Here is a 57671-nt window from a genome sequence, read left to right on the forward strand (position 1 = left end):
GCCTTTGGTCAAACAAACGAGTCATTAAAACGAATTCATTCCTAGAGGAGTACTTTTTAGGGGAACGCCAAATGGGCGGCTTTATTCTCGCCATGACGATGGTTGCTACCTACGGAAGTGCCAGCAGCTTTATCGGTGGCCCCGGAATTGCCTATACCCAGGGGTTAGGCTGGGTCCTGCTAGCGATGGCTCAACTGGCAACCGGTTATTTTACCTTAATGGTACTAGGAAAGAAATTTGCTATTGTCGCTCGGCAGTATAAAGCTATCACATTAATAGACTTCCTGAAGGAACGGTATAAAAGCAAAACAGTCGTGTTACTTTCTGCAGCAAGTATTATTATTTTTCTTTTTTCCTCAATGACAGCCCAGTGGATTGGCGGAGCCAGGCTGGTAGAAAGCTTAACAGGCCTTTCCTATACCACTGCATTATTGATTTTTGCCTTCTCTGTCCTTGTATTCGTGATTGTTGGCGGATTTCGAGCAGTTGCGTTAACGGATACGGTCCAAGGCGTTGTGATGTTTATGGGGACATTGATTCTGCTGATCGCAACCATTAAGGCTGGTGGCGGAATCCCTAAAATTATTTCTGATTTAGCAGCAGAGAACCCAAACCTGATCAGCCCATTTGGTGCGCAGCATAATCTAACCCCAGCCTATGTTTCCTCTTTTTGGATTTTGGTAGGAGTGGGCGTAGTCGGCTTACCGCAAATTACGGTTCGGGCCATGTCTTATAAAAATTCCAAGGCGATGCATCATGCGATTATTATAGGAACCATTGTAGTTGGCTTTATCATGCTTGGCATGCACCTGATTGGGGTGTTTGCCCGCCCTGTTCTTCCTGATGTTAAAATTGGCGATACCGTCATGCCGTTGTTGTCGATGAAGGTCTTGCCACCGTATGTTGCCGGAATTGTTCTTGCAGCTCCTATGGCAGCCATCATGTCCACGGTAGATGCCTTATTAATTCTTGTAAGCTCTGCATTAGTAAAGGATGTTTATTTAAATTATATCAAGCCACACGCAGGAGACGACCATGTAAGAAAGGTCAGCTTCAGTGTCACGGCGGTGATTGGGATTCTTGTTATCCTGCTTGCTTTAAGTCCACCTGATTTAATTGTCTGGCTGAATTTATTCTCGTTTGGCGGTCTTGAATCTGTCTTTATTTGGCCTGTAGTTTTAGGGTTGTATTGGAGTAAGGGGAATAAGTATGGAGCGATAACATCTATGATTGTGGGAATGGGGTCTTATATATTATTAGACCGTTTTCATCCAAATGCATTTGGCCTTCATACAGTGGTTATGCCAATTTTACTTTCATTTCTTTGTTTTGTACTAGTAAGCTTGATGACAAGTCAAAAAGAAGCAGTTTTTCAAATGAAGCATGAATCATAAGGACCGATGAATTTAATATTTTTGTTGCAATTTTGTTGATAAATTTCTAGAATTAATTAACAGAAATTTATTGAATGAGGTGTACCCATTGGTAAATGTTATTGAATACTTGTCGGCACTTATTTTGCCAGGGTTACTAGTCCTGCTTTTTACACGGGTTACTTACAATCGACTGATCGGCCTTGTATTAACGGTTGCACTGATTGCAGCCTCTGTATATAAAGGGTATACGAATACCTTCGTGTTAATTGTCATTGATGCTTTCTCATTGACCGCCGGTTTCTGGCTGGCGGCTAAAATGAAGCCAAGAGCAGTGAAGAAGACCTAGTAATCTCAGAAATCTACGCAAGTCTGTCAGGAAACTGGCAGGCTTTTTATTATTTGGCTCTGTTAACTTGCCTGTTGATTTCCGCTCCAGGCTCTTCGCTTTCCGTGGGTGTTTCGGCGAGCCTCCTCGGCGCTTGCGCCTGCGGGGTCTCCCCTGAACCATACTCCCACAGGAGTCTTCGAGCCTTCCGCTCCAATCAACAGGGTGTAAAAATCAAAACTGTTCTTTAACACAGCCTATTATTTATACAAAAACAACAAAAAACGAATACTAGTTCGCATATTGTTGGTTTGTTTTTGGGGTATTGTGGTAGAATGTTAATATGAAATTTTAGAGGATACACTTTCCAGCGCCATCCCGGTCAATAACTAGATTTTTAGCTGAAAAGTGATTTATTTGTACGGGAGGAAATCGTGTGAAAGACCAATTTGAATTAGTCTCAGCGTACTCTCCACAGGGGGATCAGCCGGAAGCGATTCGCCAGTTAGTCGAGGGGATTCGAAATAATAAGCGTCATCAAACACTCCTTGGGGCGACAGGAACAGGTAAAACGTTCACCGTTTCTAACGTGATAAAAGAGGTCAATAAACCAACCCTTGTCATTGCCCATAACAAAACATTGGCAGGACAGTTGTATAGTGAGTTTAAGGAGTTTTTCCCGAACAACGCGGTAGAGTATTTTGTCAGTTACTATGATTACTATCAGCCTGAAGCGTATGTGCCGCAAACCGATACCTTCATTGAAAAAGATGCAAGCATCAACGATGAAATTGATAAATTGCGCCACTCGGCCACTTCTGCTCTTTTTGAACGGAAAGATGTCATCATTATCGCCAGTGTCTCTTGTATCTATGGTCTCGGTTCTCCGGAAGAATACCGTGAGATGGTCCTATCGCTTAGAAGCGGCATGGAAATCGAGCGCAATCACCTGCTCCATCGCTTAGTCGATATTCAATATGAACGAAATGATATTGATTTTAAGCGCGGTACCTTCCGGGTTCGAGGAGACGTGGTGGAGATTTTCCCCGTTTCCCGTGATGAGCATTGTGTGCGCGTAGAATTTTTCGGTGATGAAATCGACCGGATTCGTGAAGTGGATGCGCTCACAGGTGAAATTATTGGTGAACGCGAGCATATCGCCATTTTTCCAGCCTCCCACTTCGTAACACGAGAAGAGAAAATGCGCGTTGCCATTGAGAATATAGAAAAAGAACTTGAGGAACGCCTTGAGGAGCTGAGAGCGGACAATAAGTTACTTGAAGCCCAGCGAATTGAACAGCGGACCCGTTATGATTTAGAAATGATGAGAGAAATGGGTTTTTGTTCAGGTATTGAAAATTATTCACGCCACCTTACCTTAAGGCCTGCAGGATCGACGCCGTATACACTGCTGGATTATTTTCCAGAAGATTTTCTCCTGATTATCGATGAGTCGCATGTTACCTTGCCACAAATCAGGGGTATGTTTAATGGTGACAAAGCAAGGAAACAAGTCCTCGTGGACCACGGCTTCCGTCTGCCATCGGCTCTAGATAACCGGCCGTTAACGTTTGATGAATTTGATAAGCATGTTCACAACGCCATCTTTGTTTCGGCGACTCCTGGACCATATGAATTGGAGCATACGCCGGACATGGTTCAGCAAATCATTCGCCCGACTGGACTCTTAGATCCAACGATTGAGATCCGACCGATTGAGGGACAAATTGATGATTTAATCGGTGAAATTCACGAACGTGTGAAGAAAAATGAACGTGTCCTTGTCACCACTTTGACGAAGAAAATGTCAGAGGATTTAACCGATTATTTAAAAGAAATCGGGATTAAAGTTCAATATTTACATTCAGAAGTGAAAACGCTAGAACGAATTGAAATCATCCGTGAACTGCGAATGGGGAAATATGACGTTCTTATTGGAATCAACCTGCTCCGTGAAGGTTTAGATATTCCTGAGGTGTCACTCATAACCATTCTTGATGCAGACAAAGAAGGCTTCCTCCGCTCCGAGCGCTCACTCATTCAGACGATTGGCCGGGCAGCACGGAATGCCAATGGACATGTCATTATGTACGCTGATCGCATGACGAATTCGATGGAGCTGGCGATTAGCGAAACAAGGCGGCGCCGTGCCACCCAAGAAGAATATAACGAAAAGCACGGGATAACACCAAAGACTATTCAAAAAGCAATCCGTGATGTCATACGTGCGACACACGCGGCCGAGGAGCAAGAAGAGTACACACCAGCCGCATCCTTCAGCAAGATGAACAAGAAGGAAAGAGAAAAGCTGATTGCTACGATGGAAAAAGAGATGAAGGCAGAAGCAAAGGCATTAAACTTCGAACGTGCTGCCGAGCTTCGTGACCTATTATTGGAACTTAAAGCGGAAGGATGACGTACACATGGCGATGGAGAAACTGGTTGTTAAAGGCGCCAGAGCCCACAATTTAAAAAATATTGATGTCACCATTCCGAGAGATAAGCTTGTAGTGTTGACGGGACTTTCCGGTTCAGGGAAGTCCTCGCTCGCATTCGATACGATTTATGCAGAAGGGCAGCGCCGGTATGTAGAATCCCTGTCTGCCTATGCACGGCAATTTTTAGGTCAGATGGATAAGCCTGATGTTGATGCAATTGAAGGTTTATCCCCTGCCATTTCTATCGATCAAAAAACAACAAGCCGGAACCCGCGCTCAACAGTCGGGACCGTGACAGAGATCTATGATTATTTACGATTATTATTTGCAAGGGTCGGACACCCAACTTGTCCGATTCATCATATAGAAATTTCGTCTCAAACGATTGAACAGATGGTCGATCGGATCCTCGAATATCCGGAACGAACAAAGATGCAAATCCTTGCACCGGTTGTTTCTGGGAGAAAAGGAACGCATGTAAAGGTCCTCGAGGATATTAAAAAGCAAGGCTTTGTTCGGGTCCGTGTGGACGGTGAAATGCTCGATCTCGGAGATGAGATTGAATTAGAAAAGAACAAAAAGCACTCGATTGAAGTGGTTGTCGATCGAATCGTGGTCAAGGAGGGCATTTCTGCACGAATTGCCGATTCACTTGAAACGGCGTTAAAGCTCGGTGAAGGAAAAGTCATTGTCGACGTGATTGGCGAGGAAGAGTTGTTATTTAGTGAAAATCATGCCTGTCCGCTTTGTGGTTTTTCCATCGGTGAGCTGGAGCCAAGGATGTTCTCCTTTAACAGCCCATTTGGTGCTTGCCCAGAATGTGATGGACTCGGTTCCAAGCTCGAAGTGGATGTGGACTTAGTCATCCCTAACAAGGATCTAACGTTAAAGCAGCATGCGATTGCCCCATGGGAGCCGACAAGCTCGCAGTATTACCCACAGCTGCTTGAGGCAGTCTGTGATCACTTCGGGGTGGATATGAACACCCCCGTAAAGGATATTCCAGAGCACTTATTAGAAAAAGTATTATATGGATCCGGCCGTGATAAAATCTATTTCCGCTATGAAAATGATTTTGGCCAAATCCGTGAAGGAAATATCGAATTTGAAGGGGTCATCCGGAACGTTGAGCGTCGTTTCAAGGAGACAAGCTCTGATTATATCCGTGAACAAATGGAAAAATATATGGCTCAGCAGCCATGTCCAACCTGTAAAGGCTACCGCTTGAAAAAGGAAACTCTTGCTGTCCTAATTAATGGACATCATATTGCCCAAGTAACCGACCTTTCGATTGAAGAAGCGCATCAATTTTTTTCTGAATTGAAACTGACGGAAAAAGAGATGCAAATAGCGAAACTCATTTTTCGCGAAATCAGTGAGCGCCTCGGCTTCTTAATCAACGTCGGTCTGGATTATTTAACGCTCAGCCGAACGGCTGGTACGCTTTCCGGTGGTGAGGCGCAGCGAATTCGCTTAGCGACGCAAATCGGTTCACGTTTAACGGGCGTATTATATATTCTAGATGAACCGTCGATTGGACTTCATCAGCGTGATAATGACCGTTTAATCGGAACGCTGCAGCAGATGCGGGACATTGGCAATACCCTCATTGTTGTTGAGCATGATGAGGATACAATGATAGCTGCCGATTATCTAATTGATATCGGCCCAGGTGCTGGCGTGCATGGCGGGCAGGTGGTTTCGGCCGGTACACCGGAAGAAGTCATGGCGGACCCGAATTCGTTAACAGGTCAGTATTTGTCGGGTAAGAAATTTATTCCTTTGCCATTAGAACGCCGTAAGCCAGATGGGCGTTACATTGAAATAAAAGGCGCATCTGAAAATAACTTGAAAAATGTCAATGTAAAAATTCCACTTGGTATGTTTATCGCTATTACTGGTGTATCAGGTTCCGGAAAAAGTACGCTAATTAATGAAATTCTTCATAAGTCACTGGCACAAAAGCTTCATCGTGCAAAAACGAAGCCAGGCGAGCATAAGAGCATCAAAGGAATTGATTATTTAGAAAAAGTAATTGATATTGACCAGTCGCCAATTGGCAGAACACCGCGCTCCAACCCGGCAACCTACACAGGTGTCTTCGATGACGTGCGTGATGTATTTGCCGCTACGAACGAAGCAAAGGTCCGTGGATATAAAAAAGGCCGCTTCAGCTTTAATGTGAAGGGCGGTCGCTGTGAAGCCTGCCGTGGGGATGGAATCATTAAAATTGAAATGCACTTCTTACCTGATGTGTATGTTCCTTGCGAAGTGTGCCACGGCAAGCGTTATAACCGTGAGACGCTGGAAGTGAAGTATAAAGGGAAAAATATTTCCGATATTCTTGATATGACGGTTGAAGCAGCAGTTGAATTTTTCGAAAACATTCCAAAAATCAGCCGCAAGCTGCAGACGATATTGGATGTTGGACTTGGATATATTACGCTTGGCCAGCCGGCAACCACGCTTTCCGGTGGGGAAGCCCAGCGGGTGAAGCTTGCTTCAGAACTACACCGCCGCTCAACCGGTAAGTCCTTTTACATTCTAGATGAACCGACAACGGGACTTCATGTGGATGACATTTCACGTTTACTCGTTGTACTTCAGCGATTGGTTGAAAATGGGGATACAGTCCTTGTGATTGAACACAATCTCGATGTCATTAAGGCTGCCGATTACCTAATTGATTTAGGACCTGAAGGCGGTGACAAGGGTGGAACCATTATTGCGTCAGGTACACCGGAAAAGGTAGCAGAAGTGCCTGAATCGTATACGGGCAAATATCTAAAGCCCATCCTCGAGCGTGATCGTTTAAGAATGAAAAAACAAATTGAAGATAAAAGTGCAGTAGAAGCATGATACATGAAAAAAGCTGAAACCAGTTGATGGTTTCAGCTTTTTTTTGTGTGCATAAACTGTGTTTGGCGGAATAAATCGAAAAGTTGGCGGAAAACTGGCCAAAGTTGGCTGAATAACTCCAAAAGTTGGCGGAATCTCGGCGGAATCCGGCGGAATCCCTCCGCAACTCCTCATAAAAAATCTCAAAACCCAGTCACCTTTCCTCTTTTCTTACGTCTACTTATATGCAGATTAGTTCGAATATTGAAACACTTCTGATGTGTTAGTAAAATATAGGAATAAAGGAGTTGAAAAAATGATTATTCGTTCCATTGTCTATCAGGCGATATTGTGGTTAATTACAATATTTCTATTTTTAAGTCTCTTATTCTTACCGCGCACCACCTCCTATCAAACTGGTTCCGGAGGCGAGTTTCTCAGTGCTATCTATAACTATTCCTTTGACCAGCATGTGAATCAGTTTACAGAATTTTTTCAATACATAAGGGAAAATGAGGGACTTGGTACCGTTTATAACGGCTACTCCTTAACAGAGAATATCTGGCGCACCTTCCAAAAAAGCATGCTTATCGTCATACCTGCTCTCTTCCTTGGCTTTTTCCTTGGCGTTGCAAAAGGAATCTTTGATTTTCGAATACGCAGCCGAAGAGGAAAGCTATTTGGAGTAAGCATGACAAGATTCTTCCTCTCCGTTCCGGATCTATTTTTAATCATTGCCCTACAGCTGCTCATCATGGAAGGCTATGAAGCAGGAATCCTGCCACACATTGTAGTGTATGGGAGTGACCAGATCAGCGTCGTTCTATTAGATATTCTTTTTCTAGCCATTTACCCGCTGTTTTACATAGCCAATATCACTTATTTCAGCATCCGTGACGAGCAGGGAATGGATTACATACGCACTGCTTTCTCTAAAGGGACCTCTTCCTTTAAAGTATTATATCGCCATGTCCTAAAAAATTGCTTTGTGAAAATATTAAGCCATACCAATACGATTACGCTTTATACTCTATCAAACTTGTTTATAGTTGAGTTTCTAACAAACTATCGAGGAGCTGCTTTCTTTTTCTATGAAACGGTAACCTCTCCAGAGTTCTTCCGAGTCGGAATGAATATAAAAATTCAGCTGTATCCGGCAGCGGGATATATTATTCTATTTACCGCTGTTATTTTTCTAGCGAAGGTTCTTAGTGAAATCGCCAGAGGAATGGTATCTCCGTTAGAAAGGAGGGGATTGGATTGAAGAATTATAAGCTGTGGATTAGCAGCATCTTTTTACTATTTTTATTGATTCTTATGTTTGCCGGCCATTCCCTACCGTTTGTGGATAGTAAGTTAAAGCAGAATGGAGCCATAAAAACAGAGGAGGGGAAATTCTATCTGCCGCCGTTTCCTCCGATGGAAGGGTATCCGCTTGGGAGTAACCATGAAGGGGTCGATATCTTAAGCCTTCTCGTGATGGGAGCAAAAGAGACATTGGGCATTGTTATCATGGTCGTTCTCATTCGCTATCTTTTAGCAATTCCGTTAGCTGTTGGCGGCTTTTATTCGAAATGGCTTGAAAAAATTCTCCAGGCTTGGCAGCAGCTTTTCTCCTTTATGCCGCCGATCTTTTTTGTTTCCTTTTTCGTGACTTTGCCATTTATCTTTTTTGCCCCTGATCGTGGGTTTCGGGTGATAGTGATACTGGCTGTCCTGGAAACCGGTCGTGTCGCCGAAATCATCCTTCAACATATGAAGGAGACGAGGCGGAGGCCATATATTGAAGCAGGCATTGCCGCAGGTGGTTCGCCGTTTAAGATGTTTAAAAACTATTATTTTCCCGCAGTTATTCCCCATATTATTATCTTAATCATCAACGATATGGGAAGGGTGCTGTTCCTGATCGCACAGCTTGGCGTTGTCCATATCTACGTCACGCATAAATTTATGACGGTGGAGAGTGGTGCATATGAGGTCGTGAATACCTCGCTCGCTTGGCCAACGATGTTCTCGACCATTACGAAGGATATTTTTACATACGAGTGGATCCCCTTTTCAGTTATCGGGGCCATTGCCCTCACCATTTTTATCTTTAATATGTTTGCGGACGGCATGCAGAGGTTTTTTGAAAGGAAATATCGGACGTTTCGATCAGATTTATAGAAACTTTTTTCCTTTCCATTCGTACATAGAGGTAAGAGGTGATGTACGAAATGGAAACAAGAAAGGTTCTATCAAGCTTGTGTTATTTCAGTATTTTTTTTGCAGGATTTATTTTTCCGCTTGTGGTGTATTTTGCCAGCGGTGATCAAGGAACAAAAGCGCATGCTAAAAAATCGTTATTCTCACATCTAATCCCGCTCATACTAATGCCGTTTGTTGTGATTGCTGTCCTGAATGATTCCGTCAACATCCAAAAGGAGATTCCTATTTTTACAATCATTAGCATAGTCGCTCTTGCGATCACCGGAATCGCTGTCACAATCTGGAACATTGTAAAAGGCGTAAAGGTATTACTTGCTGAATAAGCTTTAAGAGGGAAAAATTATGAGGCTGAGGTGGAAACCATGAAAGAGGAAAGAATTCGAATTTTAAAAATGGTGGAAGAAGGCAAGCTGAAGGTGGAGGAAGCTTTAACGTTGCTTGAGGAATTAGAAAAAGCGCAGGAGACGATGGAGCAGAAGCAGGAGCAAATGGTGAATGAACTGTCGACTGCTGTTCAATTTGAGGAGGCACAAAAGGAAGAAGCGTTTCAAGCGAAGTATCAATCCACAAAGGATAAAATTTTTGACTTTGTTGATTCCGCTTTGAAAAAACTCAAGGACTTTGATTTTGATTTGAACTTCGGCCAATCTGTTGATATTTCTCATATTTTTCAGCATGGGAATGCCGCCATGAAGGATATAGATATTGATGTGGCTAATGGCACCGTTAAAATCGCTGCTTGGGATCAACCTGATGTACGAATTGAATGTCAGGCCAAAGTGTATCGTGTGGAAAACCAAGACCAGGCACGTCAAAACTTCCTTCGTGATGTACACTTTTCAATCGAGAATGAGAAGTTACGTTTCACGACCCAGCAAAAATGGATGAAGGTCGATGCAATCATTTTTGTTCCAAAGGCTCAATATGATCGGATCCGAATTAGGATGTTTAATGGTACGGTAGTAGGAGAAGAGATGAAAGTGGGTGACCTTCGTGTAAAGACCGCCAATGGAAAAATAACGCTGAATCAGTTGAACGGAAAGAAAGCGGAATTGGAAACAGCCCATGGGAAAATTAAGGTCAACCGCAGTGTGCTCGATGAACTTGAAGCAGAAACCATACATGGAGCAATTATGGTAGAGGGTGATTTTAAGAAGGTCGAAACGCAATCCTTTAACGGTAATATTAGTTATAAGGTACGAGGAAATCGTTCTGAATGGATTCAAGCAAAAGCGATCACGGGTGGCATAGAGGTCTTTATTCCAGAGGGAATCCCTGTTAATGGTGAGCTGAAAACAAACCTAGGTGGGTTTCATGTGAACCTCATTGGCGTTCAGGTGCTCGAAGAAAAAACGGAGATGATTCAAAAGTCACTTCGCTTTCAATCGGTCAATCATCCTGATAAAATGATGAGAATCTATGCGGATACAAAAACAGGTTCCATTACGATCCACAAATCACTTGAAGAATAAGTAGGAGATTTTAAATTATGAGATGGCTGATAGGATGTTTAATTAATGCAGTTTTGTTCATGGCACTTGCTGGCTATTTTCATGAAAGCTTTCAATTGACAGGATTTTGGGCCGCCTTACAAGCGAGCATTTTATTATCCATCTTAAATGTTCTGGTGCGACCACTTTTAATTTTATTTACATTACCTGTAACCATCTTATCAATGGGGCTTTTCTTGTTTGTGATCAATGCCATCACACTTGAATTAACCGATTATTTAATGGGTGAGGCATTTGAGATTCAAGGTTTCGGGATGGCGCTGTTCTTTGCCGTCATGATGTCTCTTGTAAATATTATCATTCATAAAACCATCTTAGATCCATCTAGGGAATCAAAGGATAACTGAGGGTGCAACTTTGCACCCTTTTTTTATTTGGTTCTTTTTCAAAAAATGCTAAAATAGGAGGTAATGAAATTTTTTGTATTATTTGTGAACTGTCGTTTATGAATAATGCCATTCAATGAGGAGGAAGCTACTTGCCAAAAGTACGTACGATAGACATAGTAAAGAAATTTCAGCTTGAATTGGTCAGTGGTGAAGAGGGAATCAATCGTCCCATTACTACGAGTGATATATCGCGTCCAGGTATTGAAATTGCAGGGTATTTTGAATTTTATCCAGCGGAGCGCATTCAACTTTTAGGAAAAACGGAGCTATCCTTTTTCGAAGAGCTTTCTGAGAGTGAGCGAGTTTCTAGAATGGAGCGGTTATGTACGGATATCACTCCAGCTATTATCGTCACTAGAGATATTGAAGTTCCTGTGGAATTAATTGAAGCCGCGGAACGGGAATCAGTGCCTGTCTTACGGACAAGCATGAAAACCACCCGCTTCTCCAGCCGCTTAACGAACTTTTTAGAAAGTAAGCTGGCTCCAACCACAGCTGTTCACGGTGTGTTAGTGGATGTGTATGGAATTGGTGTATTGATTACCGGTAAAAGTGGCGTAGGTAAAAGTGAAACAGCGCTAGAGCTAGTCAAGCGCGGCCATCGCCTTGTTGCTGATGATTGCGTGGAAATTCGCCAAGAAGACCAGGATACATTAGTAGGTACCTCCCCAGAGTTAATTGAACACTTATTAGAAATTCGCGGCTTAGGAATTATCAATGTTATGACCTTATTCGGTGCTGGTGCAGTACGTAGCAACAAACGAATTACACTCATCATGAATTTAGAAATCTGGGATGCGAAAAAGCAATATGACCGCCTTGGTTTAGATGAAGAGAAAATGAAGATTATTGATACGGAAGTGACAAAGATGACCGTCCCTGTCCGCCCAGGAAGAAACTTAGCTGTAATCATCGAAGTAGCAGCGATGAATTTCCGATTAAAAAGAATGGGTGTAAACGCAGCACAGCAATTTACAGATCGCTTATCAGATGTGATTGAAGACGGAGAACACGAAGATATTTAAAGGGTAAAGGAGAGAGAGAGATGAACGAAACGATTCAACCGCTAAATCCGATTGCCTTTTCACTAGGACCAATCGATGTGCATTGGTATGGAATTATTATCGGATCCGGTCTGGCACTGGCGTTATTCCTTGCGATTAGAGAAGGGGATCGCCGAGGATTGCCGAAGGATACATTTGCCGATTTGATGCTTTGGGCGATTCCGATTGCGATTATTTCGGCACGCATTTATTATGTTATTTTTGAATGGAAGTATTATATTAAACATCCGATTGAAGCACCGCAGATTTGGAATGGTGGAATTGCTATTCACGGTGCATTGATAGGAGCGGTTATCACTACGTATGTGTTTTCAAAAAAACGTGGGATCTCCTTCTGGAAGATTGCAGATATCGCCGCACCAAGTATAATTCTTGGACAGGCAATTGGCCGTTGGGGTAACTTTATGAATCAGGAAGCACATGGCCGTGAAGTAACAAGGACCTTCCTTGAAAATCTGCACTTACCGGACTTTATTATTAATCAGATGTATATCGACGGAACGTACTATCACCCAACCTTCTTATACGAATCCATTTGGGATTTTGTCGGCTTTATCTTATTAATTTTACTTCGTCGCGTGAATTTCCGCCGTGGAGAGCTCTTCCTGTCCTATGTGATTTGGTATTCCATTGGCCGCTTTTTCGTGGAGGGAATGCGAACAGACAGCTTAATGCTTGGAAGTCTTCGAATGGCACAAACGATTTCGATTGCCCTTGTGGTTGGAGCATTGGCATTTTTAATTTATCGCCGAACGAAGAAACTTTCAGAGGCGCATTATTTAGATCAAGCAAATTAGATTATAGAGACTAGATTGGCAAAGGAGTATAGGGGAAATGCTATTAAGCTCATTAAAAAAAGGGCTGCTGGTTGGCTTAAAGACAACATGGACCTTAGGGAAAATTATTTTTCCCGTTACCTTAATTGTGGCAGTGCTGCAGTATACACCTGTACTGCCTTGGCTCATAAAAATGATTTCCCCGCTCATGAAGCTCATTGGTTTGTCGGGGGATGCAGCCATTCCGCTTGTTCTAGGGAACTTTCTCAACCTATATGCGGCAATTGGCGCCATACTCACGCTGGATTTTTCGGTAAAAGAAGTGTTTATCTTAGCGGTCATGCTATCTTTTTCACATAACTTATTCATCGAATCTAGTGTAGCCATGAAAGCAGGAGTAAAGCTGTGGGTAGTTCTTGTAACGAGACCAGGACTAGCCCTTCTTTCAGCGGCCGTCATTAATCTTGTCTGGCATGGAGGCGGAGAAAAGGCCCAGTATGGTTTAATTGAGCCGAGTACCGTACACGCGGATGGAGTAACAGGGATCATATTGGAGGCCGTTCAAAAAGCAGGACTAGGTATTTTACAATTAGCGATGATTGTCATTCCGCTTATGGTAGTCATTCAGATTTTAAAAGATTTACAGTGGTTAAATCGCTTCTCAAAAACAATGGCTCCAGTCACGAGAACACTTGGAATGAAGGAAAATACGTCTACCACGATGGCGGCCGGTCTTTTATTCGGTTTAGCCTATGGGGCAGGTGTGATGATCCAGGCGGTTAAAGAGGATGGAGTCAGTAAGAAGGATATTACATTGGCCTTTATTTTTCTCATGGCCTGCCATGCCGTTGTGGAAGATACATTGATCTTTGTTCCGCTCGGCATTCCTGTATGGCCGTTATTCTTAATCCGGCTGGGTGTGGCCGTTCTGTTAACCCTAATTGTTGGAACTATATGGACACGCTCAGGACTAGTGAAAAGAAAGGAAGCAACATATGACTAACAAAATTACAACCGTCCTTTTTGATTTAGATGGGACACTCATTGATACGAATGAATTAATTATCACGACTTATTTGCATACTCTTGAAAAATATTATCCAAGCAAGTACCAACGAGAGGATGTTCTGCCTTTCCTCGGACCTACACTTCATGAGGTGTTTGGCAACATGGACCCTGACCGGGTGGAAGAAATGGTCTCAGAATACCGTGCTTTTAATATTGCCAATCATGATGATCTTGTAAAGGAATTCGTTGGTGTTAAGGAAACGGTTCAGAGGTTGAAGGATCGTGGGTATAAACTTGGTATTGTTACTACCAAGCGCCATGATGTGACACTTAAAGGGCTGCGGTTGATGGCGTTAGAAGAATACTTTGAAGTGATTGTAGCTTATGATCATGTAGAAAAAGTGAAACCGGACCCAGAACCAATTTTCAAGGCTCTTGAACAGCTGAATTCGACGCCTGAAGAGGCGATCATGGTGGGGGATAATTTCCACGATATTTTGGCTGGTAAAAATGCGGGCACAGCAACAGCCGGTGTGGCATGGTCCATTAAAGGCAGAGAATACGTGGCGAAGTATGAACCAGATTATATGCTAGAGAACATGAAGGATTTATTAACGATTCTCGGAGAGTGAGAAACATGAGGAAAACGACCCGCTACCCTGTTGAAGGTGCGAACTCCTTATGGCATGTCTATAAGACTGTGCCATTTTGGAAGGTTGTCAGAAACTTTATCGTCATTCAGTTGGCGCGTTATACGCCATTTCTGGGAATAAAAAATTGGCTGTATCGTACCTTGCTTGGGGTTAAGGTGGGTGAACAAACCAGTTTTGCACTGATGGTGATGCTTGATGTCATGTTCCCGGAAAAAATCAGTGTTGGGCGTAACACCGTGATTGGTTATAATACGACTATCCTGGCTCATGAGTATTTAATTAAGGAATACCGGCTTGGTCCCGTAACGATTGGCAGTGAGGTCATGATAGGTGCGAACTCCACGATTATGCCGGGGATTACGATAGGGGATGGAGCCATCGTGTCAGCGGCAACACTAGTGCATAAAGATGTTCCGGCTGGTGCGTTCGTTGGCGGAAACCCGATGCGGGTCATTTATACAAAGGAAGAACTGGCCGAGCGTTGGGCCGATGATCCGATATATGGTGGTCAAAAATAAACATTGATGGAAGCCTAGTTTAATGACTGGGCTTTTTTTTATGGAAAAAATTCAGCTAGGAATGGGAGGTTTGGCGGAATAAATGGAAAAAGTGGCGGAATCTCGCCACAAGTTGGCGGAATAAATAGGAAAGCTCGCGGAATTCAGTCCCGAATTGGCGGAATAAATGATAAATTCGGCGGAATGTTGTACTTAGTTCACAGAATAAATTTGCTTCCTGGTGGATTAATCCAATAACTGGGGTAAAATAATCACAAACTGTACTGATTTCCAAAAAGTAGAACACTTTTTCATTGACGAACAGTATGACTAGAGGTAAACTACTAATAACTTTAATTCATTATCACATTAGCAGACTAAAGCAATTGCAATTTTACAATAAAGGGTGAGCCGGATGAGTCGCTTGTTTATGTTTGAAAAGCCCATGGGGATGCGGGATACACTGCCAGAACTTTATGAAAAAAAAGACGGTGTACGTACATACATGTCCGATACGATGAAACTTTGGGGCTATCAATTTATTGAAACACCTACGCTTGAATACTATGAAACCGTTGGTGCAGCATCAGCCATTGCTGATCAACAGTTATTTAAATTGTTGGATAAAGAGGGACATACCTTGGTCCTTCGTCCAGATATGACAGCACCCATCGCACGGGTGGCAGCATCCAAGCTGTTAGAAGAAGACCTTCCTGTAAGATTAGCTTATTCAGCCAATGTATTTCGTGCCCAGCAGCGTGAAGGCGGCCGACCGGCTGAATTCGAACAAATAGGTGTGGAATGTTTGAACGAGGACACCGTTTCCTGCGATGGGGAGGTCATTGCCTTACTGATTTCTTCTTTGAAAAAAGCAGGACTGCCACAATTTCAAGTATCAGTTGGGCATGTTGGTTTTGCCCAGGAATTGTTTGTTCAAATTCTCGGAACGAATGGCCGGGCGAATGCATTACGTAAGTTTTTATTTGAGAAAAATTATGTCGGTTACCGCGAGCATGTAAACTCTTTACAGCTCTCTTCCATTGATAAGCAACGTCTCTTAAAGCTTTTACAATTAAGAGGCGGAGAAGAGGTCATCGGTCAAGCGCTTGATATTATTGAAAACGACAAGGGGAAAGAAGCCATTGTCGAATTGAAAGAGCTTTGGGATGTCATTAAAGATTATGGCGTCGAAGATTATGTGAAGTTTGATTTTACTATTGTCAGCCATATGAGCTATTATTCGGGCATTTTATTCGAGGCATACGCCGGGAATGTCGGTTTTCCGATTGGGAATGGCGGACGCTATAGTTTAATAGAGAAGTTTGGAAAAAAGGCAAGTGCCACTGGATTTGCTGTTCGAGTAGATATGCTTCTAGAAGCACTCGGTGGCGGTCCTCTGGAAAATACTACTCACTGCATTTTTTTCAGCCAGGAACGGCGCAAGGAAGCCTTTCAGTTAGCACATGAGATGCACGAGCAGGGGCAAAAAGCGGTGCTACAGGATATCACCGGTGTCAATAATCTTGATGCTTTTACAAAAAGATTTGCCGAGACAACCTATTTAATCGGAGGACGCGGCGATGAGTAACATACTAACAATTGCGATGCCAAAGGGACGTATATTTGAGGAGGCAGTGGAACTGCTTCGAAAAGCAAATTACCAGCTACCGCCCGAGTTTGATGATTCGCGAAAACTTATTATTGATGTGGAAGAGGAAGGCTTACGATTCATTTTAGCGAAGCCAATGGATGTTGCTACCTATGTAGAACACGGCGTGGCTGATGTGGGAATTGCCGGAAAGGATGTTTTATTGGAGGAGGAACGCGATGTGTATGAACTCCTTGACCTTAAAATTAGCTACTGCTACTTGGCAGTTGCCGGCCTGCCGAACACTAAAATGAATGATGTCGCTCCACGAGTGGCAACCAAATATCCGAATGTTGCGGAAGCCTATTTCCGCGAGCAGGGGGAACAAGTCGAAATTATTAAGTTAAACGGATCGATTGAATTAGCACCCATTATAGGATTATCCGACCGGATTGTAGATATTGTATCAACCGGTAGGACTTTAAAGGAAAACGGGCTGGTTGAATATGAACGAATTGGAGATGTGACTTCAAGGCTAGTTGTGAACCCTGTCAGCTACCGCATCTACGACAAGCGGATTGATGAGCTGGTGAGCCGACTGGCAGAAGTGGTGTCACAGGGGGTTTTGTAATATGAAAATACTAAAAGTGTCGGAACAGATTTCGATTAAGCGTTCGATTGAAGCGGGGACCACTGAGCAGGTGGCTATCGTTAAGGGGATTATTCAAGAGATACGGACCAGAGGTGATGAGGCGCTAAGAGAATATACGGAGAAATTCGATCGAGTGAACCTTTCTTCTTTTTCCGTAACCGAGGGGGAAATTGAGACAGCGTATCAGAAGGTCGATGAAGGTTTTGTTTCCATTGTTCGAGAGGCGGCGGAAAATATTCGTTCCTTCCATGAGAAACAGCTTCGTCCATCATGGATGACGACAGAGGAGAATGGGACGATTCTAGGTCAAAAAATAACCGCCCTCGATTCTGTTGGGGTATATGTTCCAGGTGGCACAGCCGCCTATCCATCTTCGGTACTAATGAACGTGATTCCAGCGAAGGTAGCAGGGGTCACGCGGATTGTAATGGTTTCACCGCCGGATTCAGAGGGGAATTTGCCTCCAGCCGTGTTGGTTGCTGCGAAGGAAGCTGGCGTCGAAGAGATTTATAAAGTGGGTGGAGCGCAAGCAATAGCGGCTTTAGCTTATGGGACAGAGTCGATTGCTTCCGTTGATAAAATTACTGGCCCTGGGAATATTTTTGTGGCGCTGGCTAAACGCGAAGTATTCGGAGATGTTGATATTGATATGATTGCTGGGCCAAGTGAAATTGCTATTTTAGCAGATGAAACGGCACCAGCAGATGAGATTGCGGCGGATCTGTTGTCACAGGCAGAGCACGATCCACGTGCCTGCAGTGTGTTGGTTACACCGTCGATGAGGTTAGCGGAAGAAGTAGCACAAGAGGTGGAGAAACAGCTTGTGGTGCTGCCGCGAAAAGAAATTGCTGCCCGTTCGATTGCGGATTATGGTGCGATTTATGTGGCCGCTGATTTGGATGAAGCCGTTGAGACGGTTAATCAGTTAGCGCCTGAGCATCTGGAGGTTATGACCGAGAACGCGATGGAGCTTCTTGGTAAAATTCGTCACGCGGGAGCGATTTTTATCGGGCGTTATAGCTCAGAGCCGGTAGGTGATTATTTCGCCGGACCGAATCATGTACTGCCGACAAACGGTACGGCGCGCTTCTCGAGCCCGCTGAATGTCGATGATTTTCAAAAGAAATCAAGTGTGATTGTCTATAGCAAGAAGGCGTTGCTGGAGAATGCGGCTAAAATTGCAAAGTTTGCGAGGATGGAAGGGCTAGAAGCACACGCCCGGGCCGTGGAAATACGTTTGGAAAATGATAAACAGTAGGATGAAGGACAAAATTCATCAAGTGGATGAAAGACAAAATCAACCGTTAAAAAGGCAAAACTGTCCTTCATCAGGCGAATGAAGGACAAAATGACCTGATAAATAGGCTTAACTGTCCTTCATATCGCTACAACCCTAATAAAGTACATAAAGATCTTAAAAATGAAGCAAGAATTATAGGAGGGCAACTTCATGGAAAGAGTGGCAAGTATTGAACGGAACACAAACGAGACAAAAATCCAACTAGCATTAGCTGTAGATGGGGAGGGACAGTCTAACCTAGAGACAGGTGTACCATTCCTTAGTCATATGCTTGATTTGTTCACGAAACACGGTCAATTCAATCTGACTGTTAATGCTAATGGCGATACTGAGGTGGATGATCACCACACAACAGAAGATATCGGCATTTGCTTAGGGCAAGCATTACGAGAAGCCCTTGGAGATAAGCGCGGCATTAAGCGCTACGGAAATGCCTTTGTTCCAATGGATGAAGCCTTGGCTCAAGTGGTTGTTGACCTCAGTAATCGCCCGCATCTCGAAATGCGTGCGGAGTTCCCTGGACAAAAAGTGGGAACCTTTGATACAGAGCTTGTCCACGAATTTCTATGGAAACTAGCCTTAGAGGCGAGAATGAACCTCCATGTAATTGTTCATTATGGAAAAAACACGCACCACATGATTGAAGCCGTCTTCAAAGCATTGGGCCGGGCGCTCGACGAAGCAACCACCATCGACCCACGCATCAAAGGCATCCCCTCCACAAAAGGGATGCTATAAAAAACAATGGTGTCAGGCACCACTCGAGGACACTGTCCACCGCAGGAGGACGATGTGAAAAATGCACCTAGAAAGGAGGGGCACGATGATTGGGATTATTGATTATGGTATGGGAAATTTATTTAGTGTGAGTAAGGCGTTGGAACGGCTAGGGGCCGAATATTTTATTTCGGCTGATCATAATGAATTACTTAACGCAGATGGGTTGATTATTCCCGGCGTTGGTTCCTTCCGAGATGCCATGGAACGCCTCCAAGTAAACACGATTAAGGAATATGCGGCAACAGGTAAACCCCTTCTCGGCATCTGTCTCGGTATGCAACTGCTTTTTGAAAGCAGCGAAGAAAACGGGCTCACGGAAGGATTAGGACTACTACCGGGAAGTGTACAGCGTTTCCCAGGCCAAACACCAGAAGGCGAGTCCTACAAAGTTCCACACATGGGCTGGAACAAGCTTGAATTTGTGAACGATTCACCACTTATAAAAAATCTGGAAGAGGATTATGTGTATTTTGTTCATTCCTATTTCGTAGACGCACAAAATTCCGACGTGTTAATCGCAAAAGCAGATTACCATGAACAGGTTTCGGCAGTGGTTGGTAAGGACAATATCATGGGAATGCAATTCCATCCTGAAAAAAGCAGTAAACTCGGGATGGCTCTTTTAAATAATTTTTTACAAATGGTGGAGGAAAGGAAGGCTATTCAATGAGTATCACAATTTATCCTGCCATTGATATGCGGGGCGGCAATTGCGTTCGTCTTCTTCAAGGGGATTATGATAAGGAAACAATCTACGGGGATTCCCCGTTTGATATGGCAAGAAGCTTTGCAGCTGATGGAGCCGAGTGGATTCACATGGTCGACCTTGATGGTGCAAAGGATGGCAAGAGGGTGAACGACCGATTTGTCATTGAGACCGCACAAAAGTTGAACGTGAAGGTCCAAATTGGCGGTGGAATTCGCTCGGAGGAAGACATCCTGCATTATCTCGAAAACGGCGTGGATCGGGTAATCATAGGGAGTATTGCCGTTTCTAACCCGGATTTTGCGATGGGAATGATTAAGAAGTACGGTGGGAAAATTGCGATTGGCATTGATGCCAAAAACGGATATGTGGCCACACACGGCTGGCTAGATACTTCGGAGCTTCGTGCACTCGATCTTGGCAAACGTTTTGCAGATGCAGGTGCAGAAACCTTTATTTTTACGGATATTGCAACCGACGGTACGCTCTCTGGACCAAATATTGAGGCGGTTTGCCAAATGGCTGAAGTAACCGGAAAAAATGTCATTGCTTCCGGTGGAGTAAGCAGTCTCGAGGATTTGAAGGCGTTAGCTTCTGAAAAAGGTATTAGCGGGGCGATTGTAGGAAAGGCCCTCTATGAGAATCGGTTTACCTTGAAGGAAGCCTTGGCATCGGCCAAAGCCTAATTTAAATAGAAACATGACGAGGCACGGAAAAGGATGGTGTAAATGATGACATTAACAAAACGAATTATTCCATGCCTTGACGTGAAGGATGGACGAGTAGTGAAAGGAGTCCAATTCGTGCAGCTTCGCGATGCGGGGGACCCAGTGGAATTGGCGCGCTTTTACGATGAACAAGGTGCAGATGAGCTTGTCTTTCTCGACATTTCTGCTTCCGTTGAGGGCAGAAAAACGATGGTCGAGGTTGTAAAGGCAGTCGCCACAGAGCTGGCGATCCCGTTTACCGTGGGCGGTGGTATCAACGCTTTAGAGGACATGAAGAGAATTCTTCGAGCTGGAGCGGATAAGGTGTCGTTAAATACGGCCGCCGTTATGAATCCTGAACTGATTGGGGAAGGCGCAGGATACTTCGGCTCGCAATGTATCGTCGTCGCAATCGATGCGAAATTTGACACTGAAATCGGAACGTGGCGTGTGTATACACATGGTGGACGAACACCTACGGAGAAAAAAGTTATCGAATGGGCTGTGGAAGCTGCCGAGCGTGGGGCTGGTGAGATTTTATTAACCAGCATGGATAGTGACGGGGAAAAGCGTGGATTTGACTTATCATTAACAAAAGCGGTCAGTGAGGCTGTTTCCATCCCTGTTATTGCATCGGGTGGGGCAGGAAATGCCGAACACTTTGAAGAAGCTTATGTTAGCGGGAAAGCTGATGCGGCCTTAGCTGCGTCGATTTTTCACTATAAAGAAACGTCCGTCCATGAAGTGAAAAGCTATTTGCGGGAAAAAGGAGTTGTCGTCCGATGAATATAGAAGAGATTCGTTTTGATGAAAAGGGTCTTGTCCCTGCCATCATCCAGGATGCAGAAACGATGGAAGTCTTAACGTTAGCTTATATGAACAAGGAATCGCTTGGAAAGACCCTTGAGACGGGTGAAACCTGGTTCTTCAGCCGTTCACGCCAAGAGTTATGGCATAAAGGGGCAACAAGTGGGAATACGCAATCAGTTGTCAGCATCAAATATGACTGTGATCAGGATGCACTCCTCGTGTTGGTCAATCCGAAGGGGCCTGCTTGTCATACGGGGGCCGTTAGCTGTTTTACGGACGAGGTAGCGGACCGGAAGACTGGATTGGCTGATTATGGCATCCTACAGAGGCTCGAGCAGGTCATTTGTCAACGGGAGCAGGAGCGTCCGGAAGGTGCCTATACCACATACCTTTTTGAAAAAGGCGTCGATAAGATTTTGAAAAAAGTCGGGGAAGAAGCGGCTGAGGTGATTATCGCTGCCAAAAACCGTGATCAAGAAGAACTGCGCTGGGAGGCGGCAGATTTACTCTATCACCTGCAGGTTTTATTGGTGGAACAAGGACTTCCATTTAAAGAAGTACTAAGAACCTTAGAAGAAAGACACAAGGACCGGTCCTAATGGGGCTGGTTTTCTTACGTGTTAGGGATATTGGGAAGAAAGATACTCCATAAAATATTTCTACAAGCCTGCATATTATAAACCTTCTCGAACAACCCGATAATGTGTTATACTACCTAAGTTATATTGATGAATGTGGAGGACTTCATGGGAAAAAAAGCGAAAGCAAGAATGCAAACGGGAAAAATACTTTCATTTGTTCCTACGGGGGAATATTATTTCACGAAGGGTTTGAAGGCATACCATCGACGTGATTTTATAAAAGCAAAAAAATATCTTGGGCGAGCGATTCAGCTTGAGCCGGGTGAACCGATGATTACATGCCAGTTGGCGATTGTGTCAACAGAACTTGGCGAGTTTGAAAATTCCAACCGACTCTTGCATCTCATCCTTGAAGAACTTGATCCGGAAATGGCGGAGTGCCACTACTTTTTAGCAAACAATTATGCCCACCTGGGATTTTTTAAAGATGCGTATCATCACGCGCAGCTCTACCTGCAACTAGATCCAGAGGGTGATTTTTCTAATGACACGGAAGATTTATTAGAGCTCCTAACCTTTGAATCAGATGGTCTAGAGGACGATTGGTATGAGCAGGATGATTTAATTGTCAAACAAGAACAGGCTCGTGACCTGTTAGAGTCGGGATACTTTCCAAAAGCGATTGAGCTGTTAAAGGATGTCGTCAAGGAATACCCAGAATACTGGTCAGCATACAACAACTTAGCGCTTGCCTATTTTTACTTAGGAAAAGCGGAAAAGGCAGAAAGCATTTTAGATGATGTGCTCGAGCGGAATCCAGGGAATTTACATGCCCTTTGTAACCGCTTGGTCTTTGCTCATTACCAAGGAAAACTGAAAAATGCTGCCAATTTGCATGAATCCCTGAAAAAAATTCAACCTATGTTAAGCGAACATCAATTTAAACTGGGTACTACCTTTGCCTTAGTGGGCGAATATGAACAGGCCTATTTATGGTTAAAGAAACTATATAAGCATGGCTATGATGGGGACGGTCCGTTTTATTATTGGCTTTCCTATTCAGCGTATTATACTGGCAATCAAAACTTTGCAAAAAGCACTTGGAAAAAGGTGCTTGAATTGAACCCTGACAAGGAAGGTTCTGAGCCATGGGGAGAAAAAGAAGTCGCGAATGGTTTTGAAGACCTGTCAGGCTCTATTTTTCAAAAGCTTGAAAGCGACTATGTAGAAGAGCGATTATTTGCTCTGTTTCTCACAACAGTATCCAGTAAAAAAGAAGAAATTATTACTTCTAAGCGGCTTTTTCAAAATCAAAAGCTTACCACGTTAGAGAAGGAATATATTTCATTAATTCGTTCGGGAAAACAATCGACAACAGCAGATGCACAGGAAATTGCAGAGATTTTTTATGAAAATCATCAGCCGATTGGCATGATGGAGTCAGGCTTATATTTGATGTGGTTTTCTGTTTTCGTTGAACTTTCTAAAGCCAACGTCAGCTTGAAAAATAAACGTGCCTGGGCTGGGGCAGTGGAATATGTATGGTACAAGTTGCGAAGTGAAAAAGTTTCGCAGCAAGAAGTAGCCAACCGTTACGGACTTTCATCTGCAACAATTGGTAAATATGTCAAACTTGTAAACGATTTTCTAAATTAAGCAGATAAATGGACTATAAACCGATTGTTTATTACGATTAAGTAGGGAAATATATACTTAATCGTTTTTTTTTAAGGAGTGAACCACAAAATGTCTGAGGAAAAAATTTATGACGTTATTATTGCGGGGGCTGGTCCTGCTGGGATGACCGCTGCTGTTTATACATCACGCGCCAACCTTTCCACACTTATGATTGAACGTGGAATGCCAGGCGGACAAATGGCCAACACAGAGGATGTGGAAAACTATCCGGGTTTTGAGAGTATTCTAGGGCCAGATTTATCCACAAAAATGTTCGAGCACGCGAAAAAATTTGGTGCAGAATATGCCTACGGCGATATTAAGGAAATCGTTGACCACGGCGATTACAAACTGGTAACCGCTGGTGCAAAACAATACAAAGCGCACTCCGTTATCATTTCAACAGGTGCCGAATATAAAAAGCTTGGAGTACCTGGTGAAAAAGAACTTGGCGGCCGTGGCGTTTCTTATTGTGCCGTTTGTGATGGTGCCTTTTTCAAAGGAAAAGAATTGTTCGTTATTGGTGGAGGAGACTCTGCCGTTGAGGAAGGCGTCTATTTAACTCGTTTCGCTTCTAAAGTGACTATTGTTCATCGACGTGATCAGCTTCGAGCACAAAAGATTCTTCAAGATCGTGCGTTTGCAAATGAGAAGGTCGGTTTTATCTGGAATCACACGGTTAAAACAATCAATGGTAAAGACGGCAAGGTTGGTAGTGTGACGCTTGTTTCAACTGAAACTGGAGAAGAACAAGAATTGTCAGCAGATGGTGTGTTTATCTACGTTGGAATGGTTCCACTTTCAAAACCATTCGAGAGCCTGGGCATTACGAATCAAAACGGCTATATCGAAACGAACGACCGCATGGAAACAAAAGTACCTGGTGTGTTTGCAGCGGGAGATATTCGTGAAAAAACCTTACGCCAAATTGTTACTGCGACAGGTGACGGTAGTATTGCGGCACAGAGCGCTCAACATTTTGTAGAAGAACTGAAGGAAGAGATGAAGGTAAGAAAATAGATGGTTAGCACTATTGTGAGTAGTGTTAACATAACATTCACAGAAACGTAATCCTGTTTTAACTCTTCTGTAACAGTAGTGAAATATAGTTAGGGTATGATAACAATAATTGACCCCCTTTAAAAATATATACCTTCCTGCACAAGCCCAGCAGCTTGTGCAATTTTTTTTTGTGGCTAAAAAATGAAGTCTCCTCAAAACTAGTTTCCCAAGTTTGCTAACAGAAATAATTAACAGAAATATCAAATTTGTATTCATTGTGACTGTATCTTAAAAATAGTATAATGAAAAGAATAAATTAAATGTTATATTAGGATATTTGGCATACTTACACAAGCCTTTGTGCTTAAATAAAGAGGGTGGAAACATGCAGCGGGTCACCAATTGTGTATTAATAAAAGAGGATAAAATTTTGTTGCTGCAAAAACCGAGCCGCGGCTGGTGGGTGGCTCCAGGCGGAAAAATGGAACCTGGTGAATCGGTTCGTGATTCTTGCATAAGAGAATACCGTGAAGAAACGGGAATCTATCTCAAAAATCCACAGCTTAAAGGTATTTTCACTATGATCATGAAAGAAGGAGAACAGCTCCTTTCAGAATGGATGATGTTCACTTTTTGCGCCACGGAATCGGATGGGGTGGATTTAGAGGAATCGCCTGAAGGTAAGCTCGCGTGGCAACCAATTGATCAGGTGAAAAGTCTGCCGATGGCCGAGGGTGACTATCATATTATTGATTACATGGTTCATGGAAAAGGAATCATCTACGGTACATTTACTTATACCAAGGAATTTGAGCTGATAGGTTACCGATTAGACCCGAGTTAAATGTAAACGCATTATTGACAAGCCATGTGCGAAATCAAGATGGTGTTTGGAGGAATAAGAATATATAGTTTTTGGGGGGAATGGGAAATGAGTACTGGTTCGACAATTGAAACTCAAATGGTCATTATTACAGGAATGTCTGGGGCTGGAAAAACTGTAGCCATTCAAAGCTTTGAAGATTTAGGGTTCTTCTGTGTCGACAATCTGCCTCCTACGTTACTTCCTAAATTTCTTGAACTTATGAAGGAATCAGGGAATAAAATGAATAAAGTTGCCCTTGTAATGGACTTAAGAGGGAGAGAATTCTTCGATCATCTCTTTAAAGCACTCGATGAGTTAACTGAAACCTCTTGGGTAACGCCGCAGATTCTATTTTTAGATGCGGATGATTCGACACTAGTACGCAGATATAAGGAAACAAGACGGTCACATCCGCTTGCTCAAACAGGTTTGCCTCTAGAAGGCATCACGCTTGAACGAGAGCTTTTGGAGGAATTAAAAGGCCGGGCACAGTTGATTTATAACACTTCTCAGATGAAACCGCGTGAGTTACGAGAAAAAATATTAACCGAATTTACGGCTAATAGACAACTAATCTTTACTGTCAATGTCATGTCGTTTGGATTTAAACATGGGATTCCAATTGATGCTGATCTTGTTTTTGATGTGCGCTTCTTACCGAATCCACACTATATCGAGCATATGAGGCCAAAAACAGGGCTGGACGATGAGGTTTCTAGCTATGTTTTAAAATGGAACGAAACGCATAAATTCTTAGAAAAAGTCACTGACTTACTCACCTTCATGCTTCCGCATTATAAAAGGGAGGGTAAAGCACAACTGGTGATTGCCATCGGCTGTACAGGCGGGCAGCATCGTTCGGTTGCGCTAGCTGAATATATTGGTGAATTTTTCAAAAAGGATTATAAGACGATTGTTTCCCACCGTGACATTGAGAGGAGAAAGGATAAAACAACATGAGTAATTACGGACAGCCTCGAATTGTCGTTATTGGCGGAGGAACAGGATTACCAGTTTTGCTACGAGGGTTAAAACAGTATCCTGTGGACATTACCGCCATAGTGACAGTCGCGGATGACGGAGGCAGCTCAGGACGCTTGCGCGATGACCTCCATATTCCTCCTCCAGGAGATATTCGCAATGTGCTAGCATCACTATCTGATGTAGAACCGCTTGTGGAGGAAATGTTTCAACATCGGTTTAAAACGTCAAATGAACTTTCCGGCCATTCATTAGGAAATTTAATCTTGGCTGCGATGACTTCGATTACCGGAAATTTTGTTCACGCCATTCAGGAGATGAGTAAGATTCTAAACGTTCGTGGGAAGGTGCTGCCTGCGGCCAACCAAAGCGTGGTTTTGCACGCTGAGATGGAGGACGGTGCGATTGTTTCGGGCGAATCAAAGATCCCTTATTCCGGCAAGAAAATTAAGAGAGTCTTTTTAACATCTAAAAAAAATATCCGCCCATTACCTGAGACGATCCAAGCGATTCGTCAGGCGGACTTAATTATTATTGGTCCTGGAAGCCTGTATACCAGTATTCTACCTAATTTGTTAGTCCCGCGTTTAGGGGATGAAGTATGTCGTTCCCATGCTAAAAAGGTGTATATATGTAATCTAATGACACAAGCAGGGGAAACACACGATTATACAGCGAGCGATCATGTAAAGGCGATTTATGACCATATGAGCTGTGCGTTTATGAATACCATTTTAGTTAACAATGAAGAAGTGCCAAAGGATATTCAGCTTCGTTACAATGAAGAATTGGCGAACCCTGTGGAATATGATTTGCCTAGGCTTTATGAGTTGGGTCTTGAAGTGGTGCATGCCGATATTGCTTACCAGGAGAATGGTGCTTTAAGACATGATCCAAAAAAGGTAGCAAAAATTTTATATAATTTGTTATTAGATGAAACCAAAAAGCGTTTTGAAGCGTAAATACTTGTAGGTTTTAAAAGTAGGATATGTTTAAGAACAGTGTTATTTTTTTATACCCAGTTGATTGGAGCGGAAGGCACGAAGACTCCTGTGGGAGTACGGTTCAGGGGAGACCCCGCAGGCGCTAGCGCCGAGGAGGCTCGCCGAAACGCCCACGGAAAGCGAAGTGCCTGGAGTGGAAATCAACAGTCACGTTTAATATAGACTATTATTAAGAAACAAGATCATTATGAGGTTTTAGGGGGTGAGGGGATGTCTTTCGCTTCGGAGACGAAAAAAGAATTAACTAACCTGGAAGTGAAAACATGCTGCATTCAATCTGAGCTATCAGCATTGATCCGCATGAACGGTTCCCTTTCCTTTTCAAATAGGAAGTTAGTTGTTGATATTCAAACCGAAAATGCTGCAATTGCTAGAAGGATTTATACTTTATTAAAAAAGAGCTACCAAGTACAGGTGGAGCTGCTTGTTCGAAAGAAAATGAGGCTAAAAAAGAACAATGTGTATATTGTGCGCCTGTCAGAACAGGCGAGGGAAATTCTCGAAGATACCAAAATACTCGGGGAAGGATTTACCATTATACATGATATTTCACCGGACCTCATAAAGAAGAAGTGTTGTAAGCGTTCTTATTTACGCGGAGCATTTCTGGCAGGTGGATCGGTCAATAACCCAGAAACATCTTCTTATCATTTGGAAATTTTTTCACTTTATAAAGAGCACAACGACTCTTTATGTGAATTGATGAATATATTTGGTCTTAACAGCAAAACGCTTGAGCGTAAAAAAGGCTATATTACGTATTTAAAAGAGGCGGAGAAAATTACCGAGTTTTTAAATATTATTGGTGCTCATAACGCCTTGCTGCGCTTTGAAGATGTAAGAATCGTAAGAGATATGCGGAATTCGGTCAATCGCCTTGTTAACTGTGAAACTGCCAATCTGAATAAAACGATTGGTGCCTCGATCAGGCAGGTGGAGAATATCCGCTTCATTAATCAAACAGTCGGTCTTCAAATTCTACCCGATAAACTAAGGGAAATTGCGGAGCTCCGTATGCAATATACGGATGTAACTTTGAAGGAATTAGGAGAAATGGTGTCTGGTGGGACCATCAGTAAATCAGGCATTAATCATCGCCTAAGAAAGATTGATGAAATTGCCGAAAAGCTACGGATGGGAGAAATTGCTTCAAGGGATTAGTAACTGGTTGAAATTGTTTTATGAATATAGAGAATGGACACGAGGAGGAAATGCGCGATGTTGGCAAAAGAAGTAGAAGTTAAATTGAAGACTGGTCTTCAAGCACGACCAGCAGCACTTTTTGTGCAAGAAGCAAACCGTTTTTCAGCAGATATTTTTTTAGAGAAAGATGGTAAGAAGGTTAACGCCAAGAGTATTATGGGATTAATGAGCCTTGCTGTTGGCTCAGGTGTTGTGATAAATATTATTGCAGATGGCGATGATGAAGAAAATGCGATCCACTCTTTAACTGATTTTATCCAAAAAGAACAATAAATTAAAAAGGGTTCGACTCTGGTTATCTGAGTCTGAACCCTTTTTTTAGTTGTAGGCTTTGTTAAACTTGCCTGTTGACTTCCGCTCCAGGCACTTCGCTTTCCGTGGGTGTTTCGGCGAGCCTCCTCGGCGCTTGCGCCTGCGGGGTCTCCCCTGAACCATACTCCCACAGGAGTCTTCGTGCCTTCCGCTCCAATCAACAGGGTATAAAATCAATAATGTTCTTTAACACAGCCTATAAATAAAAAGCAACCGGCGTTCGCCGATTGCTTAAGTTATTATTTCTTTTCTGCAGAATCAGTTGGCTTACGAGAAATGATGCTGTCGATTAGACCGTATTCTTTTGCTCTTTCAGCAGTCATGAAGTTATCGCGGTCTGTATCTTTTTGAATCACTTCAAGAGGTTGACCAGTACGATCTGCTAAAATGCCATTTAATTTTTCACGAAGGAAAAGGATACGCTTCGCTGCGATTTCAATTTCAGTAGCCTGACCTTGAGCACCACCAAGTGGCTGGTGAATCATGACTTCAGCATTTGGAAGGGCAAAACGTTTGCCTTTCGCACCTGCAGCAAGAAGGAATGCACCCATAGAGGCAGCCATTCCGATACATACTGTTGAAACATCTGCTTTAATATATTGCATTGTGTCATAAATAGCCATTCCAGATGTGATGCTTCCGCCTGGGCTGTTGATATAAAGAGTAATATCCTTTTCAGGATTTTCAGCTTCAAGGAATAATAATTGGGCAACAATGCTGTTAGCTACATGATCATCGATTGCGCTTCCAAGCATAATAATCCGGTCTTTTAGTAGGCGAGAGTAAATGTCATATGCTCTTTCGCCACGGTTTGTTTGTTCAATTACTGTAGGGATTAAATTCATGTTTCTTCCTCCTTTTGAATAGAAAGGTAAAAATATTATGTATTGTTATCATACACTGGATGGTCAATAAAGGTCAAACGGTTTGACTTAAATTTGTTCGACAGCTTTCCCTAATTCATCATACCCACTTCACATATTTTTAAACCCAATCCCTACTTGCAAATTGCATAGTAATGGCATATAATATGTAAGTCGCTAACATATCTGCCCTCGTGGTGCAACGGATAGCACGTAAGATTCCGGTTCTTGAGATGTGGGTTCGATTCCTGCCGAGGGCGTCATTAAGTTCTTGGTACTATTACGTTTATAAAACGTAATAGTATTTTTTTTACCTTTTTTCAAAAATACCATGAATGATACCACTAACTATTGTAAGTGCCATTGTTGATTATAAAGACACGCCAAGACAATGAGGATTCATAGAAAGAGGCAAAGCCCACACGAATCCACGTTGCCTGGCATAAGTTTTTATTAAAGGAGAGGATAAACAATGGCATTTGAGATTATAACTGTTGACCAGTTAATTCAAAGGTTAGTAGGGAAGAAGTACAATTATTCTCAGGTACACCATACTTGGGAACCTGATCATAGTGACTTCAACGGAAAGAACCATCTTGAATTACAACGAGCGATGAGGAATTATCATGTCGACACTCGTGGATGGAATGACATAGGACAACATGTCACCCTCATGCCAGATGGATTATTTGTCACCGGGAGAGATTTTAACCAAACGCCGGCAGGTATTGTTGGTTACAATACAGGGGCATTTATGACAGAAATGTTAGGTAACTTTGACGTAGGTCATGACAAGTTGGAAGGAGCACAGCTTAATTCTATGTTAAAGCTACAACATTTTCTTGTTACTCAATGCGGGGCTAAAATAATGTTTCACCGAGAGCATGCAAGTAAAACTTGTCCTGGAACATCAATTGACAAAGGCGAGTTTATTAGACGGGTTATGAATTATAATTCAATTCATCCAACCCTAGTTGCATCCGTTCCTATGAATGGACAGACCTCACACCCCAATATATTAAGATTAGGCGATAAAGGCTCTGATGTAAGAATCCTACAAGAGTACCTTCTTAAAGCTGATGAGAAGCTTCCGAGATTCGGGGCTGACGGTGATTTTGGAGAAGAAACACTCCGAGCAGTGAAATCCTTTCAATCCCGTCATGGATTAGCAGTAGATGGGATTGTGGGTCCAAAAACAAAAATTAAACTAGAAGAAGTAGGCAAGGTAAATAAGCATGCTTATCCTGGTCACCTTATAAAAAGAGGTTCCAGTGATTCAAAAAATGTAAAGCTTGTTCAAGCGAAAGTAGGGGTAGTTACTGACGGAATCTTTGGACGAAAAACCGAAGAAGCGGTAAAAGCATTTCAGCAAAGAAACGGTTTAGCAGCGGACGGGATTGTTGGTCCCAAAACCTGGTCAGTTATGTTTTAAAAAATGAAAGCCCTTCTCAAGAGAGAGGGGCTTTCATTTTTATTGGCTAATTACACCGCTTACGCTATTCTAAAATTTACATTACCCGAACACCCCCCTATCGTGTAAAATAGGTACCATGGGGGGATCGGAATGAACTTGAAAGCGGGTTTATGGCAGCAGCAAACGTTAAAGTTGGCAATGACACAGGAATTATCCCAGGCAATTGCCTTACTACAGTATTCGGCTCAGGAGCTAACTACCTTTTTAGAAGATAAGGTCCTTGAAAATCCCTTGATGCAACTCGAAAGCGGCACGGTCAAGCCAATGAATCCCCTGATTGATCGCAATCGACGGAAACATCAAAAAGAGGAAAAGAATTGGATTGAGCAAATTGCCGAAAAACCATTTTCTCTTGAAGAACACTTACTCTCTCAATTAAAAATAACCACCCTTTCAACAGATCAACTAAAAGTAATACGACACCTCATTCTACATTTGGATGAAAACGGTTACTTTACAGGTGAGCTAAATGAAATTGCAGAAAGCTTACTTGTAGAAGAGGAACTAGTTGAAGAATGTCTCGCTGTCATTCAAACATTGGAACCGGCAGGAATTGGTGCAAGAAACCTGCAAGAGTGTCTGTTGATGCAACTATATTATCAAAATCCAAATAACGAACTGGCCCAAACCATCATTACAAACCATTTTGTCCCTTTCGCTGAAAAGAAATGGAGACAAATTTCTAAGGAGCTTCAGGTATCACTAAAGGAGATTCAAGATCTATTCGATCAGGTTCAGCTCCTTAATCCAAAACCAGGGGCTTTTCTAAGAGAAGAAACATCATCATATATTATTCCAGATGCCATTGTGGAACGAACGACAGACGGACTTGAGGTGCGTATGTTTGATGACTCTCTGCCGAGGATTAGCTTTAATGAATCGTATTTCAAAAAATTTAAAGATCAGGATCAGCAGGTCAGCAAATTTCTCCAAGATAAGGTTCAGGATTATCAGTGGATTTTAAAGGCCATTGAACAACGGAGAGAGACACTAACAAGAGTCATCGCGAAAATCGTTGAAAAACAAACCGTATGCCTACTTAAAGGGATGAAATATTTAGAACCGATGACAATGAAGGAAATTGCCACCGAGCTTGATATTCATGAATCGACCGTTAGTCGGGCAGTAAGGGAAAAATATATCCAAACCCCGTTAGGGACCTTTCCCTTAAAATCCTTCTTTACTAGTACCATACAAACTGTTGCAGATGATGAAAGTACTTCATCAACACAGGTGAAGAATGAGATTAGTAATTTAATAGAACAAGAGAATAAAGAAAAGCCACTTTCTGACCAAGATATTGTTGGTCTTTTAAAGGAGAACAATGGAATCGTGGTATCCAGACGGACCATTGCTAAGTATCGCGAACAATTAGGGATTCAATCTTCCTCAAAAAGAAAAAGGTTTAAGTAATATAGTGGATTTCAGCTTTAAACATTGGTATTTTTATAAGGCTAGAACCACAAGATGGAAAGGAATCGACTAATGTCACAAACTACGATTACACTATATACAAGAAAAAGCTGTCCATTATGTGATAAAGCGAAGGACACTCTCCTTGAATTAAAAGAGGAATGGAATTTTCACCTCGAAGAAATTGATATTGAAACAAGTGATGAATTAACGGAACGTTATGGACTGATGATTCCAGTGGTTCTCATTGACGGAGTAGAGGCAGGATATGGCTTCGTTAACAAATTTGACATAAGAAATCGTTTACATGAAAAAAAGGCGATTTTATAAGTTGAAATAGGTTTTCACTCCTGTTACAATGAAAAACGTAGTAGGGGTGATTTTTTTTAGAGTAGGTGGGACACAATATGTCTATGGTGGACATTTAATGACCAACTACATAGAATAAAAGGAGCATGAACATCATGCAGTCATTTATCGATATCCAAAAAAAATTAGTACCCGATCTTCTTCAAGTCCTGCAGAAACGTTATTCTATCCTACGATACATAGGTTTTATGCAGCCAGTAGGTAGAAGAAGTTTAGCCGTTAGCTTAGAATTAACCGAACGAGTCCTTCGTGGTGAAGTTGAATTCCTGAAAGAGCAAAATCTTATTTTTACAAACAATGTGGGAATGAGTTTAACTTCTGAAGGGAAAAATTTACTAGAAGACTTAGAAGGTTTGATGCGTGAGTTAAAGGGTATTGATGTAATGGAATTGGAATTAAAGCACCGGCTTGGCATCAAGAAGGTCATTATCGTCCCTGGCGATAGTGATGAGTCACCGATGGTCAAAGGAGAGCTTGGCAAAGCAAGTGCGATTTGCATGAAAAAGCTTCTAAGCGGGAAAAATATCATCGCTGTTACTGGCGGTTCAACCATGGCTGCTGTTGCAGAAAGATTAACACCTGATTTTTCTAAGAAGGAATTGCTATTTGTCCCTGCTCGAGGCGGAGTTGGTGAAGATGTCCATAACCAGGCGAACACCATTTGCTCGAATATGGCAAAAAATACCGATTCTAAACATCGTGTATTCTATGTTCCCGATCAGGTCAGTTCAGAAATTTATGAATCCCTCATTAAAGAACCTGATATTCATGATGTATTGCATTTGATTAAATCAGCAAGCATGGTTCTTCATGGAATTGGAGATGCTATCACAATGGCTGAACGACGGAAAACCAACCCGGATATTAAGAAAAAGCTTGAAGATGGGAAGGCAGTCGGGGAAGCATTTGGTTATTATTTTAACGAAGAAGGCGAGATTGTCCACAAGGTATTTACGATTGGACTTCAGCTGGAAGACCTTGCGGAGATCCCACATGTGATTGCAGTTGCAGGCGGGGCCTCAAAGGCAAAAGCCATTAAGGCGTATTTTAAACAAGCACCAGCCTCGACGATACTTATTACCGATGAAGGTGTGGCTAAACGGTTGTTGAAAGGGTAATTCCTTTTAAAAAATATATCTTTTCCCATATAAAAGGAGGAAATTAACATGGCAGTAAAAGTTGGTATTAATGGATTTGGACGTATTGGTCGTAACGTATTCCGTGCGGCATTAAACAATAGCAATGTAGAAATCGTTGCAATCAATGACTTAACTGATGCAAACATGCTTGCACATCTTTTAAAATATGATACAGTTCACGGAACTCTTCAAGAAGATGTAACTGTTGACGGTGAATACTTAGTAGTTGGCGGACACAAAGTAAAAGTTATCGCTGAGCGCGACCCTGCACAACTTGGTTGGGGAGACCTTGGTGTTGACGTAGTAGTTGAATCTACTGGCCGTTTCACAAAGCGTGAAGATGCAGCGAAGCACCTTGAAGCAGGCGCTAAAAAAGTTATCATCTCTGCACCAGCATCTAACGAAGATATCACAATCGTTATGGGTGTTAACGAAGACAAGTACGATGCAGATAACCACCACGTATTATCAAACGCATCTTGTACTACAAACTGCTTAGCTCCATTTGCTAAAGTATTAAACGATACTTTCGGAATCAAGCGCGGTATGATGACAACTATTCACTCTTATACAAATGACCAACAAATCCTTGACTTGCCACACAAGGACTACCGTCGTGCTCGTGCAGCAGCTGAAAACATGATCCCAACATCAACTGGTGCTGCAAAAGCCGTTTCTCTTGTATTACCAGAACTTAAGGGTAAATTGAATGGTATGGCAATGCGCGTTCCAACTCCAAACGTGTCAATCGTTGACTTAGTTATGGAATTAGAAAAAGAAGTAACGGCTGAAGAAATTAACGCTTCATTAAAAGAAGCTGCAGAAGGCCCATTAAAAGGGATTTTAGCTTACAGTGATCTTCCATTAGTTTCAACTGACTACAACGGAAGCACTGCTTCTTCAACAATCGATGCATTATCAACTATGGTTCTTGAAGGAAACATGGTGAAAGTATTATCTTGGTACGATAACGAAGTTGGTTACTCTAACCGCGTTGTTGACCTTTGTGATTATATCGCAGCAAAAGGACTTTAATTTTTAATTTGGATATGATTGGCATTCCAGTCATAAACAAATTATAATGTTAAATGGTATTCCAAAGGGGAGCGGGGAGGATTCCCCCTCCTTTTTTTATGAAATTTAAAGCATTTAATATGCGCCCAAACTAAAGGAGGTCCTTTACATGAACAAAAAAACATTAAAAGATGTAGATGTCAAAGGTAAACGTGTTTTTTGCCGAGTAGATTTTAACGTCCCAATGCAGGATGGGAAAATTACAGACGAAACACGCATTCGTGCAGCATTGCCAACGATTCAGTACTTAATCGAGCAGGGAGCAAAAGTGATTTTGGCAAGCCATTTCGGCCGACCAAAGGGAAAAGTGGTCGAAGAAATGCGCTTAACTCCAGTCGGTATAAGACTATCAGAACTTCTTGGTAAAGACGTGAAAAAAGCAGATGAAGCCTATGGCGATTCTGTTAAAGCGTTAATTGACACAATGGCAGAGGGCGACGTTCTTTTACTAGAAAACGTACGCTTCTACCCTGGTGAAGAAAAGAATGACCCTGAGTTGGCAAAAGCATTTGCGGTGCTTGCTGATGTTTATGTGAACGACGCCTTTGGTGCGGCACACCGTGCGCATGCTTCAACAGAAGGAATTGCTCATAACCTGCCAGCAGTTTCAGGCTTTTTAATGGAAAAAGAACTTGATGTCCTTGGTAAAGCACTTTCTAATCCTGAGCGTCCATTTACAGCGATTATTGGTGGCGCAAAGGTTAAGGACAAGATCGGTGTGATTGAAAATCTATTAGAATTAGTCGATAACCTCATCATCGGTGGTGGACTTGCTTATACATTTGTGAAGGCACAAGGCCATGAAGTTGGAAAGTCTCTTCTTGAAGAAGACAAGATTGACCTAGCTAAATCATTCATGGAAAAAGCGAAACAAAAAGGTGTTAACTTCTATATGCCGGTCGATGCGGTAGTAGCTGATGATTTCTCTGCTGATGCTAATTCAAAAGTGGTAGCAATTGAAGAAATTCCTGCAGATTGGGAAGCTCTTGATATTGGACCAAAAACAAGAGAGATTTACGCTGATGTAATTAAGAAATCAAAACTTGTCATTTGGAATGGACCGATGGGTGTATTTGAAATTGATAAATTTGCTGGCGGTACGAAGGCTGTTGCGGAAGCACTTGCCGAAGCAGAAGGTACATATTCAGTAATTGGCGGTGGAGATTCAGCAGCTGCAGTTGAGAAGTTCGACTTAGCAGATAAGATGAGCCACATTTCTACAGGCGGTGGCGCTTCCCTTGAGTTTATGGAAGGCAAAGCATTGCCAGGCGTCGTTGCGTTAAACGATAAATAATCTTGCTCATTTATACAACTATGAAAGGATGTGCTTTTAATGCGTAAACCAATTATTGCAGGTAACTGGAAGATGAACAAAACCCTTTCTGAAGCAAGAAGCTTTGCGGAAGAAGTGAAAGGTCTTGTACCTGCAACAGATAGAATCGATTCTATTATTTGTGCACCTGCTTTATTTTTACAAAACCTTGTAGAAGTAACAGAAGGTAGCGATGTGAAAATTGGTGCTCAGAACATGCACTTTGAAGAAAACGGAGCGTTTACAGGCGAAATTAGCCCGAAAGCACTTGCAGATCTTGGTGTGAACTATGTCATCATTGGCCACTCTGAACGCCGTGAAATGTTCAACGAAACTGATGAAACAGTGAACAAAAAAGCGCTAGCAGCGTTTAAATACAACTTAACTCCAATCATTTGCTGTGGAGAAACGTTAGAACAGCGTGAAAATGGTGAAACCAATCAATTAGTTGGTGACCAAGTGAAGAAGGCATTAGCTGGTTTAACTGATGAGCAAGTGAAGCAATCCGTGATCGCATACGAACCAATTTGGGCGATAGGAACTGGTAAATCTTCTACTTCAAAGGATGCAAACGATGTTTGTGCTCATATCCGTCAAGTGGTTGCACAGCAATTTTCTCAAGATGTTGCGGACGCGGTTAGAATCCAGTACGGCGGTAGCGTGAAACCGGAAAATATTAAAGAATACATGGCACAGCCTGATATTGATGGTGCATTAGTAGGCGGAGCAAGCCTTGAAGCACAATCATTTTTACAGTTACTGGAGGCAGGCAGTTATGAGTAAATCTCCAGTTGCTCTGATCATCCTTGATGGTTTTGGATGTAGAGGAGAACAAAAAGGAAACGCGGTCGCACAGTCTAAAAAACCAAACTTTGACCGCCTCTGGAGCACCTATCCACATTCCCATTTAACGGCATCTGGTGAGGCAGTTGGCCTTCCAGAAGGACAAATGGGGAATTCTGAGGTAGGACACTTGAATATTGGTGCAGGACGTATCGTGTACCAAAGCTTAACTCGTGTAAACATTGCCATTCGTGAAGGTGAATTTGAAAAAAATGAGACTTTTACAGGTGCAATGGAGCATGTGAAAAAGAACGGCACTGCCTTACACTTATTCGGCTTACTTTCAGATGGCGGTGTTCATAGCCATATTCAACATATGTTTGCCCTATTGAAGCTAGCAAAAGAAGAAGGCGTTGAAAAAGTTTATATCCATGCTTTCCTTGATGGCCGTGACGTGGGACCAAAAACAGCTGAAAAATATATTCAGCAAACTTTGGATAAAATGAAGGAGTATGGCGTGGGTGAATTCGCAACCATTTCAGGCCGTTACTATTCAATGGACCGTGACAAGCGCTGGGAGCGTGTAGAAAAGTCTTATCGTTCTATGGTATATGGAGAAGGTCCAGCCTACACAAACCCAATGGATGTTGTAAAGGATTCCTATGAACATGGTATCTTTGATGAATTCGTAATCCCATCCGTGATTACAAAGGAAGATGGACAGCCAGTTGCAACGATTCAGGACAATGATGCGGTTATTTTCTATAACTTCCGTCCGGACCGTGCGATTCAGATTTCCAATACATTTACGAACGCTGATTTCCGTGCTTTTGACCGCGGACCAAAGCATCCAAAGGATCTGTTCTTTGTCTGCTTAACACACTTCAGTGAATCTGTTGATGGGTATGTAGCCTTTAAACCATCAAACTTAGACAACACGTTAGGTGAAGTCTTGGCTCAAAATAACTTAAAGCAGCTTCGAATTGCGGAAACAGAAAAATATCCTCACGTGACGTTCTTTATGAGCGGCGGACGCGAAGAGAAATTCCCGGGCGAAGAGCGGATCTTAATCAACTCTCCAAAGGTTGCAACCTATGACCTTAAGCCAGAAATGAGTGCATATGAAGTTACAGATGCATTGCTCAATGAAATCCAAAATGATAAATTTGATGCGATCCTCTTGAACTTCGCTAACCCAGATATGGTTGGACACTCTGGAATGCTTGAACCGACAATCAAAGCAATTGAAACGGTGGATGAGTGCCTAGGAAAAATTGTTGACCTGATTCTTGAAAAAGGTGGTACAGCAATTATTACAGCAGACCATGGGAATGCCGACGAAGTAATCACTTTAGAAGGCGAGCCAATGACTGCTCACACAACAAATCCTGTTCCTGTTATTGTAACCAAGCAAGGTGCAGAGTTACGTGACGGCGGAATCCTTGGAGATCTCGCTCCAACTATGTTAGATTTATTAAAGGTTGAAAAACCAGCCGAAATGACTGGAACTTCATTAATAAAATAAAACCGTTCGTTTCAATCGGACTAATTAAACCATTTATAAGGAGAGATATTAAATGCCATTTATTGCAGATGTATACGCTCGTGAAGTATTAGACTCCCGTGGTAACCCAACAATCGAAGTAGAAGTATTCACAGAATCAGGTGCGTTTGGTCGCGCTCTAGTTCCAAGTGGTGCTTCTACAGGTGAATACGAAGCAGTTGAACTTCGTGACGGTGACAAGTCTCGCTACCTTGGTAAAGGTGTTCTTAAAGCAGTTGACAACGTGAACGAAATCATTGCGCCGATGCTTGTAGGAGAAGAATTCAGCGTACTTGATCAAGTATCGGTTGACCATGCATTAATCGAGCTTGATGGAACAGAAAACAAAGGTAAGTTAGGTGCAAACGCAATCCTTGGTGTGTCTATGGCCGTTGCTCATGCTGCAGCAAACTACCTTGATATTCCTTTATACCAATACCTTGGCGGATTCAACTCTAAGCAGCTTCCAGTTCCAATGATGAACATCGTTAATGGTGGAGAGCACGCTGATAACAACGTAGACATTCAAGAATTCATGATCATGCCTGTAGGTGCTCCAAGCTTTAAAGAAGCACTTCGTATGGGCGCTGAAATCTTCCATACATTAAAATCAGTTCTAAAAGCAAAAGGTCTTAACACAGCTGTTGGTGACGAAGGTGGATTTGCTCCAAACCTAGGTTCAAACGAAGAAGCTCTTCAAACAATCGTTGAAGCAATCGAAAAAGCTGGCTACAAGCCTGGCGAAGAAGTTATGTTAGCAATGGATGCTGCATCTTCTGAGTTCTACAACAGAGAAGACGGTAAATACCATCTTTCTGGCGAAGGTGTTGTGAAGACCTCTGCTGAAATGGTTGACTGGTATGAAGAGCTTGCATCTAAATACCCAATCATCTCTATCGAAGACGGTTTAGATGAAAACGACTGGGAAGGTCACAAGCTTTTAACTGAGCGCCTTGGCAAAAAAGTTCAATTAGTTGGTGACGATCTATTCGTAACTAACACGAAGAAGCTTTCAGAAGGTATCGAAAAAGGTATCGGTAACTCCATCCTTATCAAAGTTAACCAGATCGGTACACTTACTGAAACATTTGATGCAATTGAAATGGCTAAACGTGCAGGCTACACAGCTGTTATTTCTCACCGTTCTGGTGAAACAGAAGATAACACTATTGCTGATATCGCAGTTGCAACAAATGCAGGTCAAATCAAGACTGGTGCACCATCACGTACAGACCGTGTAGCTAAATACAACCAATTACTTCGTATCGAAGATCAATTAGGTGAAACTAGCCAATACAACGGCCTTAAGTCTTTCTATAACTTAAGCAAGTAATTTTTATATTCAAAGGCACTCCGCATTCCGGGGTGTCTTTTTTCTACCATAAATATACAATTTGTGGTATTTTTCATATAGATAGGAAAAAATTTTGGGAGTTGATCATTTGAAACGTTTATTAGATTGTACAGCTACTGACTTTGAAAAAATGACAGGAAAAGAATTGAAGCAAAGTATTCTCGCATCAGAGGGAAGAACGATTGTGGCGGAAGTAATCGGAAGCATTACCCCATATTATCCTGCCGTGACCAATGCAGAAATGGCCGCCGCATTTGGAGCAGACCTCATCTTATTAAACTTCTTTGATGTGTTTAATCCGACAATGGAGGGATTACCTGAAGTGGTGCCTGACACCATTGTGCATACCCTGAAAAAGCTCGTAGGCCGTCCCATTGGACTAAATTTAGAGCCAGTAGATCTCACGGCGAAGCAGGTTGAAGCTTTAATTGAATTACCTGAAGGAAGATTGGCTACTGAAAAATCATTGCAAAAGGCAAAAGAGCTAGGCTTTGATTTTGTATGCCTGACAGGGAATCCTAAAACAGGCGTATCGAATGCAGAAATTACAAAGGCTATTCAAGTGGCCCGAACCGTTTTCGGCGAAGATGGATTGATAATAGCTGGTAAAATGCATAGTGCGGGTGTTGCTGGTGAGGTAGGTGGCAGCTTGATGTCAACCGAAACCTTACATTCCTTTATTGAAGCAGGAGCAGACATCATCCTCATTCCATCACCAGGGACGGTGCCAGGCTTTACGATTGAAAGAACAGCCAAGCTAGTCGATAGTGTCCACGAAAAGGGAGCACTTGCGATTTTGACAACAGGAACAAGCCAAGAAGGTTCAGATGAAGCAACCGTTAAACAGATCGCCTTAAATAGTAAAATGGCAGGTGCCGATTTATATCATATCGGTGATGCAGGAGCAGCGGGAATCGCGATCCCAGAAAACATCACAGCCTACTCAATTGTAGTAAGAGGAAAGCGGCATACATACGTCAGAATGGCATCGTCCATCCTAAGATAGGGGACAGTCCCCCGGCGCTTTAACGCAGTGGGGGACAGTCCCCAGAATTGTATTGTCTAATGGGAAATAATATGGTAAATTTAATATACTGTGAACTGTACGTCTAACAGGAGGTGGCTTACATGCATGCATTGGTCGTAACATTATTAGTTATCGTAAGTATTGGTCTTATTGCGGTTGTTTTACTTCAATCTGGTAAGAGCGCTGGATTATCTGGTGCCATTTCTGGTGGTGCTGAATCCCTATTCGGCAAACAAAAAGCACGTGGAATTGATTTGATTTTACATCGTATCACGATTGTATTATCAGTATTATTCTTCATACTTGCGCTTGCTGTTACTTACTTTAAAATCTAATATAAGCACTCAAACCTGGCCAACCAGCCAGGTTTTTTGTTTTATCTGAATAGACAAAGTCGTTTTTCTGGAATGTTCACCACGTCATTGCTTAAACTATACTAAGTGAATTGAAATAAAAGGAGTTTTTTAAAATGAAAGTTGCTTCACCGAAACCATTTACCTTTGAAGGAGGAAAGCGAGCGGTATTGCTGCTCCACGGTTTCACTGGAAACTCGGCTGACGTCCGGATGCTGGGACGTTTTTTAGAAAAGAAAGGCTATACCTGCCATGCACCTCACTACAAGGGTCATGGGGTGCCACCTGAGGAACTCGTACATACTGGTCCAAAAGATTGGTGGCAGGATGTCATGGCTGGCTATGAATTCTTAAAAAATAAAGGGCATGAGGAAATTGCAGTAGCCGGACTGTCTCTTGGCGGCGTATTTTCCTTGAAATTGGGTTACACTGTACCTATAAAGGGTATTGTACCGATGTGTGCCCCGATGTATATAAAAAGTGAAGAAGTAATGTACGAAGGAATCCTCGAGTATGCTCGCGAATTTAAAAAGCGTGAAGGAAAATCAGACGAGCAAATCGAAATGGAAATGGAAGAGTTTAAGAAAACTCCAATGAGGACATTAAAGGAGCTTCAGGCATTGATTGCTGATGTTCGCGGAAATGTGGACATGATTTACGCCCCAACCTTCGTCGTTCAGGCACGCCACGACCACATGATTAATACGGACAGTGCAAACATTATTTACAATGAAATCGAGTCAGTTACAAAGGATATAAAATGGTATGAAGAATCTGGACATGTAATAACGTTAGATAAAGAACGTGATCAGTTACATGAAGATGTCTATGCTTTTTTAGAAAAACTTAACTGGCATGATTAATAAAGCACCCATAAAGGAGGGATTGGCTTGGAAGATTACATCCAAAAGCATGTTGACCGGCTTTTGCAATATATGAGGGATGAGGCCTACAAACCATTAACAGTCCAAGAGCTTGAAGAAGCATTTGGTATTCAGGATTCTAGTGACTTTAAAGAGTTTGTAAAGGCTCTTGTTCAAATGGAGGAAAAGGGTCTAGTTGTACGCACTCGCAGTAATCGGTATGGCCTGCCGCAAAAAATGAACTTAATTCGCGGTAAACTGATTGGTCATGCGAAAGGATTTGCGTTTGTCACCCCTGATGAACCAGGAATGGATGACATTTTTATTCCGCCAAATGAAACAAATACCGCAATGCATGGAGATACCGTTCTCGCTCGTGTTTCCTCGGAAACATCTGGGCAGCGCCGGGAAGGAAGTATCATCCGCATCATTGAACGCGGCGTTCAGCAGGTAGTAGGAACCTATGTTGAAAGCAAAAGCTTTGGCTTTGTGATTCCTGATGATAAAAAGTTCGCCAGTGATATTTTTATTCCAAAAGCAGCTTCTAAAGGAGCGGTTGAGGGACATAAGGTAGTCGTTAAGCTTGTTACATATCCTGAAGGGAGAAAAAGTGCTGAAGGTGAAGTCATCACCATTCTCGGTCATAAAAATGACCCAGGCGTGGACATCCTTTCTGTCATACATAAGCACGGTCTTCCTATGGCTTTCCCGGACGATGTACTGCAACAAGCAAATGAGGTGCCTGACACCATCGATGAAAGTGAATTAAAGAACCGCCGTGATTTACGGAACGAAACCATTGTTACCATTGATGGTGCCGATGCAAAGGACCTCGATGATGCGGTAACCGTTTCAAAGCTAGAAAACGGTAACTACAAGCTCGGGGTTCATATTGCCGATGTCAGCTATTATGTTAAAGAAGGTACACCAATTGATGTCGAGGCGGAGGACCGGGCAACCAGTGTGTATTTAGTTGACCGCGTGATTCCGATGATCCCGCACCGTTTATCGAATGGAATCTGCTCGTTGAATCCAAAAGTAGACCGACTGGTTTTATCCTGTGAGATGGAAATCACATCAGATGGCGCTGTTGTTTCACACGAGATTTTCCAAAGTGTCATTAAAACAACAGAGCGTATGACCTACTATGATGTGAATATGATTCTTGCGGAACAGGATGAAGAAACTAGGGCAAGATACGAATCGCTTGTCCCAATGTTCGAAATGATGGAAGAGTTGGCCGCCATCCTACGAAACAAACGGATGAACCGAGGCGCCATCGATTTTGATTTTAAAGAATCAAAGGTGCTGGTGGATGAAGAAGGAAAACCGACTGACGTCGTCCTTCGTGAGCGTTCAGTAGCTGAGCGTCTAATTGAAGAGTTTATGTTAGCTGCCAATGAAACGGTAGCGGAGCACTTCCACTGGATGGAAGTACCGTTTATTTACCGTATTCACGAGGATCCGAAGGAAGATAAGCTCAGGAAATTTTTCGAGTTTATCACGAACTTTGGTTACATCGTAAAAGGGACAGCCAACGATGTTCACCCTAGAGCGCTTCAAGAAATTATTGAAGAAGTTCAAGGAAAGCCGGAAGAAATGGTTGTTTCGACCGTTATGCTCCGTTCGATGCAGCAGGCAAAATATAATCCTGATAGCCTTGGCCATTTTGGATTATCAACGGAGTTTTACACGCATTTCACGTCACCGATTCGTCGTTATCCGGATACCATCGTCCACCGCTTAATTCGCACCTATTTAATTGAAGGAAAGCTCGATGAAAGGACAAGGGAAAAGTGGAATGCCCGCTTGCCTGAAATTGCCGATCATTCTTCAAAAATGGAGCGTCGGGCTGTGGATGCCGAACGTGAAACGGATGAATTGAAAAAAGCGGAATACATGGAAGATAAAATTGGTGTCGAATACGATGGCATTATTAGCTCGGTAACCAATTTTGGAATGTTTGTTGAGCTGCAAAATACGATAGAAGGTCTCGTTCATGTTAGCTATATGACCGACGATTATTATCGATTTGATGAGCGCCATTACGCGATGATTGGTGAACGAACAGGAAAAGTGTTCCGAATTGGGGATGAAATTACCGTTCGGGTTGTAAAAGTCAATAAAGACGAGCGTTCGATTGATTTTGAAATTGTCGGCATGAAGGGTACCCGCAGAGAGCGGACAGAGACACCGAAGGTTTTCAAAACGGGTAGTGATACGAAAAAGCCGCGCCGGAACAAGCAGCAAGAAGGTGGAGGTGGCGGTGGTCGTAATCGCGACCGCAATAAGTCGGAAGCTGGCGGCACTGGCACCGGGCAGGGCCAAAAGAAGAAGAAACGCAAGTTTTACGACAACGTACCAAAATCGAAGAGTACAAAACGAAAAAATAAATAATCGCGGAAAGGGAGCCTTAAGTACGAGGCTCTCTTTAAATTGTAGTCGTTTGTCTGTTCTGTTAAAATGGATGGTAAGACGAGGTGAAAAACGATGCCAAAAGGTGAAGGAAAAGTAGTCGCTCAAAATAAGAAGGCTTACCATGATTACTTTATTGAAGAAACATATGAAGCGGGAATTGTTCTACAGGGAACTGAGATTAAATCGATTCGCGCAGGAAAAGTGAATCTAAAGGATGCCTATGCTAGAATTCAAAATGGTGAAGCTATTCTTTTTGGAATGCACGTCAGCCCCTATGAACAAGGAAACATTTTTAATCATGACCCATTACGAACACGTAAGCTATTACTTCACAGACGTGAAATCAATAAGCTGATTGGGGAAACGAAAGAAGCAGGCTATGCCTTAGTTCCATTGAAGCTTTATTTAAAAAATGGTTTCTGTAAGGTTTTATTAGGGTTAGCAAAGGGTAAGAAGAATTATGATAAGCGTGAAGTGTTAAAGCAAAAAGAGGCGAAGCGTGAAATTGAACGAGCATTCCGCGATCGTCAAAAGATGTAAGGCTGTGGGTTCGATTTCTTGAACTGGAAATTATTTTACAGATACTTACAATTGAAAAATGTTTTGAGTGTGTTATAATAAGTTTGTCGCTAAGAGACGCGACATTAACTTTTGCTCTTACAAACGTTCGAGCAATCCTAACGTCTGATGCAGAAACCTTTAATTAGATTTCAGCTCATTTTATAATGGGGACGCTACGGATTCGACAGGGGTAGTTTGAGCTTAGGTTGCGAGTCGAGGGGATCGGCCTCGTTAAAACGTCAAAGCCATAACTGGCAAAACTAACAACAACTTCGCTTTCGCAGCTTAATACTGCATAGCGGTTCCTCCCTCCATTGCCCATGTGGTAGGGTAAGGGACTCACTCTAAGTGGGCTACGCCGGATTCCACCGCCTGAGGATGAAGGAAGAGAACAACCAGGCTAGCTGGCCGGACGCCGGTCGATAGGCAAAAGGATCAGTGAAACGCCAATATATCGACTACACTCGTAGATGCTTAAGTGCCGATATCTTTGGACGCGGGTTCGATTAGTAATTAGTCGCCTTATGTGGTAACACATAAGTGAAAATTCGGCTTTATCGGTGAAACCTACGTCGCACGATTTGCGATAGGGCAATGCCGAGCGGTATGTGGAGTAATCCAACAGCCGTGTATCGACTTATAGGCTGCCATGCTTTGATGGTAGTACTAGGATGCGAAATCCATACCTTGAAGAGGTAAATTTATGTTTCGCATAAGACGCCGAGGGACCTGTTGAAGCAGGTTCAAGATATAGTCAGTGCCATGACGAAAGCATGGAAGAGCACGTCCCGCCGTCTCCACCATACATAGGTGGATAACAAGATCAGCAGAAATGCTGGTCTTTTTTATTTTGTCTTTTTTTAATAAATAAAATAAGAATACTAATTCCCATCGATGGAGAAAAAGGGAGGAAACGGTAACTAGTACAACGGATTAGTGCCCGTCACGTCGTAAAAAGGTTGAGAACGGTAACTAGTGAAGCGGACTAGTGCCCGTCAGGTCGGAAAAAAGTTGAGAACGGTAACTAGTGAAACGGACTAATGCCCGTCCAATGAGAGAGAGACTTGGAACGGTAACTGGGGATGATGAGACAGGTCAACTGAGGTGACTCAAACAAAAAATACTATCACTTGATTTACTTCTTCAAATCCTATACAATCAAAATACCAAAAAGCGGAAGGGTGACCTTGTAACGATGATCTTTTAATCCTATTTTAGATGAAAAAAATCGTGATAAATACGATCGTTTTTTCTTGGATAGGATTAGTCTGTACTTTTATACAAGTCGGAAAGATCATTACTTCCCCATCAATTACGGGATATAATGTCACTCGAATATTGTATAGTACTACCTCCTGTCCAAAAATTAAACAGGAGGTTTTTATATGGATTTAACCAATAAAGAAGTAACACCCTCATCAACAGGCAACTTATTCCGAAACAGAGTATTTTTAGCCATCATCATGTCTGGACTATTCCTTCAAATTGGAATTTGGGTCCGGAACTTTGCCGTTTTACTTTTTGTTATGGATCAAACAAATGGGGATGCATTCGCCGTTTCCATGATTTCAGTCGCTGAATTTGCACCAATCTTCATCTTTTCCTTTATCGGCGGAACCTTTGCAGACCGCTGGGCACCGAAAAAAACGATGGTGTGGTGTGATATTTTAAGTGCTATATCAATATTTGTTGTGCTGATTACCCTAGTATTGGGCACATGGAAAGTAGTATTTTTCGCTACATTAATCTCAGCCATACTCTCACAATTCTCCCAGCCATCAGGGATGAAATTGTTTAAAATGCATTTGTCAGAAAGCCAAGTCCAAAGTGCAATGTCGGTATATCAAACGGTTTTTGCTCTTTTCATGGTATTAGGACCGATTATTGGCACATTCGTCTTTCAATCGTTTGGAATTGACGTCAGCATCGCTGTTACTGGTGTAGCCTTTTTGCTTTCTGCAGGAGCACTTGCTTTCCTTCCAAAAGACCGTCCAATGGAGGAGGCAGGAGAATCTACCTTACTACAAGAGATGAAAAGCGGAATAAAGTATGTTTTAGGAAAAAGAGAATTAAGTCTATTAGGCATGTGCTTTATGGCTGCAGGACTTGGAGTAGGATTTATTAATCCTCTAAACATTTTTCTTGTCACTGAACAATTAGACCTCCCGAAAGAGAACCTACAGTGGCTGCTTATGGTCAATGGAGTCGGAATGATCTTGGGTGGGGCTTGCGCGATGATATTTGCTAAAAATGTTCCACCACAAAGACTCCTTGTGTTTGGAATGCTCGTTAATGGTTTAGGTATTGCTGTAATGGGATTCTCAACAAATCTATGGATTACTTTACTTGCAGAGTTTTTTAGTGGTCTCATGATGCCGTGCATTCAAATTGGAATCAACACCTTGATTTTACAAAATACAGAAGAAGCCTTTATTGGCCGGGTAAACGGAATTTTAAGTCCATTATTCGCAGGATCAATGGTCATAACAATGAGTCTCGCTGGAGTTCTAAAAGAGCAATTTTCCTTAGTGACAACGTTCGAAATGTCAGCCGTCTTGTTTATTATCGGGGTATTAGTGATTTTACCGATTTACAACCAGAAAGTGCAGTCAAAGCCTGATATCATTCAATCTACCGATTAAATATAAACCCTCTTTGAACTGAGTTCAAAGAGGGTTTTTCCTATTACGCCAACACTTCCGCACCGCGCAAACTCACTACAGTTCCAGCTTTACCTTCAAGAGCATGAAACGCCTGATCCAATGAAGTAATAATCGTTTTGCGGTCAGGACTTGTTGCCGCAAAATTAATGGCAGCCTCTACCTTTGGCAGCATGCTTCCAGGAGCAAAATGACCATTTTCTATAAAAGCCCTTAATTCAGCAATACTCACGTCTTCTAATTTCTTCTGTGTTGGCTTGTTAAAATCAATGTACACATTATCAACCGCAGTTAAAATGATTAACGCATCCGCATCTACCAGCTCAGCCAACTTTTGCGAAGCAAAATCTTTGTCAATTACCGCCTCAATTCCGAGTAACCCGTGTTCTGTTTCTAAAACAGGAATACCGCCGCCACCAACCGCAATAACGATGTTGCCTTTTTCGACTAATGAATTGATTACGGAATGCTCTAAAATACTCACGGGCATCGGTGAAGGAACCACCCGCCTCCAGCCACGTCCTGCATCCTCTTTAAAGCAGGTATTGGTTGATTCCATGATTTCCTTCGCTTCCACTTCACTATAGAAGGGTCCAATCGGCTTCGTCGGATTAAGAAACGCAGGATCCTGTTTATCCACGGCTACCCTTGTTACAACTGTGACGACATTTTTATCAATTCCGCGCTCTTTTAATACTTTATCCATCGCATTCTGCATCCAATAGCCAATCATTCCCTGGCTCATCGCTCCGCACGTGTCCAGGGGCATGGCCGGATTTTTCGTTGAATCAGCTGCCTTTTGCTGCAGGAGAATATTACCAACCTGTGGACCATTACCATGGGAGATAATAATATCAATTCCCTTTTCAATAAATTGAACAAGTTGCCGGGCTGTTTTTTCCAATGCTAATTGCTGCGCTTCTGCAGTTGCATCCCCCGATTGAATGGCATTCCCGCCGAGCGCAATCACCACTTTTTGCTTTGTCATGATTAAACCCCTCTTCTTTTTGAAAAATGGCCCTTATAAACGATTAACTAATAATGGTGGCGATACTCAAAATCACCATCACAATCACAGAAAGTGACAAAACTAACTTCCAAACATGTTTTAGGTAGGTGCTATATGGAACCCTTGCAATCGCCAGTGCTCCCATGATAACGGCACTTGTAGGGGTCAGTAGGTTTACCACTCCAGATGCACTCTGGTACGCCGTAATCACTAAATGTCGGCCAACTCCGGCGAAATCAGCCAACGGTGCCATGATCGGCATTGATAAAGTGGCAAGACCTGAAGTCGATGGCACAAGAAAGGATAGCGGCAAATAGAACAAGAATGATAGATTGGTAAATAGGACGGAACCCATGTTATCAAGCAGTCCTTCGCCCCAATGGAGCACGGTCGCAGTCATACCGCCAGCATCCATGACAACGGTAATTCCGCGTGAGATGCCAATGATGAGGGCAACGCCTAACAAATCTCTTGCCCCATTCACAAACGTGAAAGTAAACTCAGATTCTTTCATTCTATAGATAAAAGCGATAATGATGGAGGAGGTTAGGAATAACATCGTTAACTCGCCAAACCACCAGTCGCCAAGCGGAAGGACCCCGCCGAGTAATTTCCCAATGAACGGAATTTTTGCTACGGCCTTGGTGAAATCTTCAAAAATAGTAATATTAAATTTATAAGCCCATGGAATGACTCCTAAGATCATGACAACAAAGGTTAAACCAAATACCGTAAGCACGGCCTTATGACGGCCGGTAAATGTAACTTCTTCTGCTTTCTGTGATAAAAAGTGCTGTTCATTTTCTGTTTTCAGCTGGGCAATCAATGATTTAGATGGGTCTGCCTTTACTTTTTTTGCATAACGCATGACGAAAATAATTGTGAAAATAAGCGTGACTGCAAGGATGATGAGGCGAAGTCCCATCCCATCTCCAATTGATATTCCGGCAAATCCAGAAGCGATCCCCGTAGCAAACGGGTTAACGGTGGATCCTAAACAACCAACCCCTGCACCAAGGGCGATAATCGAGACAGCGGTTAAAGCGTCATAGCCTGCTGCTATCAGTACTGGAATGAGGATGGGGTAAAACGCGATGGTTTCCTCTGCCATCCCGTAGGTGGAACCACCAATTGCGAATAGAACCATAAGAATCGGAATTAGCCATTGCTCTCGTCCCTTTAGCTTGCGGATGACCCGAGTAATCCCGGCGTCAATCGCACCCGTCTTCATCACTACCCCTAAGAAACCGCCAATCACTAGAACGAACAAGGCAATATCCTTCGCATCGAAAAAGCCGTTGATCGGAGCATTTAGCACTTCCCACACCCCTTGGGGTGTCTGTTCGTCACTTGGGAGCTGCTGGTAGGTTCCAGAGACAGGAATTTCTTTTTCCGTCGCTTTATCCACTTTTGTATCATAATGCCCACCTGGGATGACCCAGGTGAAGGCAGCAATTACAACAATAATCAGGAATAATAACGTATAAGCGGTAGGCATCTTGAACTTTTTCATGAGTATTCCTCCATTAGTCAAATGGCATACCTATCGAGTTAATTCGTAGATGGCTTTTGCGTAAATCAACATCGCAGTAAACATTTTGTCTAATTCAATATGTTCATTCGGCTGATGCTCGGTTTTTGCTTGGTTTGGAAAAATGGCGCCATAGGCCACGACGTTTTCCATGGCTCTAGCATAGGTGGCACCACCAGAAGAAATCGGTTCGGAAACGGTATCCCCAGTTACTTCCTGGTAAACGTTCATTAAGGTTTTGATTAGAAATGAATCCTTTGGTAAATAAATCGATTTTAGATAGTCAAATTCTTTGTAGGTTAACCCGTATTCTTTTGCAGCTTGGGAGATCTGGTTAACGATTTCTTGTTTATCAGCAGTCACAGGAATGCGGATATCGATGGATAACTGCTCAATTTCCTCCGTTAACTCTATTTTTCCGACATTGAACTTTAGCTTACCTGATGGTTCATCTTCACAATTACCGAAAATATTAATCGCAAACGCATCTTCTTTGATTAAGTCATTAATAAACTCCATCGATTTTGAGGTGAATCCAATCTTTTTCAACCCCAGTATTAACCTGTTAATCGCATTGATTCCTTTTTCCGCAACTTGGGCATGAACAGCCTTGCCAAGGACCACGACTTCACCGGTAGCTAATTCGTAATCAAAGTCTAATTCCTCAAGAGCAGCTCGTAACTCATCTAGCTTTTCTCCGGCATATCTTGCGGTGTCAGGCACCGCATTAAAGGCATTGCCCGCTTGTAATCGAAGGTTGGTTTCGTTAGTTCCTTCTAAATGAAATTGCAGCAAGCCTTTCTCAGCATAAACCAACGGAAAGGTAGAGTCGGGAGTAAAGCCCATGCTGGGAATTTCCTCGAGCTCACAATAACGGTTCATGCAGCGCCATAGTGTTTCTTCGTCTGTACCGAAGATAAACCGAATTCTTTTGTTAAATGAAACACCGAGATTTATTAACGCTTTCGTGGCAAAAAGGGCGGCCAGTGTCGGTCCTTTATCATCCTGTGTTCCTCTACCGTACATTTTGCCTTCTATGATGGTTGCATCGAAGGGAAGAGTGTGCCAATCTTCCAGCTTACCAGCGGGTACCACATCCAAATGGCCGAGAACACCAATCATTTCTTCACTGTCACCAATTTCGGCATACCCGTAATAACCTTTCGGATCAACATACGTCCGGAATCCAAGCTCTTCACAGATTTCTAATGACTTTTTCAAAGCCAGATCAATATTTTTTCCAAAAGGAAAACCATCCTCCTGTTCACTGATTACACTAGGGATATCAACCAGCTGCTTTAATTCATGGTGAAACTCACCTTCTACCTTTCGTAGCTCAGAAATGAGTTGTTCGGAGATCTGATTCATGTTTTTCCTCCATTCGTTTGGTAAAACGGGAAGGAGAAGGGTGCCAGACACCCAACTCCTAACCGCTTATTCTAAATGTCCAAGTGTCGCAGCCATTACCGCCTTGATGGTATGCATTCTGTTTTCCGCTTGGTCGAATACTTTGGAATGCTCGCTGCGGAAGACTTCATCAGTCACTTCCATTTCTGGCATTCCATGTTTCGCGTAAATATCCTTGCCATAACTGGTTTCAAGATCGTGGAAGGCAGGGAGACAGTGTAGGAAAATCACTTTGTCATTGCCTGTTTTCTTGATCATGTCCCTCGTTACTTGATAAGGCGACAGCAGAGCAATCCGTTCAGCGAATTTATCTTCTTCCCCCATGGAAACCCAAACATCTGTATAGATGGCGTCAGCACCAGCCACTCCTTCTTCTACATCGCTTGTGACAGTTACCCGGCCGCCTGACTGCTCGGCGAATTTTTCTGCCAGTTCAATGACCTCAGGTTCTGGGAACAACGATTCGGGTGTGCAGATGCGCACATCCATTCCTACAAGTGCACCCCCAACGAGCAGACTGTTGGCCACATTATTTCTACCGTCACCAACATACACGAATTTAATTCCTTCTAAGCGGCCAAAGTTTTCTTTTACGGTTAAAAAGTCAGCAAGTGTTTGCGTTGGATGCCAGCGATCGGTTAACCCATTCCAGACAGGCACACCCGAATGCTCTGCTAGCATCTCTACCTTTTTATGCTCAAAGCCACGGAACTCAATTCCGTCAAACATCCGGCCCAACACTTTAGCGGTATCTTCAATCGATTCTTTTTTACCCAGCTGGATATCATCTTTTCCTAGATATTCAGGATGGGCACCCAGGTCCACGCAGGCTACTGTGAAGGCACAGCGGGTGCGGGTAGAAGGCTTTTCAAAAAGCAACGCGATGTTTTTTCCTTCTAGGTGGCGATGGGGAATGCCATGTTTTTTTTCATCCTTTAGTTTGAAAGCCAAATCAATGAGATAAACAAATTCTTCTTTTGTAAAATCCTTTTCGGCAAGAAAGCTTCTTCCATGTAATTTTGGGGCAGTAATTAACATCAATATCGTCTCCTTTTATATAAAAATAGGCATTGTTAAAATTGTCTGTTGATTTCCGCTCCAGGCGCGAGCGGTTCGTGGGCGTTTCGGCGAGCCTCCTCGGCGCTTGCGCCTGCGGGGTCTCCCCTGAACCGTACTCCCACAGGAGTCTTCGCGCCTTCCGCTCCAATCAACAGGGTATAAAAATCAACAATGTTTTTTAACACAGCCTGAAAATTAACGTCGGATATCTTCTCGTACAATCGGCATGCTCATACAGCGTGGGCCGCCGCGGCCTCGGGATAGTTCGGAACTGGTGATTTCGAGTACTTCAATGCCATGCTGGCGTAATAAATCATTGCTAATATAATTACGGTCATAAGTCACGACGATGCCTGGTGCAATGGCTAATGTGTTTGAACCATCATTCCATTGTTCACGGGAGGCAGCGATTTCATCTCCGCCACCGCAAGGAATTAAGACAAGCTCATTTAAATGTAAAACCTCTTTCAATGTTTCCTGAAGATTCGTCCGGTGTGTGATGGTACAGCGTTCGTCATCACTGCCTTTTTCAAGAATATACACATTCATATTACCTTGAGGCCCTTGGATTTCAGGATGGATAGTAAATTTATCGTAATCGACCATTGTAAACACCGTATCAAGATGCATAAAGGCGCGGCACTTCGGAATTTCCACGGCAACCACTTTTTTAATTGAATCCTGCTTCTTAAAAAGGTTAAGAGCTAATTTTTCAATCGCACGGGCAGAGGTGCGGGCGGATACACCAATCGCCACGACTTCGTCACTAAGAATCAATTCATCGCCGCCTTCAATCGAAAACTCAAAGTCACGGTCTAACCAAATTGGTACGTCATGTCCAGCAAATCGTGGATGGTATTTAATGATGTATTGCATGAATAAGGACTCGCGGCGCCTTGCCGGTTCACGCATTTTGTTGATGGATAAGCCATTGCCAATACAAGCTGCTGGGTCACGAGTGAAATATAAATTAGGCATTGGATCTAAATAGAAGGGATAGTGATCCTCCATGAATTCATAAAGGTGAGCCTTTTTCTCGGGCTCAATTTCTCTCTTTAAAATCCCGCTCATCATCTTATCCACCATATCTGCTGTGGAAAAAGAGAGTAGGTATTCTTTTAGCACGCGAGAAGCTCCGTTCACATTGGCCTTGCTTTCTCGTAAAATATCATCAATAAACTGCTTTTTGATGTTTGGATTACTTAAGGTTTCAACCACCAATTTTTCGAGATAAAGAACTTCAATACCTCGATTTTTTAAGGTTTCGGCAAAATAGTCATGCTCGCGCTGGATGATTGGTAAATAGGGAATATCATCGAATAAGAGTCGCTGCAGATATTCAGGCGTCAAATTTTCAACTTCTTTTCCAGGCCGTTTCAGCAACACCGAGCGTAATGTTCCGATTTCAGATGTAACATGGATCGGGTGCTTTAATTTTGTCTGCATATCCCTCTGAGAAGTGATTTCGGCTGTACTGCTCATCGTTCTTCCTCCTTTTGATAGAATCCTTGCTACACCTTCATTCTAAGCATTGAAAGCGATTGCCTTTGTAAGGTTCATAACAAACAAAATGTAATAATCCTTACAGTTTTTTGTTGAACGTATAAACGGGTTTGTATAATTATGTATATATACATGGAAATCGATTTTTTCGACTCCCATATGCTGAATAATGGCTGAATGACAAAGATCGTTCACATATAAAGTTCTAATATTGAAAAAACTTACTTGAGCAAACAAAGAGGGCTGACTCTCGCGGAGCCAGCCCTTTTATATGCTTTTAAAATAGTCAGGTTGATGGATGGTAATTTTTTTACCCGTAACGGATATAATATTCTCTCGTTTTAATTGATTCATTAGTAAACTAACGGTTTCCCTTGTGGTTCCAGATAGTTTAGAAATGTTAGTGGCCGTGAGAGGACAGGGGATGACGATTCTGGCACCATCCTTTTCGCCCAGGTCCTCCATTAAAAACTGGAGTGAATGTAGCACCCGTTCCTGTGCATTCGGGATGAGAATTTTTTGAACGCGTTTTTGATGAAGATTAAGAATGTCTGATAGTTTAGAAATGATATAGAGCAGCAGTTTTGGATTGGCCTTCAACAGTTCTTCGGCAACGTGTGTTTGAATGAAGTACAAATGAACATCCGTAACGGCAATGGCCGTGTCCTGATACACCTGATCCTGAAAGATGCCCCCGTAAGGAAACATTTGGTTCTTTTTAATAAAGTCCAAATAAAGCATGCTGCCATCCTGGCTGCTGCGTTCATACATGACATATCCGTCTAGTAAAAAAAAGAGTTTATCGCGCGGGTCTCCCTGCATAAAGAGGAGTTGATTTTTCTTGTAGGAGCGAAAATAGAAGTAAGGGAGATATTTTTTTAGTGTTTTTACTGCAAGACATTTTAATAGTTCAATTTGTTGTAAATCAGAAAGCACATCCATCTTTTCCACGTATGAGTTGATCATCCTATCACTCCCTTGGCGTGTGTATGGTTTTGGCCTTACCTTTGATAAACTTCAAGCTGATCTTCCATTCGTTGCGCCTCTTGAGGAGTGCGGCAAATAATTAAACAAGTATCATTTCCACAAATGGTTCCAGCTTTTCCCTCCAGGTCCATGGAATCCAGCAAGGCCCCAAACGAATGGGCATGACCAGGAAGTGTTTTGATGATAATAAAATAGTTAATTACCTCAATGCTAATCAGTGCATCTTTCAGCTTGTGGCGAAACTTCTCCGTAATTAAATGGTCATGATCCACCTTAAAGCTATACTTCAGACTGCCATCCTTAGAAGGAACCTTGACCAGTTTCAGCTCCCGGATGTCTCTCGAGATTGTTGCTTGAGTAACCGGCAGTCCGTTCTCTAAAAGCAATTGCCCCAGTTCTTCCTGTGTCTTTACCTCCTGATCAGAAATAAGCTCCGTAATCATCTGTAACCGCGTCTGTTTATTCATCATCGGCCCTGACTCTCTTTCTCTAGATATCTATATTATTATCATATTGGTAATTGATGGGGATTGGTATGTATAAATAGTGAACAAACAAGATATGTTATTGAAAAAATATAAAAAAAGATGAACTTTTTTGAGTTCATCTACCCTTTGTTTTATAACCGATGTTTTTATGTTTGGTGTAATTGATTATAGGACCCACAAATGTAAATTGGATAGAAATATAAGAATGCATAAACCAATGAAAGTTGAAATAATCCTTCTTAACCGATGGTTGTGTACCCACTGAAAAAGTCCAGAAGCAAACATACTAAACCAAATGATAATAGTAACAATAATAAAACTATTAATAGCATAATAGGGGACCATACCCCAGTAGACGACAACACTAATGATTACACTTAGAATCATCGGCACAAACAAATCCCAGCTTCCCTTAACCACCGGCTCACTATCATTATCAAGCGACCTTGACGAAAGCAACGGATATAGAAAATAGGGCAAAACAAAACCAAAGCTGGTGCCTGACACTAATCGTTTGATATTGTCACTTTCAAACCAATGCAGATAGGAGCCTAGGCCGTCAACCATCATGGGGGTCATTAATAATAGAAGAAAGAAGCTTACTTTAATTGTAGGTATGGTGATTTTTGACTTTCTTTTAGTGAAGTGCAAATACGTAAGTGAGGAAAAAATCCCAATATAAATACCTGTATCACGGGCGCAAACGGAAAGAGTTTCTCCTGAAATTTGGAGTGATCGATCTTCTAGTTGGTGACAGATGGCTCTTCCGAAGAAATCCAATAGTTCGTGTAACAACGAGTATCACTCCTATACGAAAAACCCAATTCTTGAAGAGATGAATTGGGTTTTTCCACTTTTTTAATACCCCGACATAAACGGTAAAAACGAGAAGGCAGAAAGAGCGAACCAACAGATACAGCTCAAAACGATCATACCTAAAGCAATGTATAAACAGGTTTTTCCGACAGCCTTCTTTTCAGGATCTTGATCGTTCATCCAAATAATTCCTAGCACGATCCCGACCACAGGTATAAGTATAGATAAGATATAAAAGAGTGCTTTTTGCCCACCTGACACTAACTTCACCTCCATAACTCAAAATTAAGAGGAATTTCGTCTAGTAAGAAAATCCCGTTCAATGATATGTATGTCAGTTCACAGGGTAATTTGCCTGTCCTTCTTTTAGAAATTTCTGATTTAAATTTTGTCCACTGGTACATTTTTTAAATT

The 57671-nt window shown here is 42.5% G+C and carries 54 protein-coding genes, 1 tRNA gene and 1 other RNA gene (1 of these 56 only partly in view); 46 read left to right on the plus strand and 10 right to left on the minus strand.

All coding sequences use genetic code 11. The features are described 5' to 3' along the window. The 29 genes from panF to AC3A54_RS12745 all read left to right on the plus strand — a co-directional run. Positions 1-1394, plus strand: partial view of a sodium/pantothenate symporter gene (gene panF, locus AC3A54_RS12605; protein WP_487654711.1) — the 3' portion only. The gene continues 58 nt to the left of window position 1, outside the view; the window shows 1394 of its 1452 coding nt (coding positions 59-1452); its start codon lies off the left edge, out of view; its stop codon occupies positions 1392-1394. An 88-nt stretch (positions 1395-1482) separates the two neighbouring features. Then, positions 1483-1722, plus strand: coding sequence for a DUF2198 family protein (locus AC3A54_RS12610; protein WP_308082521.1), 240 nt, complete (start codon positions 1483-1485; stop codon positions 1720-1722). A gap of 415 nt (positions 1723-2137) precedes the next feature. Continuing rightward, positions 2138-4117, plus strand: coding sequence for an excinuclease ABC subunit UvrB (gene uvrB / locus AC3A54_RS12615; protein ID WP_487654712.1), 1980 nt, complete (start codon positions 2138-2140; stop codon positions 4115-4117). 7 nt (positions 4118-4124) lie between these two features. Continuing rightward, positions 4125-6998, plus strand: a complete 2874-nt coding sequence (uvrA, locus tag AC3A54_RS12620) for an excinuclease ABC subunit UvrA (RefSeq protein WP_335546438.1) — start codon at positions 4125-4127, stop codon at positions 6996-6998. Positions 6999-7293: 295 nt separating this feature from the next. Further along, complete coding sequence (locus AC3A54_RS12625) at positions 7294-8241, plus strand: ABC transporter permease subunit (RefSeq protein ID WP_487654713.1); 948 nt, start codon at positions 7294-7296, stop codon at positions 8239-8241. Beyond that, complete coding sequence (locus AC3A54_RS12630) at positions 8238-9143, plus strand: ABC transporter permease subunit (RefSeq protein ID WP_487654714.1); 906 nt, start codon at positions 8238-8240, stop codon at positions 9141-9143. Before AC3A54_RS12625 ends, AC3A54_RS12630 begins: the two co-directional genes overlap by 4 nt. 50 nt (positions 9144-9193) lie before the next feature. Continuing rightward, a complete protein-coding gene (locus AC3A54_RS12635) occupies positions 9194-9508 on the plus strand; it encodes a magnetosome magnetite crystal formation protein family (protein WP_487654715.1) in 315 nt (104 codons plus the stop codon). A 39-nt stretch (positions 9509-9547) separates the two neighbouring features. Continuing rightward, a complete protein-coding gene (locus tag AC3A54_RS12640; RefSeq protein WP_487654716.1) occupies positions 9548-10657 on the plus strand; it encodes a DUF4097 family beta strand repeat-containing protein in 1110 nt (369 codons plus the stop codon). A gap of 17 nt (positions 10658-10674) precedes the next feature. After that, positions 10675-11043: a phage holin family protein gene (locus AC3A54_RS12645; RefSeq protein WP_487654717.1), complete on the plus strand. Its 369-nt coding sequence runs from the start codon at positions 10675-10677 to the stop codon at positions 11041-11043. Between the two features lie 131 nt (positions 11044-11174). Then, positions 11175-12110: an HPr(Ser) kinase/phosphatase gene (gene hprK / locus AC3A54_RS12650; protein WP_487654718.1), complete on the plus strand. Its 936-nt coding sequence runs from the start codon at positions 11175-11177 to the stop codon at positions 12108-12110. 20 nt (positions 12111-12130) lie between these two features. Then, positions 12131-12946, plus strand: coding sequence for a prolipoprotein diacylglyceryl transferase (gene lgt / locus AC3A54_RS12655; RefSeq protein ID WP_487654719.1), 816 nt, complete (start codon positions 12131-12133; stop codon positions 12944-12946). A 37-nt stretch (positions 12947-12983) separates the two neighbouring features. Next, entirely contained in the window at positions 12984-13928 is a 945-nt protein-coding gene (locus tag AC3A54_RS12660; RefSeq protein WP_487654720.1) for a nucleoside recognition domain-containing protein, read from the plus strand. Then, complete coding sequence (gene ppaX, locus AC3A54_RS12665; RefSeq protein ID WP_487654721.1) at positions 13921-14565, plus strand: pyrophosphatase PpaX; 645 nt, start codon at positions 13921-13923, stop codon at positions 14563-14565. The genes AC3A54_RS12660 and ppaX overlap by 8 nt, the downstream gene beginning before the upstream one ends. Before the next feature lie 5 nt (positions 14566-14570). After that, positions 14571-15104 carry an acyltransferase gene (locus tag AC3A54_RS12670; RefSeq protein ID WP_487654722.1) on the plus strand — a complete coding sequence of 178 codons (534 nt, stop codon included), beginning with the start codon at positions 14571-14573 and terminating at the stop codon, positions 15102-15104. A gap of 394 nt (positions 15105-15498) precedes the next feature. Next, positions 15499-16671, plus strand: coding sequence for an ATP phosphoribosyltransferase regulatory subunit (locus AC3A54_RS12675; protein WP_487654723.1), 1173 nt, complete (start codon positions 15499-15501; stop codon positions 16669-16671). Continuing rightward, the gene (gene hisG, locus AC3A54_RS12680; RefSeq protein WP_487654724.1) at positions 16664-17302 is read left to right on the plus strand and encodes an ATP phosphoribosyltransferase; all 639 of its coding nucleotides are present in this window, start codon (positions 16664-16666) and stop codon (positions 17300-17302) included. The genes AC3A54_RS12675 and hisG overlap by 8 nt, the downstream gene beginning before the upstream one ends. Before the next feature lies 1 nt (position 17303). Then, positions 17304-18581, plus strand: a complete 1278-nt coding sequence (gene hisD, locus AC3A54_RS12685; RefSeq protein WP_487654725.1) for a histidinol dehydrogenase — start codon at positions 17304-17306, stop codon at positions 18579-18581. Between the two features lie 192 nt (positions 18582-18773). Beyond that, the gene (hisB, locus tag AC3A54_RS12690; protein WP_335546411.1) at positions 18774-19361 is read left to right on the plus strand and encodes an imidazoleglycerol-phosphate dehydratase HisB; all 588 of its coding nucleotides are present in this window, start codon (positions 18774-18776) and stop codon (positions 19359-19361) included. An 85-nt stretch (positions 19362-19446) separates the two neighbouring features. Then, entirely contained in the window at positions 19447-20073 is a 627-nt protein-coding gene (gene hisH, locus AC3A54_RS12695; protein WP_487654726.1) for an imidazole glycerol phosphate synthase subunit HisH, read from the plus strand. Continuing rightward, positions 20070-20795, plus strand: coding sequence for a 1-(5-phosphoribosyl)-5-[(5-phosphoribosylamino)methylideneamino]imidazole-4-carboxamide isomerase (gene hisA, locus AC3A54_RS12700; protein ID WP_487654727.1), 726 nt, complete (start codon positions 20070-20072; stop codon positions 20793-20795). Before hisH ends, hisA begins: the two co-directional genes overlap by 4 nt. Positions 20796-20840: 45 nt before the next feature. Beyond that, positions 20841-21602, plus strand: a complete 762-nt coding sequence (gene hisF, locus AC3A54_RS12705) for an imidazole glycerol phosphate synthase subunit HisF (protein ID WP_487654774.1) — start codon at positions 20841-20843, stop codon at positions 21600-21602. Further along, a complete protein-coding gene (hisIE, locus tag AC3A54_RS12710; protein WP_487654728.1) occupies positions 21599-22225 on the plus strand; it encodes a bifunctional phosphoribosyl-AMP cyclohydrolase/phosphoribosyl-ATP diphosphatase HisIE in 627 nt (208 codons plus the stop codon). The genes hisF and hisIE overlap by 4 nt, the downstream gene beginning before the upstream one ends. Before the next feature lie 147 nt (positions 22226-22372). Next, positions 22373-23863, plus strand: coding sequence for a tetratricopeptide repeat protein (locus AC3A54_RS12715; RefSeq protein WP_487654729.1), 1491 nt, complete (start codon positions 22373-22375; stop codon positions 23861-23863). A 90-nt stretch (positions 23864-23953) separates the two neighbouring features. Continuing rightward, on the plus strand, positions 23954-24904 hold the full coding sequence (gene trxB / locus AC3A54_RS12720) for a thioredoxin-disulfide reductase (RefSeq protein ID WP_308082543.1): 951 nt from the start codon (positions 23954-23956) through the stop codon (positions 24902-24904). Positions 24905-25271: 367 nt separating this feature from the next. Next, positions 25272-25730: an NUDIX hydrolase gene (locus AC3A54_RS12725; RefSeq protein WP_308082544.1), complete on the plus strand. Its 459-nt coding sequence runs from the start codon at positions 25272-25274 to the stop codon at positions 25728-25730. An 87-nt stretch (positions 25731-25817) separates the two neighbouring features. Then, positions 25818-26711 (plus strand): RNase adapter RapZ, encoded by an 894-nt coding sequence (gene rapZ / locus AC3A54_RS12730; RefSeq protein WP_335546399.1) that lies wholly within the window; start codon positions 25818-25820, stop codon positions 26709-26711. Then, positions 26708-27694: a gluconeogenesis factor YvcK family protein gene (locus AC3A54_RS12735; RefSeq protein ID WP_487654730.1), complete on the plus strand. Its 987-nt coding sequence runs from the start codon at positions 26708-26710 to the stop codon at positions 27692-27694. Before rapZ ends, AC3A54_RS12735 begins: the two co-directional genes overlap by 4 nt. A gap of 252 nt (positions 27695-27946) precedes the next feature. Next, positions 27947-28897, plus strand: coding sequence for a DNA-binding protein WhiA (gene whiA, locus AC3A54_RS12740; RefSeq protein ID WP_335532925.1), 951 nt, complete (start codon positions 27947-27949; stop codon positions 28895-28897). Positions 28898-28954: 57 nt separating this feature from the next. After that, positions 28955-29212, plus strand: a complete 258-nt coding sequence (locus AC3A54_RS12745; RefSeq protein WP_308082548.1) for an HPr family phosphocarrier protein — start codon at positions 28955-28957, stop codon at positions 29210-29212. A gap of 278 nt (positions 29213-29490) precedes the next feature. On the opposite strand, the gene clpP is transcribed toward AC3A54_RS12745, so the two are convergent. Then, positions 29491-30096: an ATP-dependent Clp endopeptidase proteolytic subunit ClpP gene (gene clpP, locus AC3A54_RS12750; RefSeq protein WP_335546394.1), complete on the minus strand. Its 606-nt coding sequence runs from the start codon at positions 30094-30096 to the stop codon at positions 29491-29493. Between the two features lie 206 nt (positions 30097-30302). Here clpP and AC3A54_RS12755 point away from each other — a divergent pair. The 17 genes from AC3A54_RS12755 to AC3A54_RS12835 all read left to right on the plus strand — a co-directional run bounded on the left by AC3A54_RS12755 (position 30303) and on the right by AC3A54_RS12835 (position 48439). After that, a tRNA-Arg gene (locus AC3A54_RS12755) sits at positions 30303-30374 on the plus strand. 212 nt (positions 30375-30586) lie between these two features. After that, complete coding sequence (locus tag AC3A54_RS12760; protein ID WP_487654731.1) at positions 30587-31546, plus strand: peptidoglycan recognition protein family protein; 960 nt, start codon at positions 30587-30589, stop codon at positions 31544-31546. Between the two features lie 132 nt (positions 31547-31678). Next, a complete protein-coding gene (gene rpoN, locus AC3A54_RS12765; protein WP_487654732.1) occupies positions 31679-33001 on the plus strand; it encodes an RNA polymerase factor sigma-54 in 1323 nt (440 codons plus the stop codon). 72 nt (positions 33002-33073) lie between these two features. Then, positions 33074-33331, plus strand: coding sequence for a glutaredoxin family protein (locus AC3A54_RS12770; RefSeq protein WP_308082551.1), 258 nt, complete (start codon positions 33074-33076; stop codon positions 33329-33331). 134 nt (positions 33332-33465) lie between these two features. Continuing rightward, entirely contained in the window at positions 33466-34488 is a 1023-nt protein-coding gene (locus tag AC3A54_RS12775) for a sugar-binding transcriptional regulator (RefSeq protein ID WP_308082552.1), read from the plus strand. Positions 34489-34536: 48 nt separating this feature from the next. Then, positions 34537-35544, plus strand: a complete 1008-nt coding sequence (gap, locus tag AC3A54_RS12780; protein WP_487654733.1) for a type I glyceraldehyde-3-phosphate dehydrogenase — start codon at positions 34537-34539, stop codon at positions 35542-35544. A 148-nt stretch (positions 35545-35692) separates the two neighbouring features. Beyond that, positions 35693-36877, plus strand: a complete 1185-nt coding sequence (locus tag AC3A54_RS12785) for a phosphoglycerate kinase (RefSeq protein ID WP_487654734.1) — start codon at positions 35693-35695, stop codon at positions 36875-36877. Positions 36878-36916: 39 nt separating this feature from the next. Then, the gene (gene tpiA, locus AC3A54_RS12790; RefSeq protein WP_487654735.1) at positions 36917-37678 is read left to right on the plus strand and encodes a triose-phosphate isomerase; all 762 of its coding nucleotides are present in this window, start codon (positions 36917-36919) and stop codon (positions 37676-37678) included. After that, entirely contained in the window at positions 37671-39203 is a 1533-nt protein-coding gene (gene gpmI / locus AC3A54_RS12795; protein WP_487654736.1) for a 2,3-bisphosphoglycerate-independent phosphoglycerate mutase, read from the plus strand. The genes tpiA and gpmI overlap by 8 nt, the downstream gene beginning before the upstream one ends. Before the next feature lie 52 nt (positions 39204-39255). Further along, positions 39256-40554 (plus strand): phosphopyruvate hydratase, encoded by a 1299-nt coding sequence (gene eno / locus AC3A54_RS12800; RefSeq protein ID WP_335547854.1) that lies wholly within the window; start codon positions 39256-39258, stop codon positions 40552-40554. A 109-nt stretch (positions 40555-40663) separates the two neighbouring features. Next, positions 40664-41581, plus strand: coding sequence for a DUF7916 family protein (locus AC3A54_RS12805; RefSeq protein ID WP_487654737.1), 918 nt, complete (start codon positions 40664-40666; stop codon positions 41579-41581). A gap of 122 nt (positions 41582-41703) precedes the next feature. Further along, the gene (gene secG / locus AC3A54_RS12810; protein ID WP_307285392.1) at positions 41704-41937 is read left to right on the plus strand and encodes a preprotein translocase subunit SecG; all 234 of its coding nucleotides are present in this window, start codon (positions 41704-41706) and stop codon (positions 41935-41937) included. Positions 41938-42071: 134 nt separating this feature from the next. Continuing rightward, positions 42072-42818 carry an alpha/beta hydrolase gene (locus AC3A54_RS12815; RefSeq protein ID WP_487654738.1) on the plus strand — a complete coding sequence of 249 codons (747 nt, stop codon included), beginning with the start codon at positions 42072-42074 and terminating at the stop codon, positions 42816-42818. 72 nt (positions 42819-42890) lie between these two features. Further along, positions 42891-45215, plus strand: a complete 2325-nt coding sequence (gene rnr, locus AC3A54_RS12820) for a ribonuclease R (RefSeq protein WP_487654775.1) — start codon at positions 42891-42893, stop codon at positions 45213-45215. Positions 45216-45308: 93 nt separating this feature from the next. Continuing rightward, complete coding sequence (smpB, locus tag AC3A54_RS12825; RefSeq protein ID WP_308082561.1) at positions 45309-45776, plus strand: SsrA-binding protein SmpB; 468 nt, start codon at positions 45309-45311, stop codon at positions 45774-45776. 195 nt (positions 45777-45971) lie between these two features. Continuing rightward, positions 45972-46306, plus strand: a transfer-messenger RNA (tmRNA) gene (ssrA, locus tag AC3A54_RS12830). An 876-nt stretch (positions 46307-47182) separates the two neighbouring features. Further along, a complete protein-coding gene (locus tag AC3A54_RS12835; protein WP_487654739.1) occupies positions 47183-48439 on the plus strand; it encodes an MFS transporter in 1257 nt (418 codons plus the stop codon). 43 nt (positions 48440-48482) lie between these two features. Here the strand turns inward: AC3A54_RS12835 and arcC are convergent, their stop codons facing one another. The 9 genes from arcC to AC3A54_RS12880 form a co-directional block, all read right to left on the minus strand. Further along, a complete protein-coding gene (arcC, locus tag AC3A54_RS12840; protein WP_487654740.1) occupies positions 48483-49445 on the minus strand; it encodes a carbamate kinase in 963 nt (320 codons plus the stop codon). Positions 49446-49488: 43 nt separating this feature from the next. Continuing rightward, a complete protein-coding gene (locus AC3A54_RS12845) occupies positions 49489-50979 on the minus strand; it encodes a YfcC family protein (protein WP_487654741.1) in 1491 nt (496 codons plus the stop codon). Positions 50980-51009: 30 nt separating this feature from the next. Then, the gene (locus AC3A54_RS12850) at positions 51010-52365 is read right to left on the minus strand and encodes a M20 family metallopeptidase (protein ID WP_487654742.1); all 1356 of its coding nucleotides are present in this window, start codon (positions 52363-52365) and stop codon (positions 51010-51012) included. Positions 52366-52431: 66 nt separating this feature from the next. Beyond that, the gene (argF, locus tag AC3A54_RS12855; RefSeq protein ID WP_487654743.1) at positions 52432-53442 is read right to left on the minus strand and encodes an ornithine carbamoyltransferase; all 1011 of its coding nucleotides are present in this window, start codon (positions 53440-53442) and stop codon (positions 52432-52434) included. A 216-nt stretch (positions 53443-53658) separates the two neighbouring features. Continuing rightward, positions 53659-54909, minus strand: a complete 1251-nt coding sequence (gene arcA / locus AC3A54_RS12860; RefSeq protein ID WP_487654776.1) for an arginine deiminase — start codon at positions 54907-54909, stop codon at positions 53659-53661. Positions 54910-55233: 324 nt separating this feature from the next. Continuing rightward, positions 55234-55932, minus strand: coding sequence for a Crp/Fnr family transcriptional regulator (locus AC3A54_RS12865; protein ID WP_487654744.1), 699 nt, complete (start codon positions 55930-55932; stop codon positions 55234-55236). A gap of 35 nt (positions 55933-55967) precedes the next feature. Next, the gene (gene argR, locus AC3A54_RS12870; protein WP_487654745.1) at positions 55968-56423 is read right to left on the minus strand and encodes an arginine repressor; all 456 of its coding nucleotides are present in this window, start codon (positions 56421-56423) and stop codon (positions 55968-55970) included. A 183-nt stretch (positions 56424-56606) separates the two neighbouring features. Next, positions 56607-57236, minus strand: coding sequence for a DUF2085 domain-containing protein (locus AC3A54_RS12875; protein ID WP_335547833.1), 630 nt, complete (start codon positions 57234-57236; stop codon positions 56607-56609). A 63-nt stretch (positions 57237-57299) separates the two neighbouring features. Further along, positions 57300-57518 (minus strand): hypothetical protein, encoded by a 219-nt coding sequence (locus AC3A54_RS12880; RefSeq protein ID WP_308082580.1) that lies wholly within the window; start codon positions 57516-57518, stop codon positions 57300-57302. Positions 57519-57671 lie beyond the last annotated feature (153 nt).

The organism is Neobacillus sp. Soil_C_43 (assembly GCF_057656715.1).

Bases quoted from the DNA above. Each gene is read 5' to 3' on its own strand.
- AC3A54_RS12815 (WP_487654738.1), top strand. From the start codon at position 42,072: ATGAAAGTTGCTTCACCGAAACCATTTACCTTTGAAGGAGGAAAGCGA.
- hisD (WP_487654725.1), top strand. From the start codon at position 17,304: ATGAAAATACTAAAAGTGTCGGAACAGATTTCGATTAAGCGTTCGATT.
- AC3A54_RS12745 (WP_308082548.1), top strand. From the start codon at position 28,955: ATGTTGGCAAAAGAAGTAGAAGTTAAATTGAAGACTGGTCTTCAAGCA.
- lgt (WP_487654719.1), top strand. From the start codon at position 12,131: ATGAACGAAACGATTCAACCGCTAAATCCGATTGCCTTTTCACTAGGA.
- rnr (WP_487654775.1), top strand. From the start codon at position 42,891: ATGAGGGATGAGGCCTACAAACCATTAACAGTCCAAGAGCTTGAAGAA.
- hisA (WP_487654727.1), top strand. From the start codon at position 20,070: ATGAGTATCACAATTTATCCTGCCATTGATATGCGGGGCGGCAATTGC.
- AC3A54_RS12640 (WP_487654716.1), top strand. From the start codon at position 9,548: ATGAAAGAGGAAAGAATTCGAATTTTAAAAATGGTGGAAGAAGGCAAG.
- hisH (WP_487654726.1), top strand. From the start codon at position 19,447: ATGATTGGGATTATTGATTATGGTATGGGAAATTTATTTAGTGTGAGT.
- uvrA (WP_335546438.1), top strand. From the start codon at position 4,125: ATGGCGATGGAGAAACTGGTTGTTAAAGGCGCCAGAGCCCACAATTTA.
- rpoN (WP_487654732.1), top strand. From the start codon at position 31,679: ATGAACTTGAAAGCGGGTTTATGGCAGCAGCAAACGTTAAAGTTGGCA.
- tpiA (WP_487654735.1), top strand. From the start codon at position 36,917: ATGCGTAAACCAATTATTGCAGGTAACTGGAAGATGAACAAAACCCTT.
- AC3A54_RS12775 (WP_308082552.1), top strand. From the start codon at position 33,466: ATGCAGTCATTTATCGATATCCAAAAAAAATTAGTACCCGATCTTCTT.
- argF (WP_487654743.1), bottom strand. From the start codon at position 53,442: ATGTTAATTACTGCCCCAAAATTACATGGAAGAAGCTTTCTTGCCGAA.
- AC3A54_RS12735 (WP_487654730.1), top strand. From the start codon at position 26,708: ATGAGTAATTACGGACAGCCTCGAATTGTCGTTATTGGCGGAGGAACA.
- hisG (WP_487654724.1), top strand. From the start codon at position 16,664: ATGAGTAACATACTAACAATTGCGATGCCAAAGGGACGTATATTTGAG.
- AC3A54_RS12785 (WP_487654734.1), top strand. From the start codon at position 35,693: ATGAACAAAAAAACATTAAAAGATGTAGATGTCAAAGGTAAACGTGTT.
- gap (WP_487654733.1), top strand. From the start codon at position 34,537: ATGGCAGTAAAAGTTGGTATTAATGGATTTGGACGTATTGGTCGTAAC.
- arcC (WP_487654740.1), bottom strand. From the start codon at position 49,445: ATGACAAAGCAAAAAGTGGTGATTGCGCTCGGCGGGAATGCCATTCAA.
- AC3A54_RS12675 (WP_487654723.1), top strand. From the start codon at position 15,499: ATGAGTCGCTTGTTTATGTTTGAAAAGCCCATGGGGATGCGGGATACA.
- hisIE (WP_487654728.1), top strand. From the start codon at position 21,599: ATGAATATAGAAGAGATTCGTTTTGATGAAAAGGGTCTTGTCCCTGCC.
- rapZ (WP_335546399.1), top strand. From the start codon at position 25,818: ATGAGTACTGGTTCGACAATTGAAACTCAAATGGTCATTATTACAGGA.
- whiA (WP_335532925.1), top strand. From the start codon at position 27,947: ATGTCTTTCGCTTCGGAGACGAAAAAAGAATTAACTAACCTGGAAGTG.
- AC3A54_RS12635 (WP_487654715.1), top strand. From the start codon at position 9,194: ATGGAAACAAGAAAGGTTCTATCAAGCTTGTGTTATTTCAGTATTTTT.
- AC3A54_RS12850 (WP_487654742.1), bottom strand. From the start codon at position 52,365: ATGAATCAGATCTCCGAACAACTCATTTCTGAGCTACGAAAGGTAGAA.
- AC3A54_RS12625 (WP_487654713.1), top strand. From the start codon at position 7,294: ATGATTATTCGTTCCATTGTCTATCAGGCGATATTGTGGTTAATTACA.
- trxB (WP_308082543.1), top strand. From the start codon at position 23,954: ATGTCTGAGGAAAAAATTTATGACGTTATTATTGCGGGGGCTGGTCCT.
- clpP (WP_335546394.1), bottom strand. From the start codon at position 30,096: ATGAATTTAATCCCTACAGTAATTGAACAAACAAACCGTGGCGAAAGA.
- gpmI (WP_487654736.1), top strand. From the start codon at position 37,671: ATGAGTAAATCTCCAGTTGCTCTGATCATCCTTGATGGTTTTGGATGT.
- ppaX (WP_487654721.1), top strand. From the start codon at position 13,921: ATGACTAACAAAATTACAACCGTCCTTTTTGATTTAGATGGGACACTC.
- arcA (WP_487654776.1), bottom strand. From the start codon at position 54,909: ATGCAGACAAAATTAAAGCACCCGATCCATGTTACATCTGAAATCGGA.
- AC3A54_RS12865 (WP_487654744.1), bottom strand. From the start codon at position 55,932: ATGATCAACTCATACGTGGAAAAGATGGATGTGCTTTCTGATTTACAA.
- AC3A54_RS12845 (WP_487654741.1), bottom strand. From the start codon at position 50,979: ATGAAAAAGTTCAAGATGCCTACCGCTTATACGTTATTATTCCTGATT.
- AC3A54_RS12725 (WP_308082544.1), top strand. From the start codon at position 25,272: ATGCAGCGGGTCACCAATTGTGTATTAATAAAAGAGGATAAAATTTTG.
- hisB (WP_335546411.1), top strand. From the start codon at position 18,774: ATGGAAAGAGTGGCAAGTATTGAACGGAACACAAACGAGACAAAAATC.
- AC3A54_RS12835 (WP_487654739.1), top strand. From the start codon at position 47,183: ATGGATTTAACCAATAAAGAAGTAACACCCTCATCAACAGGCAACTTA.
- AC3A54_RS12645 (WP_487654717.1), top strand. From the start codon at position 10,675: ATGAGATGGCTGATAGGATGTTTAATTAATGCAGTTTTGTTCATGGCA.
- AC3A54_RS12670 (WP_487654722.1), top strand. From the start codon at position 14,571: ATGAGGAAAACGACCCGCTACCCTGTTGAAGGTGCGAACTCCTTATGG.
- AC3A54_RS12770 (WP_308082551.1), top strand. From the start codon at position 33,074: ATGTCACAAACTACGATTACACTATATACAAGAAAAAGCTGTCCATTA.
- hisF (WP_487654774.1), top strand. From the start codon at position 20,841: ATGACATTAACAAAACGAATTATTCCATGCCTTGACGTGAAGGATGGA.
- AC3A54_RS12760 (WP_487654731.1), top strand. From the start codon at position 30,587: ATGGCATTTGAGATTATAACTGTTGACCAGTTAATTCAAAGGTTAGTA.
- AC3A54_RS12715 (WP_487654729.1), top strand. From the start codon at position 22,373: ATGGGAAAAAAAGCGAAAGCAAGAATGCAAACGGGAAAAATACTTTCA.
- secG (WP_307285392.1), top strand. From the start codon at position 41,704: ATGCATGCATTGGTCGTAACATTATTAGTTATCGTAAGTATTGGTCTT.
- eno (WP_335547854.1), top strand. From the start codon at position 39,256: ATGCCATTTATTGCAGATGTATACGCTCGTGAAGTATTAGACTCCCGT.
- smpB (WP_308082561.1), top strand. From the start codon at position 45,309: ATGCCAAAAGGTGAAGGAAAAGTAGTCGCTCAAAATAAGAAGGCTTAC.
- argR (WP_487654745.1), bottom strand. From the start codon at position 56,423: ATGATGAATAAACAGACGCGGTTACAGATGATTACGGAGCTTATTTCT.
- AC3A54_RS12660 (WP_487654720.1), top strand. From the start codon at position 12,984: ATGCTATTAAGCTCATTAAAAAAAGGGCTGCTGGTTGGCTTAAAGACA.